This window comes from Bacillus sp. FSL M8-0063 (genome assembly GCF_038005545.1).
GTDB lineage: Bacteria > Bacillota > Bacilli > Bacillales > Bacillaceae_G > Bacillus_A > Bacillus_A wiedmannii.
In genome coordinates this window covers 115,343-173,013 of sequence record NZ_JBBOTJ010000003.1, presented here as the reverse complement: position 1 = coordinate 173,013, position 57,671 = coordinate 115,343, and the positions used below count along the sequence as shown (strand labels likewise).

Here is a 57,671-nt window from a genome sequence, read left to right as displayed (position 1 = left end):
TTTCACTGAAAAAAATCCATCAAAATTGCCAGAACCCGATATCTTTCTTGGTCCTAACAGTGCTACACGGGAAATGGCAGTAATACAGGGCAAGTCTTTAACACTTAATATAATGATCATCGGTAACATTGGTACAGGTAAATCGGCTGCCCTTGGTTTACCAATTGCTAATCAAATTCTTGACTATATGGCTTCAATGATTAATAACTTTAAAACCTTATATGCAAGAAAAGATTATCATTCAGAGGATGTAAAAGGAACACAGATAAATGGTCTTACAGTTATCGAGCCATCTAATGACTTCTGTGAAAAGGTATATAACTTGGTATTGGCACACAAGATTCCCGAAAGTGTTATTTTCTATTTAGACCCAACAAATCCTGATACCCCTTCAATAAATTTTGTACGTGGTCCAGTCGATAAAGTTGCTGAGATGTTATGTTCAGTATTAACGGGTCTCTCTGATAATGGAGCAGGGAATCCGTTCTTTATTCAATCTGAGCGTTCTCATCTTAAACAACATATTTATTTGTTAAAACTCCATGATTCTAACTTTGAAGCTAGATTTGAGCATTTAATTGATATGTATAATGATGCTAATCTCGTGTTTGAGATGCATCTCAAATTAAAAGAACGACTTCCGAATGATATTGAATCTATTCCAGATAGGGATGAACGAAACCATTTCCGCATAATGAAACAAGTAGATGAATGGTTTGATTTAAATTATGTTCCTGAAATTTCTGGTGGCCGTGGGGGAGGGGAAGTTGTTTATCATACTGAAGGGAAATACTATGGTCAACCAAAGATTATTGATAAACAAGAAACCTTTGTTCGCGGTTTACGAAACACATTAAATGATATTTCTGCTCAACCTCTGCTCCGTCGTGTTTTATGTGGTCCATCGGATTTCGATTTTGAGAAGCATTTGGAATTTGGAGGTATTCTGTTAGTCAATACAGCGAAAGGGGAACTTTCTGATCTATCTGATGTATTCGGTAAATTGTGTTTATATGCCGTACAGAACGCTGTTTTCCGTCGTAAGCCTAACGTATCTCCTTACCATCCGGTTTTAGTCGATGAGTTTGCGGATTACATTTATAAAGCATTTAAAAGTTTTCCTGCTCAATCACGTAAATATAAAGCACCTTTAATTGTTATTGCACAAACAATTAGCCAATTAGCAATTGAACATGGACCAAGGTTTATGGATATCCTATTAGGGACATTTCGTAATAAGCTTGTTTATGGTGATGTTACTAATGAAGATGCTAAATTGTTTAGTAAGCTAATGGGTACGAAAACAATTTATGAAGCACGTGAAGGTGATCAAGAAATTGATATGGTAACAGCTGAAACGAAAACACAAAGTACACGTAGAACATCCTACTCTTATTCGAAACTAGAGGTACCCATCCTTTCTGAAAATGATATCTTAATTCAAAAAGCCTTCCAGTGCGCTGCTAAAATCGTAAAAGATAATGCTCCTCAAGGAGGAATACAAGTAAATGCTAACTTTGTTCCTGCCTCTGAGTTTAAAACAGCTAAGATTCAAGTTGATGCAGAAGCAGCTGCTTATTGGTTAAAAATTCGTGAAGAGTCATTGAATACGGAAATTAAATATGATGATTATGTCACAGATACAGATGTTGATAGTGAAGAAACTGTAATTGAGGAATTGAGTATACCTAAAACAGCACCTACTGCAATAGAAGGCTGGTTACAAACGTTAAATCCTGATACTTACGATTTTTATACTAATGAAGATGATACTGACAATGAAGGTGAGTTAACAAATAGTCAATCTGTACAAGATTACTCAAGAAATTCTGTTCCTAAGCTAGAAAAGGAAAGCACTACAGTATCAATTGCTACTTCTAATACAACAAAATCCGCAAAAATTAATGAAGTAATCAATGTTCAAAAAGAAAATGTACCAGATACAAGTAAACATAGAGAACCTATTGAACTTAACAACAAAGCACCAGTTATTACTGAAACTCCAATAGAAGTGCCAAGGGCGAAGCATACACCACAATATAGAGAACCTGCTTACACATCGACTGTAACCCATAATCAGCAGGAACAGGAAATTCAACGAACTGCAGAAATCAATGGTAAAAATACAACATCTAACTTAACAATGCAATGGTTACAACAAATGGCTGCTACTGTTCCTCAAGATGATGAAAATACATTACCTTTAGATGAAATGGAAGGTGGCTCTCGTCTTCACAATCGTAAAGTAGCAGAAGTAACTCCAGAAAGTGCGGCAATTAAGAATAAACTCAGTCAATATATAGAGGGTGACATTGATCATGATTGATACATTAAGCATATAACGAATATTTCTACTGGTAAAAAGGTGTGGGTCGTAAACTCATACCTTTTTATTATTTCATATGTAACTTTCCCCAAGGAGACCATTTCTTTATGCTAGAATTTAATTGAGTTTGTGTAGAAGCAGAAAATGGATTAAATATTAAGGGTTGGAGGAATGACATTGGAAATAGCCAAATTAAATTTGCCCATGGATAGTATGCACTTTTTACTTAATCATCAAATTAAAGGAAATGAATTCGAATGTTTCAATGTAGAATTTTACACATATTCAAATGGTTTTCTTTTAGATGTAGTGGAATGGACAAAACAAAATGATTTTTCTTTATCGATATTGGATAAAGAATATACAGAAGCGTTTTTAGCAAGTTTAAAGAAGTTTAAACGATACCTTGTTATTGGTAGCAATATGGACTCAGGTAATCTAATTACTATCTACCAGCCTACAGGAGAAATATATGAGCTAGAACATGAAATTACGGAAAGAGTAGAAAGATATTTTGTCAATTCTTCTATAGAGAAAATGTATTGCTGCTTCAATTATTTTAAAAAGTATTTGGTTCAACTAATAGAGCAGGAGTACTACAAATATTGTGATCTAATAAACACTTTTCATGATTTGAAGAACAAATTAGTGGAGCTTGATAATAACATATTAATTAATAATGATAACTACAATAGACAATCTTGGAATTCCTTATATCACGGCAAGTTAAACTTCTTTTTAAAAAAGTCAAACAAAATATAGATTATTTCTAATGGGGATACTTACGTGAAATAAACTTTATGTTAAATAATAATACAATTGTTTAATTACAAATAAAATTGTTACATCTACAATAAAGGTGTTCAAAAATGTCAGTCATTTTATTCGGTTAAAGGGTCATTTTCTTGAATAATAGAAAGGACTATTCATAAGTAAATCGAAGTTAATTCAAAAGCTGTTATGTAGTATAGCATCGGGACGTACTACTCAACATTAAGGAGGAAATCGATTATGAGTGACACACAGACATTACGAGGATTAACCACAGTCAGTTTTTGGACGGATGACCTAGCAGCGGCAAAGAAGTGGTACGCCGAGCTGTTGGGCATCGAACCTTACTTCGAACGTCCAGGATATACCGAGTTTCGCCTTGGCGATTACCAGCACGAGCTGGGGCTGATTGATAGCCGCTATGCGCCCGATGGTTCAGCGACCGGACCGGCCGGTGCTGTAGTGTACTGGCACGTCGATAATGTAACAGCAACTTTCAAGAATCTGCTGTCTATGGGAGCGAAAGAATACGAGGCACCCACAGAGCGCGGCGAGGGGTTTATTACTGCTTCCGTGGTCGATCCCTTTGGGAACATCTTAGGGATTATGTATAATCAGCATTATTTAGATGTTCTGGGTTCGACTAGAAAAACGTAACTTCACAGTTCACCGAGGCTTGGTAAGTTGCAATGTGGAGGATAGCGATTATTTATGCAGTGGCAGCTATCTCGAATTATGTTATGCTTACCCCAACTGTTCGAAATTCTGCTACTACTCTGGAGACGAAAAGAACAAGAAAAGTGAAAAGGGTTTCACGAGGTAATAGTAAAGGACTATTTTAGAATAGAGCACGTTTGTACAATAACACTTAGATTTAAACAACTTTATTGTTGTATTTTTAAGTGTAGTAAAGTATTTCACATCAAAAATTAAAAGACTTTATTTTAACCCCTTCTTAAAGTCAGAAAGGGGTTATACGTGTTTTAGATATTAAAATTAAATAACGTTATTGTCATTTTACACTTTATATGAAAGTAAAAACGATTTATTAAGAAACAAAAGCAGATAAGGGATTATCTCCTTACTGTTTAAAACTTTCACTAAATAAAAAACAGTAAGGAGTGGTTTCTTAATCCCGCATCGCACCTGCTTCTCGGGAAGTCATTGCTCCTTGGCCTATTCTTACATCATTTTGAATTTCTTGTTTCACTTTTTGCGGATCAGTTTCTGCAAAATTTGGTTTCATAATAGAATCAGACTTTTCTATATCTTTTTTATTATGTTGCATACAAACCCTCCTGACTTTAACATTTGCCAATCTTATTATGTGCAATAGTACACATGATATCCACCGAGCAAACTAGCACGTTTATGAATTAATACAGGCAGATATGGAATTAAAATAAAGTCGTACCGTTTTGAATACAGTTATACCGTATTATTCCATAGGATATGGTTCTATCTAAATAGGTGTTTTTATAGCGAAAAGGATAAACAATATGTATTCCTAAACCTTTCATCAGAGACGGGTACACGCTCTAGAACAAGAAAGCTGATTGATGAAAGCAACGTTTCTATTAAAGTAGAATCTAAAAACTGTAGAACTATTAATTAAATAGCTGATGAAATCACCTCTCCATTGAAACGACCAAAAATTGTCTACTTTAAATAAAAAGGAAGCATCGGTGAAATGATGCTAATTACTTTTTCATATGGCGAATTTGTTTCTTAGTCATTTCCTGCATTTTATGTCATTCGCCAATCATGTAATGTTAAGGGAGATGACAGAAGAAAGGAAGAATGTACAAATGGGTATAGTAAAAACCGGAAAATTGCAAGTACATGGAGCGAGCATCTACTATGAGGTGCGTGGCTCAGGTCCAATCCTTCTTTTGATCCATGGTGGGGGTGGTGATGCCGGCAAGTTCCATAGTATCGCCGACCATCTTGCTAATTGGTATACAGTTGTTACTTACGATCGTCGTGGTCATTCCCGTAGCAATCTCGCGAATAAGACTGAGGATTATCATGTGAACACACATAGTGAAGACGCTCACCGACTGCTAGCCAATCTGACCGATAAACCAGCTTATGTATTCGGAAGTAGTTCTGGCGCTGTCATCGGACTTGATCTGTGCATACGCCATCCTGAGCAGATACAGTTACTAATCTCACACGAACCAGTTTTATTACAACTTTTAACTGAAAATGAGTTGAATCAAGCTATAAAATTCATGGAAGACCTTAAGAAAAATCATCGAAGTGAGGTTATGAAGTTATTGTCAAATATTGATGATACCAATTTCAGATTATCGAAAGATGTACTAACAAAGCGGCTACTCGATAATTCGACGTATTTCACTGAGTATGAAATCCCAGGAATTCTCAACTATACTTTAAATATCGATGCATTAAAGACTCCATTAAAATCTGTATTGATACAAGTACTTCCAGCCGGCGGAAGTGTTTCACAAGAATTTTTTCCTTACCATTGCGCAGTCAACTTAGCAAAACAACTCGGAACAGAGTTTGCTGAGTTTCCCGGACACCATACGGGATACAACACTGTGCATTATAAAGAGTTTGCTGAGAGGTTACACGACGTTCTTAAGAATAATTAGTGAAACATATTGTGAACAAAGTTTATTTCAAAGCAAAAGCAGAATATGAACAAACTAAAAAGAAGCAGGTACCTCTCCAGTTAAAGGTAGCTGCTTCTTTTTACATAGACTCTATAATCATTTGTCTTTCATACCACTTGTTTAGCTTTTCATTAACACTTTTTGAAATACGCTTCATTTTGTTATTACAGAATCTTGATAGTGTAGCAGGGGATAAGCCTATTTCATCTGCTATCTCACGCATTGTTTTATTTTGATGCATATGCTGATACATAATTTTTTCTCGTATCACATCTTCTGATCCTTCAGGAGTTTGTTTTACTGTCTCTGCAATATAATGGTCCTCCTGCTTCTCTTGCATACCTATTACTTTTTTCTTTACCATACTATCTATATTATTCATCAATTCTTTTGGTGGTAAGATAATGATTCCTAATTTGGAATAGTAATTCTTAAACCAATTACGTTCTCCTATCTTTGTTTCATCCAATTCCTCTGCATACGCCCAATGTGAAATTACTTTTTCTTTTTCTAAATCAATTAAAACACTTTCTAGTTGTTCACGAATTCGAGTTGGGCGACCCTTTGTGGTTGTAATACCCATTACAGATAGTAGCCCTTTTTCTCCACCAATGGAGTATGGTCTTTTTAAAGTACTGTATTGTTGACGGATTCGCCACTGCCAGGATAAATAACGTATTAAACGTTTATGAAACTTGTGTCTATAGCTATTATACTCTAATGCTTTTTTCGATAATAAAGCAGTTGTACTATTAGATCCATATAAATAGCCTGATAAGAAACTACCTGGTTTAATCTTACAGGATTCTATCCCCATATATTCATTAGTATTCTTATCTCTCCATAACACTACAGAGTCCAGTACGAATAGTCTTTTGATTACTTCACGTTTTACCTCAAATTGTTCCCCAGTTTCAGCTTGATCGTTCAATACTACAACTTCATTATCATCATTCAAATAAATAAAGATGCTTGCTAACGCTGCAATACGTTGTGCTACCTTTATCTTATCTTCTGCACGATAATACTCTACACCGTTTGCTGATGCTTTTGGCATATTACATAATTCCAATACATTCTCATAACTAAAATCTATGAATTCATCTGGAGATTTAGCTTGATTCAACCATTGTATTGTAATTGTATCCAAGCAATCTGCTGTAAGATCATCCATATTACTAATTACTCCATCAACCAATATAGACCATCTTTCTGCTTCGTTTGTATTCACTAATCTCAAATCCTCATCCTTATGTGAAGATAGTTGTGCAACTCCGCTTGAATTCTTTGTTTCTAATGGCAGTACATGTTTTGCAACTGCTTCATCTTCTTCAAACTGATTTTTTGCTATTCCATCACGTAATTGATAGTACATTGCGTCATTAGATACAGGATAATAGTCGTCAGGTATATCTGCTATATGTTCTTTTATATGAACATGTTCAGGATTTGAAATTTGAGTTGGTTCAACTACTTCAAACTTTTCTCCAAACTCTTGTTCAATGATTTTATCTAATACATTTTGAATCTCAATTTTATATTTATCTAGATTCGCATAAATGTTCAACAACGATATGCCTTGTTCTTGTTTCTGACCCAACCAAGAAACAAGTGTTGAGAATGAAGGGGATATATTAGCTGATGTTACTAATTTATCGTGATTCTCTTGTACTTCGTTATAATATTTTTTCCATTTGGCCCATAACTGCTTATTTTCTTCATAGATTGGAGCAGCAAGTAGGAGGGCGTCACTGAACAATACTAATACTTTCTCCATATTTAAGTACCTCCTAACAATGTTAATAACCAATATAATTTAAATCCTAATACTATGAAACGTCATAGCTATATGATGGCTACATAACCTTTAAGTTGAAATGTTATCTGAATAATCCGCATAATTGTTGATTTTTACTCGTTCTATTGTGGATCATTTAAATTCTCTTTACTTGTCTTTAATTATATAAAACTGCTTCTATTTGTAAAATCATTACTTTACAATACAATTTCAATTTTTAAAAGCTTTTAATGCTCAAATTCAGTTACTGTTACATTTTTACATCTATATTTTTGATTCAAAAAGTTGTAAACCCGAGTGCTAAATATGTTGATGTAAGTCCTTGGATATCGTATTCTTCAGTTTTCCATTCCCTAAATCTTCTTCATCAACAATAGTAGTTTTTGGGGCGACTCGATTTGTTAGCTTGATAATTATGGGGCTTTCCTCTAAAAGAACCAAAGTAAACAATAAAAGCGCTTGCATAATTAAAAATCCGAGTTATAATACTTGTATACAAGTATACTTTATTAACACGAGGTGAATTTATGACGAAATCAATGGAATTTCTTTATCCTGAAAAATGGCTTTCAAAAGCTTCTACAGGTGATCGTGTTGCGAGCGAACTGAGAATGCGCATAATTGCAGGTGAAATTGAAAGCGGTACCATCATATCGGAAAATAAATTAGCTGCCGATTTTTCTGTAAGTCGGTCACCCGTTCGTGAAGCATTAAAAGTACTAGCTTCTGAAAATATTATTCGCTTAGAAAGAATGGGCGCAGTTGTCATTGGTTTAACCGAGAAAGAAATCGAAGAAATATATGATGTTCGTTTACTTATAGAAACGTTTATCTTTGAGCGACTTGTAAAGATGGACACAAATGATTTAGTAAGAGAACTAAATAAAATAATGGAAATGATGAAAATCGCCATTAAGTATAATGATGCTGATGAGTTTTCTTATCAAGATCTCTTATTCCATGAAACGATTATTCGAACCATTGAGCATTCCTACATCCTGATGATTTGGAATAATTTAAAGCCTGTTATGGAAAGCTTAATCCTTTTATCAATGCGTAATCGTTTCAAGGAAAAGTACGAAGACTTTGAACGGGTTATTAAAAATCATGAGCTTTATATAAAAGCAATCGAATCAAAAGATCGGGCCCTCATGATTGAGGCCTTACATCAAAACTTTGATGATGTTCAAGGGAAAGTTGAAGATCTCTGGATGTCACAACAAATGTTATCTAAAGGAGTAGAGCAAGGACATGAGTAGCTATATGTTAGGTATGGATATCGGTACAACAAGTACGAAAGCAGTTTTATTTACTGAAAAAGGCGAAGTCATCCAAACCGAGAATATTGGTTACCCACTTCGCACACCAGATATATCCACAGCGGAACAAGATCCAGAAGAGATTTTCCAAGCTGTTTTACAAGCGATATCAAATATAACGAAACAGCATTCAGATAAAAAACCATCGTTTATTTCATTTAGCAGTGCTATGCATAGTGTCATTGCTATGGATGAAAATGATCATCCGCTGACACCTTGTATCACTTGGGCAGATAATCGTAGTGAGGCATGGGCACATAAAATCAAAGATGAACTGAATGGCCATGAAGTTTATAGACGAACAGGAACACCTATTCACCCAATGTCACCATTAAGTAAAATTACATGGATTGTGAATGATCATCCGGAAATTGCTATTAGAACGAAAAAATATATTGGAATCAAAGAATATATCTTCAAACAATTCTTTGATCAATATGTTGTTGATCATTCCATCGCCTCGTGCATGGGTATGATGAACTTAAAAACACTAGATTGGGATGAGGAAGCTTTAAAAATTGCTGGTATAACACCAGCTCAATTATCTGAACTCGTATCAACCACCCAAATATTTGGCAACTGCAATCCAGATTTAGCCCAAAAGATTGGTATCGATTCACAAACACCGTTTGTCATTGGTGCCAGTGATGGGGTGCTTTCTAATCTAGGTGTGAATGCAATTCGAAAAGGTGAGATTGCTGTCACAATTGGGACAAGTGGTGCTATTCGGACCATCATTGACAAGCCACAAACAGATAAAAAAGGAAGAATATTTTGTTATGCCTTAACTGAAAAGCATTGGGTAATTGGTGGACCGGTAAACAATGGCGGAATGGTCCTTCGTTGGATTCGTGATGAACTTGCTTCATCAGAAGTAGAAACTGCGAAAAGACTAGGAATTGATCCATACGATGTATTAACTAAAATAGCTGAACGCGTGAGACCTGGTGCAGACGGATTATTATTCCATCCATACCTCGCAGGTGAACGTGCACCATTATGGAATCCAGATGTACGTGGCTCCTTCTTCGGTTTAACGATGTCACATAAGAAGGAACATATGATTCGTGCAGCTTTAGAAGGCGTTATATATAATTTGTACACTGTATTCTTAGCGTTAACCGAATGCATGGATGGTCCTGTAACCCGTATTCAAGCAACAGGCGGCTTCGCAAGGTCTGACGTTTGGCGACAGATGATGTCCGATATTTTCGCATCTGAAGTCGTTGTTCCAAAGAGTTACGAAAGCTCTTGTCTAGGTGCATGTATTTTAGGTCTCTATGCCACAGGAAAAATTGATTCTTTTGAAATCGTTTCCGAAATGGTTGGCAGTACCTACAAACATACACCGAAAGAAGAAGCAACAAAAGAATACAGACAATTACTGCCGATATTTATTAACCTATCAAGGGCGCTAGAAGATGATTATACACGAATTGCAAATTATCAAAGAAATTTAATAAAGTAAAACTTTCATCAGTGATCCCCACGCCTCGATTCTATCTAAATCTCGAGGTGGGGGCCTTACTGCCCACGAATAGCGGGAGAAATACAAATACAGCTAAGATTAGGGGGGAACTACGATGCCATTAGTCATTGTAGCAATTGGGATTTTAGCATTACTTTTACTGATTATGCGCTTTAAATTAAATACCTTTATTTCATTAATCATTGTATCGGTCGGGGTTGCTTTATCACTTGGAATGCCACCAGAAAAAATTTTTAAAACCATTGAAGCAGGATTAGGCGGAACACTTGGGCATTTAGCACTCGTTTTTGGACTTGGTGCGATGTTAGGTAAGTTGCTTTCAGATTCTGGGGGCGCACAACGCATTGCCATGACCCTTGTGAAAAAATTCGGTGAAAAGAACATTCAATGGGCTGTTGTGACTGCCTCATTTATTATCGGTATTGCATTATTTTTTGAAGTAGGATTAGTATTATTAATTCCGATTGTATTTGCGATTTCAAGAGAATTAAAAGTTTCTATCTTATATCTCGGTATCTCGATGGCAGCAGCTTTATCTGTAACACACGGATTTTTACCGCCACACCCAGGGCCAACTGCTATCGCAGGTGAATTGCATGCAAACATCGGTGAAGTATTACTTTACGGTTTTATGATAGCGATTCCAACAGTTGTGTTAGCTGGACCTGTATTTACTAAACTTGCAAAAAAACTAGTACCTGAGGCATTCACAAAAACCGGTAATATCAAATCTTTAGGTGAGCAGAAAGTATTTAAACTTGAAGAAACTCCTGGCTTTGGAATCAGCGTTTTTACCGCTTTACTGCCTGTTCTTTTAATGGCAATCGCTACAATTATTATTTTGCTGCAAAAAACAATGGGATTTACAGATAATAGTTTACTAGCAGCAATCGAGTTTATTGGGAATGCGGATACAGCCATGTTGATATCCTTACTAGTTGCGATCTATACAATGGGATTGGCAAGAAATATTCCAATCAAAAGCGTGATGGAATCTTGTACAACAGCGATTTCAAATATTGGGATGATGCTCTTAATTATTGGTGGAGGCGGAGCTTTCAAACAAGTATTAATTGATGGCGGCGTTGGTAACTATGTAGCCGAATTATTCAAAGGAACTTCATTATCACCGATCTTGCTCGCATGGATTATCGCTGCCATCTTACGTATTTCATTGGGGTCTGCTACGGTTGCTGCATTAACAACTGTCGGTTTAGTGATTCCGATGTTAGGTCAATCTGATGTTAACCTTGCTTTAGTTGTCCTTGCAACAGGGGCTGGTAGTTTAATTGCTTCACACGTAAACGATGCTGGTTTCTGGATGTTTAAAGAGTACTTTGGTTTAAGCATGAAAGAAACATTTGCAACATGGACTTTACTTGAGACTATCGTTTCTGTAGCCGGATTAGGATTTACTTTATTATTAAGTTTATTTGTATAGATCTTTCTAAACAATACAAGGGATACGGAAGCTGTTTAATGTAATTTTTCATGATTGATTAATAAGGATGAAAATTTCTCTTTATTTTTTAACTTGATAGTGATGTGCCGTGTCCCTATAACCTTTCGCACGAATACTGGCGGAGCCTATTGAAATGAAAAAGATTGATTATTTGATTAAAGTGTTATTTTAGGTATATATACTATAATACAGAGTAACATACATGGAAAGGAACGATGGAATATGGCAAAGTTACAAATTGGAGTTGTTGGTGTGGGCGTTATGGGAAAAAGCCTCGCACTTAACTTTGAGAGCAAAGGGTATTCTGTTGCCCTATATGATATTTCAAAGGAAAAAGTTGATGAAATCATTGAGGAAAACCGTGGTAAAAACTTAGTAGGTACTCATATAGTTGAAGAGTTTGTTAACTCACTTGAATCACCTAGAAAGATTTTATTAATGGTTAATGCAGGGGAAATTACAGATAAGGCGATTGATTCTCTAGTCCCTTACCTCGATAAAGGTGATATTTTAATTGACGGTGGTAATACATACTTTTTCGATACAATTCGCCGAAACAAACGTCTTGCCGAAGAAGGAATCAATTTCATAGGTGCAGGTGTGTCAGGCGGCGAAGAGGGGGCATTGAAGGGACCATCTATTATGCCAGGCGGACAGAAGGATGCATACGAAAAAGTAAAGGATATGCTTGAAAACATCTCTGCAAAAGTGAATAACGAGCCTTGCTGTTCTTATATCGGACCTAATGGGGCAGGCCACTATGTAAAGATGGTTCACAACGGTATTGAGTATGGAGATATGCAATTAATTTGTGAAGCATATTTCTTCTTGAAACAAACACTTGATTTGACAGCAGAAGAGTTCCATGAAATATTTGCTGAATGGAATAAAGGTGAACTGAACAGCTATCTAATTGAGATTACAGCCGATATCTTCAAGAAGAAAGATGAAGAAACTGGTAAGCCATTAGTGGATGTTATTCTTGATACTGCAGGACAAAAGGGTACAGGGAAATGGACAAGCCAAAGCGCACTTGATTTAGGTATCTCTCTCCCTATTATCACGGAATCTGTATTTGCACGTTGCATTTCTGCTTTAAAAGAAGAGCGCGTGAACGCAAGCAAAGTTTTATCTGGCCCTAAAGATAAAACAGCGATTGGAGTTGAAAAAGCTGAATTAATTGAAGCGGTGCGCCAAGCTTTATATATGAGTAAAATTTGTTCTTATGCACAAGGATTCACGCAATTGAAGGCAGCTTCTGAGGAATATGATTGGAACCTTGATTTTGGCAGCATTTCTATGCTTTGGAGAGGCGGATGCATTATCCGTGCTGCCTTTTTACAGAACATTAAAGAGGCCTATGGGACAAACACTGACCTACCGAACCTTTTACTTGATCCATACTTTAAAGAAATTGTAGAGTCATATCAAGGCGGATTACGCCAAATTATCTCAATGGCGGTACAACAGGGCATTCCGATACCTGCATTTTCAGCAGCAATTTCTTATTATGACAGCTATCGTACTGCCAAACTACCTGCAAACTTGTTACAAGCGCAGCGCGATTATTTTGGAGCGCATACGTATAAACGAGTAGATAAAGAAGGTACATTCCATACAAAATGGATATAAAATAAGAAATGGACTAAGATTAAATTCTTAGTCCATTTTTCATAACACAATTCGCAGGCTATAAGACTCCCACTGATGGAAGTTCACTTTAAACGAATGACTGAATCAAAATGCGTTTATTTTTCCCATTTAGATGAAAAACCACATAACCTTTAAGTTGAAATGTTATCTGAATAATCCGCACAATTGTTGGTTTTTACTCGTTTTATTGTGGATCATTTAAATCCTCTTTACTTGTCTTTAATTATATAAAACTACTTCTATTTGTAAAATCACTACTTTACAATACAATTTCAATTTTAAAAAGTAAATTAGTTAAACACACTAATTTTTTACTTAAAGCCTAGAAAACTTGTTACTTTAAGTCACAACTTAAATACCCCAGCTGCTTCTTATTTGAAACTACATAGCCTTATCATGGCTATAAACTCTTACTTGAAACCACATAGCCTTATCATGGCTATTACTTCTTATTTGAAACTACATAGCCTTATCATGGCTATAAACTCTTACTTGAAACCACATAGCCTTATCATGGCTATAAACTCTTACTTGAAACCACATAGCCTTATCATGGCTATTACTTCTTATTTGAAACTGCATAGCTTTATCATGGCTATAGGCTCTTATTTGAAACTATATAGCTTTATCATGGCTATAGGCTCTTATTTGAAACTATATAGCCTTATCATGGCTATTACTTCTATTTGGAACTACATAATCATGGCTATAAACTCTTATTTGAAACTGCATAGCTTTATCATGGCTATAGGCTCTTATTTGAAACTATATAGCTTTATCATGGCTATAGGCTCTTATTTGAAACTATATAGCCTTATCATGGCTATAAGCTCTTATTTGAAACTATATAGCCTTATCGTGGCTATTACTGCTCACTTTTAATAATGAATAGCTATATTGTGGTTACAATTTCGTAATTTATGAAACGTTATAGCTATATGATGGCTACAACTTTAAAAAAATGAAACGAGAATATCCTGAAAATCATTCGACTAAAAAAATTTTTATTCTATGTAATTTAGTAATAAACGTTGATATAAAGCCATTTCATTTAATATGAAAGAAAACACGCTAAAATCATTATAGCTATATGATGGCTACAACTTTCACTTTAAAAATTCAAACAAATCTATATATACCAAGGGTTACAGCAGTTTTCATTAAAATATAACTTGTTTTAAAAACATGAAACGTTATAGCTATATGACGGCAGGAAACATGAAACGAAATGAAACGTTTATAGCGGTATGATGGCTACAACTTTTCATTTAAAAACAGTTATAACTCCCTATATATCAGTGTTTATACGGAATCTACAGAAATTTCTCAGTCAATCAAAAGCATGAAACGTTATAGCTATATGGTGGCTACAACTTTAAAACGAGGTTAGCGTAAAACCCTATAAGATCAATGGTTTAGAAAGATTTATCCCACTGCATACTACGTTTCATATTCAAAAAACTTCATAGCCCTATGGTGGCAACAAACTTTTTTTTATGAAACGTCAAATCCCTTGTCTCCCAAGGGATTTAGGCACGTTTCATTTTTTTATTTTTCCTCTTAAAGGGACAGATTTCACCAGTATTCGATTTGATATAATCAAAAATGAAATTCTATATCTAATTGTGGAGAAAACTGCAACTTAAAATAAAAGGAGGTGAAAAAGATGGCAAAACCTTTCGTTATAAAGAACAAACGTAGTTTGAATGGTGAAACAACAACACCGGTAATTGTAACAATTAAATCATGGCAAAGGTTAGTAGATGCTTTAGAAGGTAAGTATTACAGTTTTAAAGATACTTATCTAGAAGACATTGTGAAGTCAATGTCCTATGAAGAACGAATTGCAGATGAAGAGGGATTTGTTGCTAAAGCAAAGCCATCTTTTTCACTGAAAATGAAAAAGATTGTAGATAAAGTAAGTGAATTTGATAAGAACGAAGGCAGAAAACATAAGCTATATGGAATTACAAATGCTGATTTAGAAGTATTTCTATTTCTTCATAAAAAATGTAATACATATGGTGAGCTTTCACATGTATCGATCCACATGCTTTGGGAAGATTATAAAAATTATAAAGAAGCATTTGCACATATTCATCACTCACAATTTTATGTGGCTTTGAAGAAGTTACGTTTCCATAACATCATTACAATTGAAAATGAGTACAGTGGTAAATATAAAATCACCTTAACTGATTTCATGAATAAAGAAACAAATAAAGCAAATGCATATACATTTATTAGCCCGATAGTATTTACCAAAGAATTCTTTGAGTTATCCATTGCAGCTAAGAAACTATTCATGGATGTAGCAATGCAGCAGAAACGCGAAACTACCCTGAAACGTTCTTTATTCAAAGTTGACGAACAAGGAAACTCAACACACTTTGGTGGTATGTATCGTTACTTACATAAGAAATACCCACATCAGATTCGTGCTGTACTTGAGGAACTAGAAACAAAACTATCTGCTACCGGATCTCCTTTATTTAAAATTTGCAAGTTAGAAAAAGGGAAGAAGAACAAAAAGCAATACACAACATTGCATTTATCAGTACATCCTGATTTCTTATGCGCGAAAGAAGAAGGAGCAGAATACCGTGATCCATTTACACCACGAGATACATATAAGCGTAAAGCTAAATTCATAGAAAACTTGTTAGTTGAAATGAATATTGCTGAATTTGCAAAGGATATGAACCAATTCATTAACGTTTTAAAACACTCTTGTCATCGTCAAATTCGCCAAGTAGTTCGTGGCTTACGAGAAATGATTGATCGACAAGAAGGGTATCCGAAAAAGCTTGTTTATACACTAAGTAAATTATTAAAGCAATCTTCTCAATACCGTGTATTAGATACAGCTGCTAAAACTGGTATTTATCCTTTAATTACACACAATGTACCTAAACATGAACAAGAAGAGGCCATTTTTAAATTTGGTACTCATTTTGCTATATACTCTTTACGCAATGTTCAAAAGCTATTCCGTATTTCGCATGACCTGCTTCATACGAAATACGCTGTACCTGTTACTATAGATGCTTACCATCGTAATTACATGCAGTATCAAGAGGAATCATTATTTAGAAAATATGCTTATGAGCAAGGAGTAAATATTAACGCATATACAGCGTTAGAAATTGAAATACGCGAACTCTTAAAGTCTAGTGGGCATAAGGGAAATCAAATCCCTAGTGAAATTCGTGAACTGTTCATTGAAAAAATTGATAAATTGCCGAAGGAAAAGATTCGTGTAATTGAGGTCCCTGAAGACTTTAATTTAATTCAGTTTCTACAGTCCTTAGAAGCATATTTCCGTTCAACAAGTGAAGTACCACATACGGTTGATCAGCTGCTTCCAGCAATGTAATGATACAGCTCTCTACTTTTGAAAAAAACAAAAGTGGAGGGCTATTCGTGTTGGAGATAACTTGTGGAGTGTATTACTTCAAGCAAAGTAGAGAGTCAGTTTTCAAATTTAATGATCACAACTCTCTATTTTTTATGCAATTACATACAGTGCATGTGAAACAAAATGAGATATTCACAATTTCCGAGTTATTAAATCTGAATTTTTAATCATTTTGTGTCGTTTCATCTACAAAAAAGCAGAAATATTTTTTATAATTCTGTTGATATCTTAATAATTTTAACCTGATGTGTATAACATAAAGCCTTAAGTACTTTTCTTATCACGTTCTATCTCTAAATCTACTTAAAATCAGAAAAACTTCTGTTAGTTATGTTTAAAAAGTGGATTCTGTTCCTAACTTTGACCTATTTGTTAATAAATTGTGTGTAGTTTTTAAGAAATGTGGAAAGCTTGTTCATAAATCAGCAAAATTTGCATTTATTATTTATTCATTCACTCGCATCAAATTAACGATGATTATATGTAGTTTTTATATACCTACTTTACGATATTTTGTAGTTTTTAATCATCATCCAGCTCATTAAGTACATTCCCAGTATTTACTTTTTATGATTTTTTACGGCTAGATTAATGATGAACCCTTAGCACAGCAATGTTTTAAGACGATTTTTTCTCTGTATAAAAGTTTTATCTTTTTTCTTTATATATATTAAAGATATATATTATATTAGGTTTTTATATTGTGTAATACTTACTATAGAGAATATATCCTGTGTAAAACCAATTTCATTTCTTAATGGAATTGGTTTTTTTATGTACTTTAATAAACATTATATTTAGTTTTAATCATTCTAAAAAAATTTTGATATAAAACATTATTTTTTTTATTTCTCTTAGATTTCCGAAAAAAGTAAATCATACTTAAAGTAGATAGTTGATTAGTGGAAATTACAATGAACTTTGTAATCTCCTAACCATTTAAAAAGAGAGGTGAAGACATGGTAAAAAAGAAATTTACATTCTTTAAAAAAGCAAAGAATAAAACAACTGAAATATTAGATATGCAACAAGAAAATTCAGAAGCACTTAAAGAAAAGAAGAAACGTAAAACAAGGGAGAAAGTTCCAGCAATAACAGGAAGAAAAGTAGGTAAGGTTACATTTTGGTGTGTGATGGGATTCATGATTGCAGGAAGCTCCCTTTCATTTATCCAACTTGCCGGTCCTCCTAGAGCAGTAGCTGTTCAGGAAAAGAAAGAGGAACCAGTAAAAATTAAAATGTCAGAAGCAGAATTAATTGCATATGCGAATAATTTTGCAGCAAATTATTTTAATTGGAAAGTTGATATGAATGTAGCTGAAGAACGAAGAAAACGATTAGAGAAATTTCTAGTTGAAGGATCCGATGAGCAAGGCGGATTAAATAGAGATACTTTAAAAAATGCTTCTAGCACTTTAGTTAAATCGGAAGCAGTAGAAGTCCGGCAAAAAGGAAATGAAGCAGAAGTTACATTGAAAATCATTCAGAAACTAGAACCTGTAAATAACCCTACTCCTGGAACGACACAAGCTCCAGACACACCAAAGGAACCAAAAGAAGTTACAAGGTACTTCTCTATACCAATTTTAATGGAGAAAGGGAAGATGGTAGTCCCTAACAATCCTACAATCGTTCATGGAGAGAGAGAAAAGGCACCTTATAAAATAGCCACTTTTAAATCAGAAGGACGAGAAATTAATACAAATGCAAAAATTAAAAAAGTAGAACAATTTTTACAATCTGTATTTAAAGTGTATACAGAAGGAACACCAGAAGAAATAGCTTACTACTTTGAAAAAAGTAATATAACAAATGGATTAAAAGGTATTATGACATTTAGCAAATTAGAAAACCTACGAATTTATGAAGATAAGGATAAAGGATACAGAGTCTTAGTTGATGCTAAGTTAAAAGACAATGATAGCAGCTTAGAGTACACATACTCATACGATTTAAATCTTGTAAATAAAGATAACAAGTTTTCAATTAGCTCTATGAAGAAATTTGAAAACACATTAGAGAAAGTGGAGGGTAAATAATTATGGAGCTTTTGGGATTAGATATGGTTGCTCAGCAATTACCGGCTATTACGAATGCAGCGGTATTAGGCAACATTAATTTTGGAGTGAATGCAAAAAACTGGTTAGTAGCTCAGTTAGGTCCCATTTTTTTAGTTGTAGCAATCATCGGTGTAATAGTTTTACTTGTAAAAAGACAAATGGCTGCTCTAATTGGTTGGTTAGTACTTTGTGCGATTGTATCTGTGTTTGTATTCACTCCAGATGTATTCAAAGACCTTGGAACAAAATTATATAATTTATTATTTAAATGATCATTTGTAAAAAATGGAAATTTTAAGGAGTTGGTATAAGTGACTCAGAAACCGACTCGCAAGGAAGTAAGGACTTACAACTCTATTTGGGATATTCCTAAGAGTTTATATGGGATAAGGGATATAACTCTCCCTTTCCCTGTACCTTACAGACAGCTGGGGATTTTTGTTGGAACACTATTAATAATAATATTCTTAGAACAGATTTTACCATTAGGAAACAACGTCTTTTTTAAATATCTAATATTACCTGGTGGTATAGCGTACTTCTTTGGAAATGTAGAATTGGATGGAAAAAGTCCACACAAATTTATATATCGATTCTTTGTATTTACATTTGAAAAAAAGAAGTTGAGTCGTTATAAAGATACAACTGGCAATATTGGAAGCTATCAGTATAAAACGGTAGTAAGATTTAAGGATGATTCAATTAAGAAAAAGTAATTAATTAATGTATACGGAAGAATTAGTTTAGTCTCATATTCTTCTCTAAGGAGGCACAAATGAATCAGGTTGAATTTCCAGTCAAATACTTTGATGAAAATTTGATTTTTAACCAAGACGGTTCTTGCTGGGCGTATTATGAGGCATACGGGATTCCTTATGAATTTAAAGGAGACGATGATAAAAATACGTTGTTTATGCGCCAACTCGGATTATTTTGGAATTATGAAGAAGAAAAACACCTCTTAATGATACCTGTTTATCAGAATTTTAAAGAGAAAGCCGATGAGTTTAAACAAACAATCAGTGGAGAATTAAAAGAGCTGGCAATAGATCATACTGACGACGTTGTCCATGAGTTAGAAAGAAAATTTGGTAAAAACGCTGTAGAGTATCGTTACTTTATTGGTGTGAAATTAAAAGTACGTCACGTACAAGAGGGACTTAAGGAAATGCTTTACACTGCATTTCATACCTTTAAAAACACTGCAGAGCAGTTTGGATTGCTTGGTGATACCAAAATACTAAAAACTGATTTGGCGATGTTTAAACGAGAAGCTAGCGCATTTAGAAACAAAATAAGAAAACATTTAGCCGTAAGAAGTTTAGAAACAAATGAAACACAATGGATTGTATTACGAAACTTCTATCGTACATTAGAAGCACCAGTTACAGCAGGATGGACACCTCCAGTGATTGATGACGATTCTGCAATTTTTCCGAATCAAGAGAGTTTACTACGTTTAACGGAATCAGAAGTAGAGGTTAAAGGAAGACATATAGAAATGAACCAAATTGGTTCTGATGGATTAGATTATCCAGCATATATGAGTTTCTTATCAGCATCCAAAATTCCATATACAATGGAGTTTCCAGACCAAGAGTGGATGTATATGATTCAAAATATCGATTTTCCAATTGAACTGAGTGTACGCACAGAAAATATTAACCATCGTAAAGCACTATCTAAACTAAATAAAAAGAAAAAAAATTTAGAAGATCAAGAGGCACATGCAAGGGAAAATTCACAAACTGTTGGACTAAACGTGTATGAGGGTGTTCAAGAAGCTACTGAATTACAAGCCCTTATACAAAAGACACGTATGCCACTAGTTAAGACATCAGTATCTTTCTGTATATGTGCTGAAGATTTGGATACAATGCGTCGGAATACCAATTCACTCATTTCTATTTATAGAGAGATGATGATTGAACTAGTAAGACCATATGGAGATCAGTTCCTGCTGTTTAATGAATTTATCCCTGGTTCTAGAAGATATGTAAATGATTATATACACTTTATGGAGCCTGGAGTTCTGGCGGCCGGAATGTTTGGTGCAACACAAGATTTAGGAGATAATATCGGGTTTTATATAGGAACAACTGGTATTTTAAACAAAGCAGTTTATATGACACCTTCTCTTGCAGCGACAAATACCGTTGCAAATCAAAAAACGAGTGCACTTTCAGTTGCAGTAACAGGAAGTACTGGTTCTGGTAAATCATTTGGAACGAACTTAATTGTTTACCTAGCGGTGCTAGGAGGAGCTCAAACACTGATAGTCGATCCGAAAGGTGAGAGGGGAAACTGGACAGAAGATTTACACGGCTTAGAAGGTAAGGTAAACGTAATTACACTGGGGACTGATAGGCGAGATGAAGGGAAATTAGACCCATTTATCATTCATAAACATAGCCGAAAAGATGCAATTGAGTTAGCTATGACAATTCTTACTTTCATTACAGGTATTAAACCTGATAACTCGGAGAAATTCCCGCGCTTGGCTTCAGCTGTAGAATTCGTAGCAGGAATGGAAGAGCCGTGCTTAACAGCTGTGTCTCAATACATTGAAGATAGTGATGATAAAGTGGATCAACAATTAGCCGCTCATATTCAAGCATTTGAGAATTTATCATTTGCACACTTAATCTTTGGTGATGGAACAAATAGAGATATTGAACTTGATACAGCAGTAAATATCATACAAATTCAGCATCTTGACATGCCAGATATTCAAAAAGATCCAAAAGATTATACATTACAGGAAAATTTATCAGTTAGTATGTTGATGTCTCTATCTTCTTTTGCAAGAAAATTCTTTCAAAAGGACCCTACTAAATTCAAAATTGTTCTATTAGATGAAGCATGGGCAATCATGGGAACTTCTCAAGGGCGAGAGTTAGCTCGTAAGCTAGTTCGTGAAGGTCGTGCCTTAAACTCAGCAGTATACTTTGCTACTCAAAGTGCGAGTGACCTTGGAGATGAGACATTTAAGAATAATATCGGTATGAAGTTCTCATTCCGTAATACCGACAGTAAAGAGATTTCTTCGATCTTAGATTTCTTTGGATTACCTGATAATGAAGAAAATCATGCGATTATTACTAATTTAGAAACAGGACAATGTTTATTCCAAGATATTCAAGGAAGAACAGGTGTTGTCACAATGGATGTAGTGTTCAAAGATTTATACGATGCATTCGATACAAGACCAAATGCAAGAAAGAATTATAGAAAGTCAAATGATGATGAAAAGCAGGAAGTTAATGCAACCTTTGTCGAAGAAGGGGGAGAAAAAATAAATGTAGGAGTGAGTTAACATGGTAAAAACTAAACTAAAAAAATTAATGCTATCTAGCCTATGTGCTGGCGCTCTAATTTTGAGCGCAGCATGTGGAAATAGCGAAACAAATGTAGGAGAAGAAAAAGATAAACAGGGGCACACTCCTAGAGAAATGATGTTGGACTTTGTAAAGGCCGACTTACAACATGATAATAAAACAATTAGAAAGCTTATTGTCGATGGAGATAAAAATACAGTTTTAAATCCGAATCAAGGGCCACAAAATAATTTATCTTACAAAGACTATACAGTAAAAGAGTATGTGGTGGATAAGGATACAATTATGTATAATTTTATTTCAAAGAAGCCCCCTAAAAACATCGATAAATTAGTGAAATGGGTAAGAGTAGTTCGTACAGATGATGGTTTCAAAGTTCGAAGTTATTCTGGCCCTCAACGAAATGAAATTGATGAAGTAGCAAATACTAAACCGACAAACGAGTTTGGTTCGAAAGATTAATAGGTTTCCCATCAAAGGGGGAGTAACATGTAATGAAAAAGTTTATTACCCTATTGTTATTAATTTGTACTTTGCTTTTAGCATTTACTTTACTTTTTAAAGCTGCTCCAGTATATGCAGAGGAAGAACCCAGACCTTCTCTTATAGACGATATCATTCCAAAGAATAAGGAAAAATTAAAATATGAAGAATACCCTGCAAGTAGCTATGGAATTGACATCTATACACCAGAAGGTGGATTTGGTGAATCTCTTAAGTTTTGGAAATGGGGAGACAAAGTAAAAGAACAAATGGTTGCTGTGTTATTTAGTCTTGTAAGTATTGGATGGACCATTAATCTTGCAGTTAGTACTTTTGTTACAAGTATGGTCGGCCAATCTATGAGTCTCAATATTGTAGCTGATGTAGGAGATAAATTAGGCGATGTAATATCTAAAGCAGCAGGGTTCAATGGTTCTTGGGGTAATGGAATATATAGTGAATTAATTGGACTCATGTTAGCTTTATTAGTCTGCTGGGTTATATGGATAGGTTTTGTACAACGACGCCAGTCAGAGATGTTAGGAGGATTGTTAAAGGCATTAGGTATTTTAGTTTTCACTTTAGCTTTCTTCGCAAATTCAAGTTATATTATCAAAGGACTGAACACTTTCTCGGAACAAGTAAATAAAACTGTTCTTGATTCCACTCAAAGTATTAGTGGAGCAAGTGAAGGATATTCAAGCGGTGTCGATTCCATTACTGATTTAACACACACTCTATTAATAAAACAACCTTATACATTACTACAGTTTGGTACAACAGATATGAAGAAAATCGGTGATGAGAGAATTAAGAAAATGTTAACAACAACAGGAGCAGATGAAAGGCAAGATCTATTAAAAGAGGAAGTAGAACAGAAGAAAAATACGATATTAACTTTGGATGCTACTTTTGAGCGTGGAGCTTTAGTATTACTACTTTTCTTAATCAACGGACCTTTATGGGTTGTCTTAGGTTTATGTAGTATGGCGATGTTGTTCTACCAATTAATGTTTATCATCGTAGCGCTAATGTCACCAGTAATGTTATTGATGGCTTTAGTACCTGCATGGACTGGGACAGCTAAAAAATTCTTAGCTGAACTGTTTAGAACACTACTTATGAAGGTCGCTATTGGTTTCTTGGTAACATTAATGTTTTGGGTATCGTCGATTCTATTCAGTGCTACCGACAAATATGGATACCTAGTTGTAGCTACATTACAAATACTTTCATTCTTAGGTGTTTGGTTATACCGTAAAACTATTTTCGATGCTATTACTACAGTACCAGCAAGTGCAGGAGCAGCACGCGCATCAGATGCTATGAGTAATATTAGGCAGAAATATCGTGATGTTAGACGTGGATCTAAGACAGTTGGAAGAGGTGTAGCAGTAGCTGGCGCCGCGGGTCTTGCAAGTGCTGCGGTGGCAGGAAAAGTGGGTAAATCAGGATACAGTAAGTTTAAACAGTTGAAAGAAAACTATGCAGATAGAAAAGAAAAGGTAGCAGATGGTAAACGCAAGGAAAAAGAACAAATGCAAGCAGAAAAAGAAAAAAATATAAATCAAATGAAAAAAGAAGAAAATTTAGGTGTTCGCGATAGAAAAGGAAATCAGGAGCAGGAAAGGGTTAAGGAAGAAGTAGCCGCAACTAAAGAGAATCCAGAATTAGCAGTACGAGGGAAACATGAAGATAATAACCCTGAAATGCAACAGGCAGAATTAAAAGGTAAAGAAGAGGATGTAAAAGCGGATGTTAAACCAGTAGCGCAATCAAATGAGGAATTAAATAATAAAGAAGAAGATGTAAAAGCTCAAGTTAGACCAGTAGCAAGTCAAAATAATGGTGGACTTGAGAATAAGCAAGAAGATGTAAAAGCGGAAGCAAAACCAACAGCGACAATTCAAACACCAACAGGTCAAACAAAGCCAATCACAACACCACAGTCAGGAACAACACCATTACAATCGAATCCGATTGAGAGTAAACCAATCACAACACCACAGTCAGGAACAACACCATTACAATCGAATCCGATTGAGAGTAAACCAATCACAACACCACAGTCAGGAACAACACCATTACAATCGAATCCGATTGAGAGTAAACCAATCACAACACCACAGTCAGGAACAACACCATTACAATCAAATCCGATTGAGAGTAAACCAATCACAACACCACAGTCAGGAACAACACCATTACAATCGAATCCGATTGAGAGTAAACCAATCACAACACCACAATCAGGAACAACACCATTACAATCGAATCCGATTGAGAGTAAACCAATCACAACACCACAATCAGGAACAACACCATTACAATCGAATCCGATTGAGAGTAAGCCAATTACAGCACCACAGTCGGGAACGACACAATCACAACCGAACCCGATTGAAAGTAAACCAGTCACTACTTCACATGTAAGTACACCGCAAAAGCAAGTAGAGGTAAAACCGATTAATTCACAACCAACTAAAAATGTCCCTAAAGTAAATAATCAACAACAGGTAAAAGAAGGGGCAGCAATTAAAAAAGTTGAAACGAAAGCACAAACACAACAAGAAGCTTTAAAAAATGTAAAAGCAAAAGAAACCATAAAACCAAAATAATTCAGCTCACGAGGGAGGGTTTATACATTGAGTGCGGAACCAAATCGCGACCTTGAAAATGAACATCATCCTGAAGCTGAACTAGGGAAGGCGGCTGGTAAAGGATCAAAAGTAGCGGGTAAAGCAGTTGCACAAGTAGGTAAGAAAGTAGCAGTTAAAGTAGCACAAAAGGCAGCTACAGTTGCTGTTGCAAAACCATTATTAATAGTAGCCGGTGTAAGTTTGGCTGTTATTGCAGGTTTAGGTATCGTGATATTTTTATTAACCGCCACAATGAGTGAAGATGAAGTTAGTCCTGGAGGAATTGGTGGTCCTTTTGCCCCAGGTACTGCAAGTGTCAGTCCTGAAGTCATGAGATGGGAGCCATTGGTAAGGAAATATGCGGCGCAACATGGCATAGAAGCAATGACTCCATTAATATTAGCTCTTATTCAACAAGAAAGTTCTGGAACACAATTGGATGTTATGCAAAGTTCTGAATCACAAAATCATCCTCCGGGTTATTTTACAGATCCAGAAGAAAGTATTAAATATGGTTTAATGCATTTTGCTGATTGTCATAAAAAATCCAACGGCGATCAAAATATTACATTACAGTGCTATAACTACGGAACTGGCTACGCTAACTACGCAGTTTCGAAAGGTGGATATACTCACGAGAATGCAAGGGCATTTTCTGCAGAGCAATCAGCTAAAAATGGGTATAAATGTGGTTCATGGCGAAGTGCAGAGGCAGTAGCTAATAATTGGTGTTATGGTGATCCAGACTATGTCCCACATATTATGAGATACTATCAACCTGGTCAAACCCCTGGTGGTTCTGGTGGAATTGCTGGTGGTAGCGTTTTAGGTGATGATGTATTCCAAGCAATTATGACAGAAGCACTAAAGTATCAAGGATGGCCATATGTGTTTGGAGGGCGAACACCAAATACGTCATTTGATTGTAGTGGAATTATTGAGTATACGTATTCAAGAGTTGGTATTAATTTATTTGGTACTGCACAAACCCAATGGGATAAAACCCAACGTATAGCAGATCCTAAGCCAGGAGATTTAGTGTTTTTCCATAGTACTTATGCTACAAGTAACTACATTACGCATGTTGGCATTTATGTAGGAAATAATACAATGTATCATGCTGGCGATCCGATTGGCTATGCTGATTTAGGTAAACCATATTTTCAACAGCATTTTGCGGGATATGGTCGTGTAGTTAGATAATAATGCATGTAACATCTAGCAACTTATGAAACTGCGAAAAGGAGGTAAATCATGAAGAAAATCACCATTATAATAGCAATTTTATTAATAGCTAGTGTAGGGTTTTTAATAAAATATCAATCTGATAATGAAAAACTTAAAACTGATAATATAGAATTAACGAAAAAAGTGGAAAAGGTGGAGGCACAATACAACGATACGAAAAAGGAGTTGTCAGCTCTAAAGAGTAACAATCAACAACAAGTAAAAGAAGCGGCAGAACGATTTCTTAAAGCTTTCCGTACTTATGATACGGGTAAAGGTGAATCATACCTTGCTAATATCGATGCATATATAACACCAAATGCAAAGAAAGAATTAACACCACCAGGTGGACCGACGCAATCTGCTCCTGGAACTGGAGATGAGAAAGAAAAGAAGAAAGTTTCATTTCAATCTGAATACACAGGTGGCGAGTTGTATTATGTATTTTTGGATACTACGAAAGCAAATGTATTAGCAAAAGTGAAGAGTAGAATTACAGTTAATGGTGTTTCATCTGATAATATGTCATTAATGCAAATAAATCTTATCTATGATGGAAATAAGAAGTTATGGCTTGTTGACAAGCTTATACCTTTAGCCGATTTAAAAGATCGTATGCCTTAAGTGGTGTAGCCAGATTAAATGTAGAGTAATAGAGGTGCAGAGATAATAAAGCTGTTTAATTTATAATATAGTCATTTAAAAAATAATATAATTTTTTAAAAATCCTTCTTCTGCTAACGGAGTAGATTAGCTCAATAAGGAATCCAAATAAGAACTTATAGCTTCTGAAGAAATAAAAAAAAGAAAGATTTTAAATACAAAATAGACTCTGTTATATAGAGGCAGAGGAAGAGAGAAATTCATTTGTGATAAATTAGTAATAGTTTGATTTGTTTAAAACTGAGTGAAGGATTATAAAGTGTGTGCAGTTTTTGGCCAATTCTTATATGTCTTATTCGACGGAGGAAATATGCATAAAGATAATTTTAAAATTAGTAATATTCCCACGGTTTTATGGGGAGATAAGAGTGAAAAAATTTTTATTGCAGTACATGGAAATATGTCAAATAAGGAAGATGCAGTTATTCAAATATTAGCTGAAGAAGCCAATCAAAAAGGTTATCAAGTATTAAGCTTTGATTTACCTGAGCATGGAGAAAGAAAAAATGATAATACTCCTTGCAAAGTACAGTTTTGTATTAGTGAATTATCTATAATTATGAATTACGCAAAAGAACAGTGGAAAGAAGTAAGCGTGTTTGCATGTAGTATGGGAGCTTATTTTAGCCTTTTAGCCTATCAAAATGATGTGTTAAAAAAGGCATTATTATTATCACCAGTAGTTAATATGGAACGAGTTATCGAAAATATGATGAAAGGGTTTAATATAACACCAGAGCTTTTGCAAAAAGAAATGACTATAGAGACACCTATTGGTCAAAAGTTATATTGGGATTATTTATGCTATGTAAAAGAACATCCTATTAATACATGGAATACAGATACATATATTATGTATGGAGCCAAGGATGAACTGTGCGAATTTGAAACTATTAACTATTTTACAAAAAAACATCGTTGTGAATTAGAAGTCATGGAGACAGGTGAACATTACTTTCATACTGAAGAACAGTTAAAGATATTTAAACAGTGGTTAAACAAACATATCGATTAACAAATTACAATTTATCTTGAACCTGTTAGAGAAGAATGGTGAATATATAAACTGATATTATATTTGAGAGATATTATAAATGTGAATGTAATCACTTAAACAAACAGGTGCTTTAGTTCAATAAGAATTAAACAACTTTAAGGATCCTTACCACACACTAGATTGTAGCAAGGCTCTTATATTTTCATAATAAAATTAAATAACTATATTATCAATTTACAATAGAAAAACCCCTCTTAGCGTTGTTAATAAGAGGGGTTTTTAAGTGTTTACTGTAACTTTGAAATAAAGTCGTACTGTTTTAAAGAAAGTGTGGATTTGCAATAAAGTTTAACTATTTTGAAAGAAGATTAACTGTTTATAAAAACCATTTTGTCAAAAATACTTTACGGATTGTAAGAAATAAATTACAATTATCTTAAGAGGTGTTGCTTTTGTTACATAATAGAATTGTAGTTTGCCGAGCAGAAAAAGGTTGGACGCAAGAAGAACTGGCAAAAAGGGTGGGTGTTAGTCGACAAACTATCGCTACTCTTGAAAAAAATAAATATAACCCTTCTCTAATTCTTGCCTTTAAAATCGCAAATGAATTTGAAAAGCCAATAACTGACGTGTTCGATTATCAGGAGGAGTGAGTCATATGTTGTGGTTAAAAATTTTATTTTTAGTTGTAATATTCATCAGTCAGATGTACGTAATACAATTTCAGTCCAGTGACGAAGCAAAAGACGAAAGAGGGAGAGAAATTCAATATAAAACAAATAATGTGTTGTACAATATCTTATCTGTAGGTATCATTGCCATATATATTTTTCAATCAATAGATATAGTTTCTTCAGAATTTCTACCTGATTTATTGTTATATTTCGTGCTTTCATTAAGTGTACTAGGCAGTATTTTTATATTTATCAACAGAAACAGGAAAAATTACTAACATGAGTTAGGATTTTTAACTTTTTCTGTTAGGCCAATGAACAAAATGTATCTTTAAAAAGTGAAATTTATATGCTGATTATGAAGGAATATTATTAAACTGAAAACTGCATTCATTTAAGTAGATTACATAAAATAAACAATCTTTTTTATAAAAGCTTAAGGAATCCAAAATTAAAATCTATACATTTTCATTAAACCTTTTCAAAGTGTGTGGATTTTTTCTATAATTTCATCTCAAAGCAGTATATATCCCGAAAGGGAGTTTAAACAATTATTTTGTAAGCACAAAATTCACTTTTATAAAAAATAATAGTACTTCATATCAATATAATGAATTAACACGGCATCAAAAGAATATGCTGCATATTGTACAATATAAAACCTCTTTTCTGTCTATAAGAATGCAGAAAGAGGTTTTTTTAATAATGTATTCACTAATAGCGGTTGTAAAAGGCTCATCTTCTAATCCTTCAAATAAGCTTTTTTCTCAAGTTTATCTATATCTACCTTTTTAGCTCTTTAAAGCTAATTTTTTTGTATACTGTCCATCCATATAATCATATACGAAAAGTTGTCCATTTTTTAATCTTTATGAATAAGGTAAGGTGCAGATCTAGTGAAAAACAATTAAAAATTTTAGAGAATATTTCTAAAAAACTTAGTTTCTCAGTTAAAAGTAACAATAATTCTAGTAGAAGTATTATTTTGGGATTTTTAAATATTGAATGAGGGAGAGGAGATATTTTTATGGAGTCAAAAACTTATGAAAAGCTACAAGCATTACGTAGATATAAGGAGCCAATTCAGGCAGTATTGAGAACGGTTAAAAGACAAGATAAAGACGATTCAGATACTGAATATGCTGAGTTCGCCCTTGAAAACGGAAAAATTATAGGTATTTGTAAAAAAGAGGACTTCTCTCATTACTCTTTTAGAAGTATTACTCAATTCACAGGTAATATTTTTAATGTAGTAATTACACAAATGTCTGATGAACTGGATGTAAATAAAGTACAGGTTTCAGTAAAAGAAGCTAGCAGGAGATCGGCAGATGCGTTAATTCGTGAGTTAATAGAATTGGAGCAAGATGAAAGACTTCGGGAACCTACTTACGAAGCTGAGGTAACTGGATATAACATGAATGCTCAGGTTCCAACCATATTCTTACGCATCAATGGTGCAGAATGCTTCATGAAATTACATGAACTAAACTATGGAAGAGTGTATAAAAACGCTGTGGATCGCTATGCACCAATTGGTAAACATATCCCAGTTAAGGTTCTACAATTTAACCCAGAACAGCGACTAATCCACGTTTCTAGAAAAGCAGCCGTGGAAAATCCTTATCAGTTATTATCTGAATTAGCTGAAGGGGATACAATTGTAGGAAGGGTTGTAAATGTTGACCCGCGTTTTGGAGTTTTTGTTGAATTGGACCAAGGCTGCACAATTAAAGGAATTGTCCCTAAAACAATCGAACAGCCAGTATTGGATGACGTAGTAAGTATGAGAATTGTAAGTGTGGATGTGGAAAAAGAGAGAGGGTCGGGGGTTATCTTTAAGTTTCCATTTGGACGCAAAAAAGTTAACGATCCAACGGCGTTTTTATATAACTAATGAGTGCGCCGCAGGTTTCCGTACAAGAGAATGGAAAGGCGGTTCAATATTGGCTTAATAGGGACCAATCTTTATCACTTTGGGATGACCCCTCTTTACAGGGGGGACCAATTTTTCCAGATAAATTCAAACCACTCACAGATTTACGCAGTATTTATGACAGAATTAATTCAGGTTTTATAAATGAAAAAGATAATTTAATACTAAAGCTTATTTGGGATTCATTAGCGATTACTGAAGCTCAAATTAAAAATTTTGTGGAATCCAAAATTAGTAGGTCTCAGGTTTCAGAATCGCTGAAAAAACTGGCACTGTATGGATTTGTTAGTAGATGGGAGATAAAATCGGGGCTATTTCCGGATCAGCCTAAAACCTCTGCTCCAATTACTCTAAATACTGCTGGTCATTTAATGATGTGGGCTTACCATAACCGTAATACAAACTATTCTTTAAAGCCAGAACAGTGGTTAAAACTTGGAGTAGCAGGGGTACAAAGATTTGTCACTATGAATCAAATAAAATATGAGTTTGCAGTAGGCCAACAGCTATTAAAAAACTGGTGCTGGTATCCAAAGCTAAAAGGTACTGGTAATGGTTATAATCCAATTGCTGTTGGAGAAATTAAAGCTCCAATTGGAAATCAAAACTTCATATTTGAAAGGGTGCAACAGGGGCAGCGATATGCACAGCACTTAAAATCGCGATTGAAAATTTGGGAAGATCAAATTCAAAATGGGCCAAATAATTTATTGAACTTCGAAAATACGAAGAGTTTACCAGGTATTTTTATTTTATCTGTATCAAATCTCGCTTTGGCAGAACATGTTAGAAAGGAGCTAATGTTAGACTTACGAAAGATTCCTATAATGCTCGTAATAGACGAATGTATTCACAGTGAGGGATTCGCAAAATCTTTTTATATTTCAACTCAAAACGGAATTCAGCAAGTACCATTACCATTTTTGAGATAACAAGAGCTGCTTCAGGTAAATATGCTGAAGCGGCTCTCTGTTGTTCTAACGATGAATTGATATTCATAACTCAACTTTTGTTTGAAATATATCTACTTTTATTTTTTATAGATTTCGGGAAATAAATTATATGTATATATTGATTAATAATTTATAATATACCATTGCGAGAAAGAAGGCCTGTTTTTGATACTTTTTTTGTTTTTATCGATTAGAAGAACTAACTATTATATATTGAAAATTAAGACAATTAAAGGTATTATATAGATAAGACTTTCTTTTTTTCTTACTTTTCATAATCAATTACTAATATAACCCTTTCGGGGCTATGATTTTGTAGAGCAAAACTGCTTGCAATTATTCATATACCTGAAAGGGTTTTTATATTTAAAAACAATTAAGCTGGTCCCATTATTTAGAGGTTTTCTATAAAGAAAGTGCGATGATTTGTTAATTTGTAATGTGAAAACACTACGAGTTATTAAAATTAAAGCATTAAGGGAGGAAATTATAATGGTAGGTGAAACTTTTAAAAATTTGCTAATAGGTCTGGCTGGTTTAATAGTGGGGTTAAGTACTATATATATAATAATTAAATATAGCTTCAAATTAACAGTAGAAAAAGCTATACCTAACTTAATAGCCTATGCCAGCTTATATTTACCAGGAGTTATAACGTTTGGCTTAGTTGGTTATTTTTCGAATTCATGGATTTTTGGAATTGTAATGGGTGTCATAGTTGAAGCAATTCGTTTCTATGGGTTAGGAAGAATACTAAATCAAATATCCACTTCTTTAAGAGCGATGAAAGTGAAAAATGTTATATCAAAAGCAAATAAAAAAGTAAATGTTAAAAATAAACCTTTAGAGGTCATTGAAGCTTCTGAAGTTAACATAGAAAAAGAGAGCAGGTCACAAGAGAAACCAGCAATTGAACTAAAAAAAGAAAAAGAGAAAATTATAAAAACAGAAAAGCTAGAAATAATTGATGATGCAGATGAAGTTAAAGAGTCAGAAGGAATGGAAGGATTAGAACTTATTGCGGTACTTGAACACCTGGAAATGGTCGCAGAAACTAAAGATGATGTAATAGTGGAAAATGGTACGACGGTAAAACGTAAGCGTAGACAAGCTGAGAGTACACCAGATACACAGAAAATCTATGAACAACTAAAACTAGTTATATTAAGTAGGAATTCAGAAAAGAAAAATGATGAAATGAGTTTTTAGTTTCTCTTTAAAGTGTAATATTATAGGAAATATTATAAAGATAAAGTGTTGTATGAGTGGGATATTAATTTAAAAATAGTAGGAGCCGAAGAATATTTAAAACAAAGCGCCTTGGAAAAAATTGATCATTTAAAGAATTTATATAAGGCTGTTAAAAATGAGGAATTAGATATAGAAATAGAGGTGCATGTGGAATCAAAAATACCATTTTGTCGGAATCACAAGTTTTTATAGGTTTAGACAACTTGATAACATAAGAGCCTGTTTGCAAGTTCTACCTTTTTTTATGTACAATAAGGATAAGAGATAATATAGGCAGGGAGAGGAAATCCATGTCCACTAAATTAGTAAATTTACGCATTGATTTTGCTTTTAAACAGTTATTTGGAACGAAAGGAAATGAGGAAATTTTAACGGGTTTCTTAAATGCAATTTTAGAGGAATCTTTAGATGCAGCTATTACATCGCTACAATTAGATGATCCACATCTCCATAAATCTTATGAAGATGATAAGTTATCGATTTTAGACCTATTAGCAACACTAGATAATGGAACGCAAGTAAATATCGAAATTCAGCTTCGAAATACACATGATATGGTAAAGCGATCTTTATATTACTGGAGTAAACTTTATACATCCCAAATGCAAGAAGGAATGCCATATCGTTCACTTCGGAAAACGATTACCATTAACTTACTAGACTTTATTTTATTTTCTCAGGATGATGCATTTCATACCACCGGACAATTATGGAATACTAAAATGCAGCAACTATTAAGTGACGACATTGAAATCCATTTTGTAGAGATACCGAAATTGGTAAAACAATGGCGTGAAGAAAAAGTAAACCCGTGGGAAAATACATTTGTTCGTTGGATGTTACTATTACCAGCACATGAAGATGAACATTTAACTCAAACATTGGAGGAGATTGCGATGAATCAAGATCCAATTTTACAAAAGGCAATAAATAAATGGGAAAATATGAGCCATGATTCTTCTTTCCGAACAGCATACGAAGCTCGGGAGAAATTACTTCTAGATGAACAAGCTAAGTTAGCTCATGCAGAACAAGAAGGCATGGAAAAAGGCATTGAGCAAGGTAAGATGCAGATGATCCGAGGAATGCATGAAATTGGTGTACCACTTGAAACTATTGCAAAAGCAAGTAAGTTGAGTGTGAAGGAAATAGAACGTATCTTAAATCTAAAATAAATATATATGGGTATACAGAACTCATGAGTAGAAAAAATTAGACGTTCATTATCATAGTATGTTTAATGGGAAAGCATTGCTGAAGATTTTGGCAGTGCTTTTTCTTAATCAATTTTTTGATGTTTTTCATGCTGCTCACAATTATATAGAAAAGTTGAAAGAAGAACGTGAAATGTATTCACGATTAATAAGGTTGTTAAAAAATAATAAAGGTACATAAAATCTATATGTTAATTAGTTCAGCCCCTTGGAGGGCGCTCCAAGGGGCTAAGATTCGAGAATTTTTAAACTCTTGCTAATTTAGATGAGAACTCCCTAAAGAGAACCTATGCTATTTTAACACTTAACTATTTATTTTTACAACTATATATATAGATGTAAATGTTTTATGGGTATCATGTTGTGTAACCATAATCGGTTAGCGAAGGCGATGGGACAACAGAAGTAATGATTGGACTTATGGAGTATAAATGAGAAGATTCTTAGTCTTCTCTCAACCACTAAACGTAAAGCGAATAGCTGCTAAAGAAAGATAGAAAGTTATATGATGCGGTTGCTTTTTTTTAGTTATATAGAAATTACACATTAAACATATTTAAGGAGTCATTTAGGTATAAAGATAATCGAATCATACATGGAAGGGTCTTTTCGAACATGCTAGTTACCTCAAATTATATGTATCATTTGGCACCTGTGCGAGGCTGCTTTTTTAATGCACATTATAATAGGGACAAGCATATTATGTAATAGGACGAGTTCTTCGTGTCCTATTCAATGCTCAGGATAACCCCAATTCACACTGATAGCACCAGTAGCGAGGGTGCTATCTTTTTATTGAAAAAATATTTAAATGTATATAATGTGATTATTGAATTAATATTTCAATATAAGGGGTACAAATTCGATGCGACGTAAAGAGGATTTGCTGAAACAATGGAAGGTGGATCTGCAAACTGTTCAAGAAGAAAAGAGGATGAAGAAGAAAGCTAAGAATAAGAAATATAGAATTCCTGGTAATACAGCGGGATTCATGAATGGAAAGAATACTTATCGTAAAGAAAATGGGGTATGGAAACAAAGAAATAAATGACGTGAAGGTAAATAAGTTTTGTTAAGTTTATAGCAAGTATTGTAGGCGCTTCTGTAATCTGGGTGGCGTCTTGTTTGTTGTTAAGGAAATATAACAAAATAAACGAATATAAGCACGAAATTAGAAGAAAAAAATAATATTCTTGTCGTTTGCTATAACCTACTAGGAAAAAGCTCATTTATAGAAAAAGAGAATGAGGAAAGTGGAATGGATTATTAGCGAAATCCAACCATAATCATTTCTTCATTTTTTATTTCAATTATAAATTTATATTCTTTATCCAATAACCAGAAATAAAAACTGACTGCATCAATATCAACTAGTGATTGGAATACTTTATCAAGATTTGTGCTTATTACAGGGATTTCATAGTTATCCCATAGTATAAAAATTTGTTCATCAAAACCTGGTTTGTTTTCTTTAATAAGGGAAATTAGTTGCTCTTTATTTAAAGCTATTAATTGATTGTCTATCTGTTCCCAATCTATTCTTCCAGAGACAGTTATAGGAAATGAATTTATTAAAGTATTTGCAATTTGTTGGCTTTTATTTTGAGAGAAAATGAGAGTTTCCTCTCCGAGAGATTCAATACATTCATTAAACAAAGGGTTTGTATCATTGCTATTTTTTGTTTTCAGTGCCCGTAACTTTTGTTGCATTTTCCATCGTCTTGAGGATCTATCACTCATTTTTATCATTCCTTCTACAATTAATTAGGAGTCAGTATAGCATATAGTAACAGTTCTTAGTAAAGAAACTATTAGGCAATTGAAATAAGCCTCTACTTTCACCATATTTAGTTTAAGAATTAGATTGTCCGATTCTTTTGAAACATAACTATAATAATTCAATTTCAATATCATAAGCAACCCAATTATTATATAGAAATACAAATTCAATGACTTGAATTCAATGTTTTGTTACGCTATAAATAGCTTGATTTGTTTTTAACTTAAACATATTAAGAGTACATAATAATTTTTAGGAGGATTTTTTGAATGAATTTATGTAAGGCGAAAACCTGGTTACCATTATCTGCTGCAATGATTACAGTAGTATCAAATCCAGTAGGGACTGCTGCTTCAACGGTTTATACGGTTCAAAAAAATGATACCCTAGAAGCAATAAGTAAACAATATGAGGTATCAGTACAATCACTTAAACAAGAAAATAATAAAGCAAATGATCAAATTTATATTGGAGAACGTTTAACAATTCCGGTATCGTCAACTGCAAACAAATATGTTCAAAAAAATAATTCACCAGTTTCAACTAATACATATCAAGCAATTTACCAAGTGAAAAGTGGGGATACATTAAGTTCTATATCACAACAATATAAGGTTTCAATACAGTCAATAAAACAAAACAATAACGTAGACGAAAACCATATTTTTGTCGGTCAGCACTTAAAGATTGATACTGGTATTTCATTACAAGAAGTGGATTTAATGGCTCGATTAGTAAATGCAGAAGCAGGGGGAGAGCCGCATGCAGGAAAGGTTGCAGTTGCAAAGGTAGTATTAAATCGTGCTAACGCAAATGGTTTTTCAAATACAATTACAGGCGTAATTTACGAACCGATTAAAAATGGTTATGCATTTACTCCTGTTACAGACGGTAGAATTAATCAGCCTGCTACACAGGAAGCAAGAATGGCAGTAGAAGAGGCTCTCACTTCAAAAGGAACAAATTCTGATTGGCTTTATTTCTATAATCCTCAAACATCGACTGACAAATGGATTACAACACGTCAAACCGTTGCACAAATTGGAAACCATCTGTTTGCTAAATAATAATATATTAGCGGAGTTTCCAATGAGATAAGGAGAGGTTATTTTTGCGTGTAATACATTCACTATTAGCAATATTAGCAGTTGTATTTTTAATTTGTGGTGTTATTATTCACGAGTATGTATTGGTGTTTTTGGTAGGAATTTGTTGCATGGTGATAGTAAGTTTTATAATTTCCAGCATACGTAATTGGAAAGAGAATAGAAAGCGTATTTCTATCGTGTATTTTACTTGTGTATTAATATTATTGCTATTAACACTATATCTTTTGTTTGTCACAGTTTATACACGTTCTTTGGAAATATAGTAGTTTTACATCTATATCAAAACCGCTCTGATAATGTTCTTTCTGTGGGTTTGAAATAAATCCACGATGTTTGTAAGAAAGACGCGAAGCTTTGAACAAAGTTGCGATGTTTTATCTCTTTAATCAAAGAATTTTAAATGCGTTTGGATTGGATTCTTTTGCGTATTGTACAGTTAGTTTTCTTTGAACTACCCCCACTTTCACTTCGTTTAGAAGAGGGGGGTTCCTAAGTAAAGAGTTCTATCTAACTCTAATTTATTAGGCTATCTCCACAGTCCTTGCGGTTAGAAGCCTTATCGCTTCATTCTTTAGATTGATACTTGCGTTAATATCCCTATCATGGTGTGTACGACAAGAGGGGCAGTCCCATTTACGTAGGTTTAGATTTTTAACGTCTTTGTTTTGATATCCACAACAAGAACATAATTGGCTGGAAGCAAATGTTTTCGATACGACAATGACTTGTTTGCCGTACCATTTTGCTTTGTATTCCAACATGATTCGAAACTGTGACCATGATACCTCACTAATTGCTTTTGCTAACTTATGATTCTTTAACATATACGATACTTGCAAATTCTCTATACCGATAACATCGTGGTTTTTGATGATTTCAGTCGAGATTTTGTCCAAGTAATCTTTTCTAGCATTCGTCATGTATTCATGAATTCTAGCTACTTTTACTCGTTGTTTATTCCATCGAGAAGATCCTTTCATTCTTCTAGAAAGAATACGCTGTGCTTTTGCCAACTTCTCTTCTAATGATCGAAAAAACTTCGGATTTTTATAGGTTGTTCCATCTGACAAAATGGCGAAATCTTTTAGTCCCACATCCATTCCAATGTAAGAATGTGTTTTCGGAAGTTCTTGCACTTCTGTTTCGACTAACAATGACACAAAGTATCTGCCAGAAGGGTTCCGTCTAACTGTAGCATTTACAATACGCCCCTCTACTTCGCGACTTTTGGCAAATCGAACAAGGCCTAGTTTCGGTAACTTTATCTTGTTTCCTACAACAGAAATGTTTTCATTTGTTTGTTTTGTGGTATAAGATTGTACGTTGTTCTTCTTAGATTTGAAACGCGGGGCACTGTTTTGTTTTTTGAAGAAGCGTGTATAAGCATCCGCAAGGTTGCGAACAGACGACTGAATCGCAATACTATCCACTTCTTTTAGCCAAACAAACTCTTTCTTCATGGCAGGAAGTTTGGCAGAGCATGTACCATATGTCAAACCTTTCCCCGTCTCTTTGTATGCGTTATCCCATAGAGATAGGAAATAATTGAATACAAAACGAGAACAGCCAATTGTTTTATTAATTAGGGTTGCTTGTGTTTTATTTGGATAGATACGAAATTTATATGCTTTATTAATCATCATTGATTTTACCTCCAGTTCTGCATATGTCTATCATACAACAAACATATATTCGATAGATGGTAAAGTAACAGTTTATGTATGTCGAACAATTATGATGGCTTCCTGCCATCTCTTGTCCGAAGCCAATTCATCTCCCACCTACTCACTTCGCGTTCCTTGAGGAAGGAGTCTTCTTGGCTAAAATGATAAAACTTAGATTTTCAAACGACTTTATTGTTATTTTTTCGTTTGGTGAAATATTTTTTATCAAAAATTAAACAACTTTATTTTTATTCTACAGTAGATACTTCCATATGAGTATACTAGCAAAAGAGACTCTATAATGGAGTCTCTTTTACTATAAGATATTTTTGACTCAAGTTTCATTTATTATATCTTTAAAATATAGTTTCATATCCTTAGCTTCGAATTCATTTATTTCAAGGGGGGAGCGCAATCATCACATTTAACATTTATACTTAGCATGGAATTCTTTTATTTTACATCAATAATATCCATGAATTTAAGATTAATTCTGTTATAAAAAGCATCTGTACATAGTATAGAACAATTCAATGGATCAATATCAGTTACGGTCATATAGTTAGTAAGCAAATAGCCATCTTCGTAATATGTAATCAACACCTCTTCTTCAGATAGTAATGAGCATAATAACATGTTCTCGATAAGTTCTTTTTTTTCAGAAGTTAAGATTGGACGTGCTACTTTATTCTTTTCCTTAATAATCTCACGTATACCATCAAATTGTTCTGTCATTGCAGCAAATGGAGTCCATTTCACCATTCCTCTTCCCTTTGGCATATTAGCGTTGTATATCGATAGGTAAGTTTTTGAAGTTATCTCTAACTTTTCTCCCGATCCGCACGGTACGTGCCACTTTCACGGCATACCGCGGTCCACCTATATTGTAGTGTTCTTTCCATCTAATAATGATAAATTCTAAGCAAACAACGCTAGTTGTTCATGATTTAATCCCACTTCAGTTTGTGATTCAATACAGATTTCCTCGTTTTTGACTAGCTTTCGCAATTTGTTAAGTTTGTCTAGCTGTTCCTCAGTGAGTTTAAGTTCATTGAGTAGTTGATTTATGACTTTTTCCTTGGTTGCGTGTATTAGTCTATGAACACTTGGTTTGATGATGGTAAGGTTTTTGTAGCTGTCATCCTTTGTTTCACTCCATAATCGCTTATGGTGACAATGGATATCCCAGGGCAGGAGTTTCTCGCCTGTCACACTACATTTACCTTTTTGAGCTACGTAAAGAGAGATTCGATTGTCATTGTATTCAACGGTTGTCTGCCCATTTATGACTGGATTTTCTCTTAGCCATTTAAGTTCTGTTTCGATTATGTCTGCCAAGTTTTTGTGTATCAAGGCTCGTCCTTCTACGGTGTACTTGTTAATGGCCTGCTTTTTCATCAACGGACTTTTGTGTTGAATATAGGCGATTGGTAGGATAGGACGTCTCATGAGATACCTCATCCTTTTTGACTTTAGATAGGGTTTTATACCTTTGTCTTTTCCTTCATATTTTCCTATATTCGTGTATCCATTAGTGTTGCTTTTTCCTCTTCTTATTGCCTTAGGGAAACGGTTATACATCATGCAGTCGAGTTCTAAACCCATTTTATCGAGGTCTATGCTGACATGCGTTGCTATTCTGTAATAGTTGTGCTTGCCAATGACAATGCTGTTGTATAAATTAATTCCTTTGATTGCTTCAATAGAGTTCGGGGTTTTCTGTATTTTTTTCACTTGTTTTGCTAAATCTTGCTTCGTCTTTTCCAGTGCCTTTAGTGATACATGTGTTTCTGCAATGTATCGTGTGTTCCCGTTTTTCCGTTTTCCTTTCTTTGTAGCTTTGAGAGAGAAACCTAAGAATTCACTCTCTTGCTTTTTCAGATTGGTAACTTTGGATTTCTCGGTTGAGATAGGCAGTTTCAATCGTTCTTCTAGCCACATTCGGCATGCTTCGAATATTTTCTCTGCATTACTTCGTGTGTTTGTGAAGATTTTGAAGTCATCTGCGTATCTTACGATGTACATTGGTTTCATTTTTGATGTTTTGGATAGGACGTATGTTACGTTGTCGTTACTCCAGATTCCATCTTTGTATCTAGGCTTTACCTTTTGGGCTTTGAATGTTTCCCATTGTTTACTAACCCACCAGTCAAACTCATTAAGATTAACATTGGCGAGCAGAGGGCTGAGGATACCTCCTTGCGGAGTTCCCTTCGTCGGAAACATTGTTGTACCGTCAGGCATTTTTACTGGTGCTTTCAATATTTTTCGGATAATGACGAGTAATTGTTTGTCCCGTATACCCAGTGTCCATATTTGACGCATGAGTTTGGCGTGATTTACTTCGTCGAAAAATCCTTTAATATCCACGTCTACCACATAAGTAAGGTTTTGTTGGTTTACCTTTTTTGTACTATCTGCTATGGCATGTTCTGCACTTCGGTTCGGACGGAATCCATAACTTCTATTACAAAATTGCGCTTCGCAAATAGGCTCCAAAACTTGAAGATTACATTGTTGGATAATTCTATCCCACATACTTGGTATTCCGAGAGGTCTTGTTTTTCCGTTGGGCTTAGGAATTTCCTTTCGTCTTACCTTTTGTGGTTGGTAGTTTTGAAAGCGTCTTTTAACTTCATTCAAGAAATAGCTCTGATTCATTCTTTCAATATCCTTGATGTTTATGTTGTCACAGGCAGATGTTTTACTCCCTTTATTTCCTTTTATGTTACGAAAAGCGAGGAGTATATTTTCGTCTGATGTGATAGTAGGCATCAGTTTATTGAAAGAATTTCCTTTGGTTGCTTTTTGGTATAAGCCGTCTAGGACAGTTTGAATACCGTAGTATTCATTGTGTCTAAGTTTCTTATCCTTTAGCGTGGGCTTAGATTTGTCATTCATGGTCTATCACCTACTCTTGTATTGATTTTTGGTGACCTTTTGAGTCTTACCAGAATCCATGCAAGATTAGATGGAAATTCAGTTCCTCCAATGTAGGCTTGTGGCTGTTCCTCCAGTTCCATTACAGAACCTTCTCGGGTCGTGCCACTACTCTCACTACTATTAAGAAGACTTCACTCGGTTATCCGTTTCGCATTCAACTATATCCGCCGATAGAGATTTCTCTCAACGTTAGTAGCTTTCGACGTTCCGTTCAGACTATCATTGTTTTAAAGGTCATATGACCTCCGGTTTAGGTGCTTGCTATACCCCGTACCTAGCTCCGTTGCCTATAACAACGTTAGGATTGTTACAACATGAATTATTCCAATCCATTAGACAAGTCTTATTTTCAGACTCCGAGTCATTTCTAACCCGTCACAATATCGAGGCGTACATTCGCAAGTTCGTCAGTGTTTACACATTCTCACCATGTCGGTTGACAGCATACAATACTTTATCAGTTCCATTTGGTTTATTATTCCGAATGGCTTTCGGTTATCCTGTAGGGTACTTCGGATAATGATTGCATGTTTTACCCTGCTTCCAACATCACGCTATGCCTAACGTATGCTGTCGGGAATCTCACTGGGAGAGTTTCAGGTCGTTACTCCTTCATTCCTCTCACTTGTCTGAACAGTTATCCTGTTCTTGTAGCCTTAGCTTATTTCTTTAAAGAACAGCCATCGTTTGTCGCTAAAAACGTTGTAATACCAACGTTTTTACTTAGTCGATAACGTCTCGCACTCATGATTTGTGTCCTCCTAACAATGTGTTTCTGTATCTTGCTGTAGCACTATTTGTATAAGAAATTCCTCTTAATATGCTGTTCTTACCAAACTTAGTGCGTATTTCATCCATTACCTTCGTTAATTTCATTTCTTTTTCTCGTTGTATTACATTGTCAAAAAGAGATATTTGTTCTTCACCTTCATTGATTAAGTTGGTTAAAGAAACATTGATAGATCTAATTGGTTCCCCTGTATAAAACTTATGTAAAAAATATGTACAAATATGATAGATATCCATTGTTAAATTAGTTGGTCGGTTCATAGTGTGAGTTTTTCTGAAACCACCAGCGTTACTGTAACCAATGGAAAAATGGATTGTTTGAGCTAGTTTGTTTTGTCTTCTCATCCGATAACAAACTTCCTCGATATGTTCCAGAAGGATAATCGGAAATTCTTCTATTGTGTAATCACGCATGAGTATTTGGCTTTTACCAATTGAAGTTGTTGCTGGTATGTATTTTTCTGCAATGCGGCTAAAATCAATGCCGTTGCTATGTAAGTGTAATTCTTCGCCAATAACCCCAAAACTTTGTTTTAAGTATTTGAGCGGGTATTGCGCTAAATCTCCGATTGAATATATTCCTTTTCGATTTAACTTTGCTTCTGTTTTACCTGAAATCCCCCAAAACTTACTAAGTGGTCGTATCGGCCATAATTTTATGGGTACATCTTCGTACTTCCAATATGCGATGCAGTCTTTTGTCTTCTTCGCTTCCACATCTAAAGCGATCTTACTCATTAAAGGATTAGGCCCAATCCCAATCGTGCATTCAATTCTTGTTTTCTCATATATTTCACGTTTGAATTTCAATGCGAATTCATATGGCTCATTCGCAAACAGATGGATACTATTTGTAATATCCATAAAGAATTCATCGATGCTGTATTGGTGGAAATCTTCAATCGGAACGTATTGTAAAGCTAATTTTGTTATGTAATTTGAGCATTTGATATAAGTTCCCATAATTGGGTTTACCACAAGAATGTCTTTACGTCGTGGTATTTCGTACAATCTTGCCATTTTCTTAACACCTAATGCCTTTAGTGGTGGTGTTGCAGCTAAAACAATGGAGCCACTCCTGTTTACATCTCCTACTACAGCTAATTTGGTATGAAGTGGGTTTAAGCCCATCTTGATACAGGACACACTTGCATAAAAGCTACGAAGATCTACACATAAAACAATTCGATTTGGCAATATTGAGTAGTCATACACCTTTATTCCACCTTAAATAATGGAACGTACGTTCTTATTATATGCGAATATATGTTCTTTTATAAAGGGTTTTTTATAAAAAAATAAAACTGACTCTAGTTAGCCAGTTTTTACATATCCCAAAAGTCGGTGGATTTAACGTTGGGTTTTATTTGCCTAATAACTTTTAAAATCTTTTTCATTACAGTTGGACTAGGTATGTATTCTTTATCATTGCACGCCTTTGAAACTGTAGGACGACTTAATTTCGCGGTCTTTTCTAAATCATTTTGGGTGAAGCCATTCCGATCTAAAAAATTACCTAATTTCGTTCGGTTTTTACCTCCGAATTTCCAAAACACTTAAATCCCTCCTGAACCTATTTTCAACATTGTGGACATAAATGTAAAAAACTATTCGCATAGACGGAAAAAGTTTTTTACATAATGTACAAGCTGTCCACAATAGGATGTATCAAAGCAGCTACCACGTTATTTATTAAGGTAGAAGAATACGAGGTTACCAAAGTAAGTTGCGAATGATTACCACAGTATTTATCAAGATATCTACCAAGGTAAAACTACCACGGTATTAAGTAGATGAAGCTATGTAATATCTACATTCTAAATTCTGTTTATAAAGGGGGCATTTAAATGCGTGCTAGTAAAGAAACAATTCCTTTTCGCGAGTTTATGGATCGGTCATACAAAGATAAAGAAAAAAAAATACGTAAATACAATTCATTAAGTCCTTTCGCATTCCTTCATATGTCGGATCAGGTATTACATACTTACATTGCATTAGGAGTTATGGGAACGATTTTAATCGGAGCAGTCATGTTAGAAAAATACTTGGTGCGACATGACTATATATCAGCAGCTAAATTTGTAAGTGAAGGTATTTATCACGGAACGCGAATTGGTGGAGTTTGCTTGATTGGATATGTATTTGTTCGTATCGTAATCATGTTTTAAGGAGGGAAGGGAGTAATGGGGATTATAAAGGAGTGGCTTCGTACGCAAAGGTTAAGGAATCAGCTTATGGAGGTGTTCGGAAAAGCAGGTTTATATACGGAACATCAAACACGCGGGGGAAAAGTGCCTATTTATCCAAAGGTACATATTGTTTCTTCCTCAGCAGAAAGTGTGAGATATGTGTTTACCATACCAAACGGTTTAGATCCACAGAAGATTGAAAAGAAGTGGTTTTGTTTCCAGCAAATATTAGGACGAAATATTACGATTGAAGGTGATGTGAAAAAATTTGTCCTACATGTATTTCGTTCAAATGCTGGACTAAAATCGTACAATTATTGTTATAAAGAATGGAAGCCACTATTAAAAGATTACCGTTTACCTGTTGTGGTCGGCAGGGACCAATTCGGAAAAATGATAGCATACGATATGATTGATTCCAATTCACCGCACTTATTAATTGCAGGAGAAACGGGAAGCGGGAAAAGTAGTATGGTACGTGTTGTATTATCCACACTTATTCAATATATGTCTCCTGAAAAGTTACATTTGTACCTTGGTGACTTAAAAAACTCTGAATTTCATTTTTTGCGTAGAGTGAAGCATGTAAAAGAAGTTTGTATGGAAGAAATCGAAATGAAAATAATGCTTCAAAAGTTATGGAAGGAAATCAGGGAACGAAGAAAGCTTATGGAAGAATATGAAGTTGATCATATTGATGTGTACAACAAATTAAATCCAAATCATCAAAAGTCATATATCCTACTTGCTATTGATGAAGTGGCTATGCTTAAAGATGAAAAAGAGTGTATGTCTACGATTGAAAAGATTTCAGCAGTCGGGCGATCACTTGGAATTTTTCTTTTGCTTAGTATGCAGAGGCCAGATGCCAAGGTGTTAGATGGTAAGTTAAAACTTAATATGACTGTAAGAATGGGCTTTAAATGTGATAGTGTAATTAATAGTAATATTATGGGTACTCCTGGTTCAGAGTATTTAGAGCAATCTGGCCAAATGATTTTTAAACGAAATGGATTAAAGAAAGTGCAAGCTCCTTATTTAGAATTAAGTAAGGCGAAAAAAATGGTTGAACCATATCGCATGTCTAAAGAGGAGAAGATACTCAAGAATTCATCGCAAGAAGAAATTCCGTTATTTGGGGTGTTAGATGATGAAGAGTAGAGATAAAGGAATTCTGAATGATTTGAAGCAATTTAGATGCATGTCCCGAGACGATATTATTGACTTGCATTTTCAAGGCTTAAAGAATGCGATAACCTGCTGTAATACGGTTATGAAACGATTAAGAAGAGACGGTCATGTTGATGCTAACGTATTGCAACACCCATACATTTATTTTCCGCAACCTAGTTCTATCAGAAAGACGAGTCAAAAAATTCCTCATTTCCTTGGTATTGTGGACGTATACAAACAACTTGTTCATTATGAAAACCCTAAGTTATTCAAAGTGGAACCAAAGTATGGGAAGGAATATATGGAGCCGGATGCTTTTACTATATGGCGTAGGTCGCCATTCTTTATTGAAGTTCAAAAGTCAGTGTACAGTAAAAAGATAATGCAAGATAAGATAAACAGATATGAGTTATACTTCCATAGTCAAGAATGGCATAATGAATATTGGCAACCGAAAACTTCTAAATTCTTTCCTTCAATTCTTATCATTACCGACAAATATTACGACGTTCAATCTCCTTATTTCCGCATATTCCAGGCGAATTCTATAGAGAGTTTTATGAATAATTTAGTAGTGAAATCATAAAGAAAGCCTGCATAGTGCAGAGCTTTTTTTCTTTCAATAATGTATTAAGTCATGTGTGATAATCGTTAAAAGGCAATAAATGTGAAGAGTGAATTTGAAGCAAGTTATGAAATAGTAAAAAAATGAAGAAAGTAATTGTTTAAATAATTTTTAATGGTTAAGCGAATATCTCATTTATAAACATTGATATAGGTAATTTTGTTATCTTTCGAAAATGTAATGTTGACGTAATGTTTTTGAATTTCTCTTCAAACCAGAACAGATTAAGATTACAGTATCATAGAAAATCAATGAGGTGAACAATATGAAAAAATATATGGCATTTTTTAGTCTTTTAGTTGTATTTGCAAGTTTACTAGTTGGATGTGATATCAATCGTATGGGTAAAGATGAATATTACGTTCAAATTACAATGGATGGAAAAGAGGGAGTTTCAAAATCTATGGATGGTAAAGTGATGGGAAAGGAGTATGAATATACATTATCGGGTTTTGATAAGGAAGGTAAAGAAAAAGAGTTAGAATTTATGGCACAAAAGAATCTTCGTAAAGAAGCATTCCTACGTGTATATCACTCAGAGAAAAAAGGTGTAACAGCTTGGGAGGAAGTGCAGGAAGACGAGCTCCCTAAGAAAGCAAAAGAAAAACTAGGTGTGAAATAATCAGTTATTTGTGATGGTGGATTCTCCTACGTGGAGGGTTCGTCGTTTTTTATTATATGTTATATTTTAGTTTTTTATATAAAGCATATTGAAAAGATAGGGTAAATCTTCTGGAATGATATCTTCAAAATTAATAACTTGTACGATAACCTCTCAATTATCACTAAATCCATTCATATCAACAAATTGTTCCACATATCACTTTGTACCAATATCTTTTAAAGTACGCTAAAAAATGCCCTTTATCTTATCTTTATCTTATCTTTACCTTATCTTTAAATTTTTATATTAAACTTAAAACCTTAAAGTATTGATGTTTGAGTCTAAAAAAGTGCGGGAGATAGATGTTCATTACATAGTTTGTAAATAACCAATTATCTTTGGGAAAATTGAATTTCTTATACGAGGAGTAATATATGAAGGATATAAGTAAAAACCAAATTATAAAAGTGTTCCTTATTAGTATTTTAGGTTTAGGAACAATACTTGGAATGCTATATTTTAATCATAAGACCAATATTCAACAAAATAAAGCGCTAGCCACCGAAAAACGTGTATTGCAATATGAATCTACCTTGAAAAAAGAATTAGAAAAATATAATTTAGGAGAGAAAACAGCAGTTTTATTAGGAATTATGTACCAAGAGAGTAGAGGTGAGGGAAACGATCCTATGCAGTCATCCGAATCACTTGGATTAAAGCCAAATGAAATTCAAGAGACAAGCTTGAGCATTGAACAAGGGGTAAAACACTTTGCTAAAATGTACAAATATGGAACGGACAAGGATGTTAGCATGGATACAATTATTCAAAGCTATAATATGGGGCCAGGGTATATTGATTTTGTTGCTAGTCAAGAAGTTAAACAACACTCGGAGGATTCAGCCAAAAAGTTTTCTAAGATGAAAGTTGATCAAAATCCAGCGATGTATACTTGTGGTGGAAATAGAAATAATTTCAGGTATCCATATTGTTATGGTGATTTCACATATGCCACAAAGGTCAATGAAAAAACAAAACTTATTGAAGAACTTCTTCGAAATGTACATAGCTCTTCTAAATAAGTTGCAGAATGAAATATAATGATACCCAGTTATTAACAATAATATCTAAGAAAAAAACTACTTTCTTTCTTGATTCACATAATTTTCAAAAAATAAATCCCGTAGATGTTAATATTTGTTATATAATATATTTGTCAAAGCATTACCCCTAAAGTTTCTACAGTCAAGCTGTAAGATAGTTTGTTTGGCCCGTATTTTCACCTTAAAACAAAAAGAACTTGTAGAGATTCCTACAAGTTCTTTTTGTTTTAAGGGTTAAAAGTGAATTTAAAATATAGGTGCAATTTTTTGAGGGGGAATAGTAAATGTTTATAAAAACAGAAAGATTATTAATACGAAAATTTGAGTTCAAAGATTGGCAAGCAGTTCATGAGTATACATCAGATATCAATGCTATGAAATACATACCTGAAGGTTTTTTTACTGAAGAAGATACAAGAAACTTTGTGAATGAAAACATTGGTGAAAACGCTAAGAACTTTCCGGTGGTATTAATAGATGAAAATATCCTAATTGGTCATATTGTTTTTCATAAATATTTTGGTGAGCATACATATGAGATTGGTTGGGTGTTCAATCCTAATTATTTCAATAAAGGATATGCTTCTGAAGCAGCACAAGCTACATTGGAATATGGGTTTAAGGAATTGAAGTTACATAGAATTATAGCTACATGTCAGCCACAGAATATACCATCATATCGAGTGATGGAGAAGATTGGAATGAGAAGAGAAGGCTATTTCAGGAAGTGTATACCACATGGGAATGAATGGTGGGACGAATATTATTACGCTATTTTAGAAGAGGAGTAAGGCCTCATAACGCATCATTAAAAGAAAATGTTCCTCCTGAAGTTGTAAAAGCAGTAGCTAGAATATGAATGGAAACAATTTGATGGAAACGGTCAGCCAATCATAGCGTAAGACGATGGAATTGGTATTATGTAAATTACTATTGTTGTTGATATTGTCTTACAAGAAGGAATTCATTTAAGATATTAATTGAAAATATTAATTGGGAGGATGTTAGAAATGGAATTAAATAATGGGGATAGAATTAGTATAGAAAAAAGTACAAGTATTAACATGGAGGAAATGGATTTATTATTGCTTGCTGATCCCTCAACAGAAGTAGTTAATGGGTATCTTAAAAAGGGAGATTGTTTTGTATTAAAAAAAGATGCTGTTACTGTAGGTATTATGATTTTAATTCCTACCCGAACTGAAACAATTGAGATTATAAATATAGCAGTTTCTGAAAAAGAGCAAGGAAAAGGATATGGGAAATATTTGCTTGGATTTGCTATAGACTATGCTAAAAAAGAAGAATATAAAACTATAGAAATAGGCACAGGAAATTCTAGTTTAATGCAATTAGGCCTTTATCAAAAATGTGGTTTTAGAATAACTAGTGTGGATAAGGACTTTTTCTTACGAAATTATAATGAAGAAATATATGAAAATGGTATTCAATGTATGGATATGATTAGGTTAACGCAAAATTTATAAAAATTATTTGTACATAAAAATCGCAACATCCATTAAATGTAGAGGGTTGCGATTTTTTTGATGTAATGCGGAATTATGAGTTGTGGGTAGCATTAGGAAGTATATGTATTTGAGAATTATTACAAAATCAACAAGTATTAATAAATTCATCTGTTATGCCAACAATTTGAATATATTTCAAATTGTTTTTTATAATTCAGATAGATCTTTTTCCATTAATTTTAATGAAAAGTAAAAAATATGAAACTCATCCATTTTAGTTATGATTAAATGTTCATTTAAACAACTAAATAATGGAATTTATTGGATAATTATAATTGGAATTTTTTCTTTATTTATGGATGAAAATCGTACTAAATGTAGATATAACAACTATTATGTTGTTTTAATGATATAAAAATATTTGGTTTTTTTCAAAAGAGAATTTTCTGAATTATAAATATTATTATATATTGAGAAAGTAAAAAAATAGAAAAATATCAATTGAATTCCAAAAAAAACGTGTGAATATTATAGATATAAATAACACCTTGATATTTCAGATGAGTTTTCTACAAATTTAGATGTTTATTAAATTAGGAGGATTGATAGTGCTAAAAATGTAGTTTGTTGCTAATTCAGTATTTTATATGCATCCATGGGATTTTAGAACGCACAGTTATTATTTGCTAGTAAGCATTTTAATATCAAATCTTTTGGGGAAGTGATAAGTAATGGTCACAGTATTAAATAATGAAACTAAAAGTTTATTAGTTGAAAAAATTGCAAATAAAAATGCGTGTATTGGATATGTAGGCCTAGGTTATGTTGGACTACCATCGGCTCTTAAATGTTTAGAAGTAGGTTATGCGGTAAGAGGTTTTGATAAAAACTCAGCAAAAATAAGAAAACTAGAACGTGGAATAAGTTATATCAGTGATATTCAAGATACTGAAATCCAAGATGCTTTACATACAAATAGATTTTTTGTTAGTACAGAAATGAATTATATAAACGAATGTGATGTTGTAGTTATATGTGTTCCTACACCATTAGGAAGAACTAGTAAACAACCAGATTTAACATATATTCATTCAGCAGTTGATGAAATAGTTAAATACATTAAAAAAGGTACATTAATTATCTTAGAAAGTACTACTTATCCAGGTACTACAAGAGAAGAAGTTTTATACAAATTAGAACAGACAACTAATTTTAAAATTGGTGTAGATATATTTGTAGCATACTCTCCAGAGCGAATCGATCCTGCAAATCAATCGTTTTCAATTCAAGATATTATAAAAATCGTAGGTGGAGTTACATCTAATTGTACCGATTGTGCAGCAGCCTATTATAGTAACTTAATTAAGGATATTCATAAGGTAAGCAGTCCAGAAGTAGCAGAGACAGCTAAGTTATTAGAAAATACGTATCGTTTTATAAATATCGCTTTTATTAATGAAATGACACAAATTTGTAATGAGTTAAATATAAATATTTGGGAAGTAATTGATGCCTCAGGAACTAAGCCATTTGGATTTCAAAAATTCTATCCTGGTCCTGGCGTAGGAGGACACTGTATTCCGATTGATCCTATTTATTTTAAGTGGATTGCAAATAATAAGGATTTAGCAACAAAAATGATTGATGTGGCAAGAGAAATTAATGAAAACATGCCTAAGTATGTTCTTAATAGAGCACTACAGTTACTACATGATAAAGATGGTAAGAATATTCTTATGGTTGGGGTAGCATATAAAAAGAATGTTAATGATACTAGGGAATCGCCAGCTTTGGATATTATGAATAATTTAATGATAGAAGACTATAACGTGGATTATTACGATCCGTTTATAGAGGAACTCATTGTGGGCAATAACACATTGAAAAAATCTATAGATTTAAACCTAAGTCAATTAGACAAATACGCTTTAATTATTGTTCATACGGATCATGATTGCATTAATTTTAAATTGCTTAATGAGGTAAATTGCTTAATTTTAGACACAAGAAACATATTTAAAGATGAATCAGTATATAAAAAAAATATTATAAGTTTGTAGGTGATTACATGGTAGAGTTTATTCCTTTTTATCGACCGGAAATCAATGATGAAGATATAGATAGGGTAGTTTCTGCCCTTAAATCTGGATGGCTTTCAAAGGGGCCAAAAGTGATAGAGTTTGAAGAGAATTTAAAAGAATATCTGAATACTGAACATGTAGTAAGTTGTAATTCAGGGACTGCCGCATTACATTTAGCATTATTGTCTCTGGGAGTTGGATTAGAAGATGAGGTAATAGTTCCAAGTTTTACTTTTTGTTCTAGTGTAAACGTTATTATGCATGTAGGTGCAAAACCAGTATTTGTAGACATAGATGAAGAGAATTTATGTCTTGATCTTCAGGATGTTAAAAGAAAAATCACTAAAAAAACGAAAGCAATTATTGCAGTTCACTTTGCTGGATACCCGGCTAAATTAAAAGAACTTCAAAAATTATGTAAAGAATACGGACTGCTTTTGATAGAGGATGCGGCGCATGCATTAGGAACAAAATATGAGAATACTTTAATTGGTACACATGGAGATGTTATTTGTTTTAGTTTTTATGCCACAAAAAATATAACAACAGGTGAAGGTGGAGCGTTAGTCACTAAAAATGAATCGATTGCTGAAAAAGCGAGGTTATATGGTTGGCATGGTATCACCAAAAATGCATGGAATCGTTATGGTGAAGAAGGAAGCTGGCGTTATGATGTTCTATTGCCTGGGTTTAAATACAACATGATGGATCTACAAGCTAGTTTGGGTATTAGTCAGTTAAAAAGAGCTGATGAAATGATTGAAAAGCGCAAGAGAATAGCTGAAAGGTACCAAGAGGAATTAAAAGAGGTTCAAGAGTATATAACATTACCTAATTATACTAACGAACCAAGTGTAAAACACGCATGGCATTTATTTGTTATAAAAATTAATTCTAATTCGCCTGTAAGTAGAGACCAGGTAATTCAAGAAATGAAAAAGAGAAATATTGGGCTTAGTGTTCACTTTATTCCTGTTCATATGCATCCGTATTATAAAGAGAGATTTAACGTATATTTACCTAAAACGGAAGATGTATTTAATCAAATTATTTCATTACCACTGTATAGTGCTCTTACAGACAATGAGGTTGAACATATTATTACGTCTTTAAAAAGTTTATATCAATTAAAAATAGGGAGGTAAATATCTATGAAGATTGGGGTTATTGGTGGCGGAGGGTTTATTGGTAAACATGTTACAAAAGAGTTAATTGCAAGAGGTTATGAAGTAGTTATATTTGATAAAGTTAAACCAAGTATTGATGTTCCTTTTAAGGAAATTGATATTTTAGATATTGCAACATTAAGAGAAAAGCTTATTAATGTCGATGGGGTAATCCATTTAGCTGCATTAGTGGGTGTTGATAATTGCCGGTTAAATGAAGAGGATGTAGTGAGAGTGAACTTTGAAGGTACGAAAAATATTGTACAAGTTTGTAGCGAAAATGGAATAGGAAAATTATTGTTTTCTTCCAGTTCGGAGGTATATGGGGATGGTTTGAGTGTTCCGTTTAAAGAAAATGATATTAAAATTCCAAAATCAGCTTATGGAAAAGCTAAATTAATGTCCGAAGATTATTTGAAAGAATATGCTAGTAATAGTTTGAAAATCAGAGTGGTACGTTATTTTAATGTATACGGTTCACAACAAAATGATAACTTTGTAATTTCTAAGTTTTTAAAACAAGCTCATAGTGGCGAAGATATTACTATTTATGGAGATGGACAGCAAATTAGATGTTTTAGTTATATAAGTGACATTGTTAACGGAACTATACTAGCCTTTGAATATGAAGGAAAGAACTTTGCAGATTTTAATATTGGCAATAACAAACCTATATCTATGGAAGAACTAGCAATAAAAATTAATGAATTAATGGGAAATAAAAGTAAAATTAAATTTCTTAATTTAGGTGAAGAGGGAGTCAGAAATTCTAGTATTGAAATATTTAGAAGAATCCCTTCAATAGAGAAAGCTAAATTATTTTTAAACTATCAACCAATTATTTCATTAGATAAAGGACTAGAGATAATAATAGGGGAGAAGTATGGAAACACAGTATCTATATCCTAAGAATCCAAAGAAAATTAAGTATCCCATATATTCTTCTCTTTGGAGTATATCTGATCATGTGTTTTTTTTGAAAAGTGTATATAGACCTAATAATTCTAACCTAAAAAAAAGCCTTCAAGCTTTTTATCCGGATGCAGAAATTATATTAACTAATAGTGGTACATCTGCATTAGTTGTTGGTTTAAAGTACCTAAAAGTAGTAAAGGGAGATGAAGTGATTCTATCAAACTTTAATTGTCCCAATGTGATAGAAGCAATATTAACAGTGGGAGCAAAACCTGTATTAATTGATTTAAACACGAATCATTCAATTTCTCTTAATAAAATAAAAAAACATTTGAATGCTAATACAAAGGCAATTATTCTTACACACTTGTATGGATGTCATGACGATTTAGAAATTATTGACTGGGCTAGAGAAAATAATATTTATATCATCGATGATGCTGCACAAGCAATGTTTTCTTATCAAAATGGAAAGCCAGTTGGTAGTTTAGGCGACATTGGTATTTTAAGTTTTGGGGGAACTAAACCAATCCCGAGTATAGGGGGAGGGGCGTTACTTCTTAATCGTACAATAAGTGAATTGTGTGACATGGATGAAGAAAAGAAAGAAGAAGTAATTTTAGATTATAAGAATCATTTAAAAACACAATTGGCTATAAGAATAAAAAAGAGTAGAGTACTGAGTTTATTTACTAATTATTGGAGGGAATTAGAGATTCTGCCCTTCTATAATAATAGTAAATTAGATTCTTTACCGGAGAAAGCGGACGTTATAAATCCAAAAAGAATGTCTATAGTACGTTCATTGTTAATTGATAAACACCTACAGAAAACAAAGAGGATTTTAGACATAAATATATGTAATGCTAGTCTGTGTTATACAATGCTGCAGGAAATTGAAGAAAAGTATGGCGTTAAGATTATATTTTCAGCTCAGAATGTTTATTTGAACTATTTTACCATTATATTCAAAGAACCATCTGATAGATATGAGTGTTCTGTACATTTAGCGGAAAAAGGTATACAAACTTGTTGGAATTATTTACCCCTGAGTGAGATCCCTATTTTTTCGAAGTACGCAACTGAGTCAGAAAATATAGATTATTTATGGCCAAGGGTATTATCAATACCTTTTAAACATCCTTTAGAGAACAAGGACCTTAAGTATATATGTAGTCAAATTCTAAAATATTTAGAGAATAAGAATTAAAAGGTGATTATATGGAAATCGAAATATGTACTGACGCCCAATATTGGGATGCCTGTATGGAAGAATACAATGGTTCTGTATTTCATAGTTACGAATGGGGTAAATTAATGGAATTATTACCTGGTGTTCAATTTTTCCCAGTACTAATAGAAACACGAGATACAGTAGTTTTATCTCCTATGTATGTGCAGGATGGTAGGCTATTGGGAAGTTTAATTGGTTATGGAGGCCCAATAATAATTGGCCAAGATAAATTAGATTTTTCAGTTTATGAATCCATAATAAATAAGAAGTTTGAAAATAAAATTCAAAAGCTTTTATTACCTATAACGATAAATCCTTTTCAAAGTTATAGTAAGGAAAAATGGGATTATAAAGAAACGTATATGTTAGATCTACCAAATAGCTTTGAGGATTTATGGACATCGTGTTCCGGGAAAGCTAGGACAAGTGTTAGGTATGCACGTAAACAGAATGTTGAAATTCGTCCTATAACTGTAGCGGAATTAGATGAGTTTTACCAATTATATCAAGAACATAATAACAGTATAGGAGCGAGTTATTCATTTAGTAGAGAGTTTTTTTATCATTTAGTTCTTAATTTACAAGAAAAAATCCTTTTCTTAGGGGCATTCTTAGAAGAAGAACTAATTAGTTCCAGCATTTTTATAATGGATAAACAGGTTTTATATTATTGGATTAATATTAATAATACCAAAGGGAAAAATTCACAATCTTCATATTTACTACTAAATGATGCGTTTGAATTAGCAATTCATAATAAATTAAAGTATGCGGATTTAGGATATTCACATAATAAAGGGATTGCTAGACCTAAGATATACTGGGGAGCAGCTTTGAAAAAATGTTTTTGTTTAAAAGAAAGGACTTAAGCTATGATTATTAGTGGCCACCAACCAAGTTATTTACCTTGGTATGGTTTTTTTGAAAAAATTCATAAATCAGATGTGTTTGTATTTCATGATATAGCACAATTTGAAAAAAAAGGTTTTTTAAATAGGAACCGTATTAAAACTTCACAAGGGGCATCATGGTTAACGGTTCCAATACAAATGAAGAATTATAAAGAAATTCCATTTAATAAGTTAAAGATAGACAATACTCAAGATTGGGAACGGAAGCATTGGAAAGCGATAAGAATTAATTATTCTAATGCACCTTACTTTAATGTATATAAGGATTATTTAGAAAGTTTTTATTCAGAAGATTGGCTTAATTTAAATGATATGAACATGAATTTTATTCATTTTATTATCCGTGAATTAAACATTGATACGGAGCTATATTATGTATCAGAGTTAGAAGGGATTACAGGTAAGAAAAGTGATTTTGTATTAGAGTTGTGTCAGAAATTTAATGCCAGTACTTATTATTCTGGAAGTTTAGGGCAAGATTATTTAAACGAAAACGACTTTGAGAATGAGAATATAGAAATTATCTACCAAAGAATAAGAGATTATTCGTACAAGCAATTATTTGGGGAATTTATACCACATTTATCTATTTTAGATATTTTACTAAATTGTGGGCCAAAGGAAACAGAAAAATTAATTAAAGGAGTCTAAAATTCTATGAATGTACTTGTATTTGCCGCTCATCCGGATGATGAAATAATTGGTGTTGGTGGAACAATAGCGAAACACGTGAAACAAGGTGATGATGTACATGTTGTAATACTTGCAGAGGGAAAATCTTCTAGAGCTAAAGAATATAAAGAGCTAGATTTAGAGATTAAGAACTTATCTTATAAAGAAACAGAGGGGGCATGTACTACACTTGGTGTAAAAAGTTTTGCAAGACTAGATTTCCCTGATAATCGTCTTGATACATTACCTTTACTTGATGTAGTCAAAGAGATTGAACATCACATTAAAAAAATAAATCCTACAATTATTTATACTCAATATGGTGGAGATATAAATATTGATCATACTGTTGTTTACAGAGCAGTAATGACAGCGACACGCCCTCTGCCAGATACTAATATCAAATGGGTATTTGCATATGAAACCTTATCTTCTACAGAGTGGAATTATAATGAAAAAGATAAGTTCCTTCCTAATTATTTTGTGAATATTGAAGATCATTTGGAGGAGAAATTAAGTGCGATGAGACATTATGAATCTGAGTTAAGGGAATTTCCTCATCCACGATCTATAGAAGCAATGAGACATAACGCATTGGTATGGGGTGCCAAATCTGGATACCAAGCGGCTGAGGCATTTATGTTAGTAAGGGGGACATGGTAGGTGAAGAGAATATGTTAATACCACAGGTCCCGTTCTTTGGTTTAGATAGTAAACAGATTGACTTAAAATGGGTTGAAAAAGGCTATGGATTAGAAGCAAATATTTTTGATGGGAAATCTTTATTTGATAACTCATATATAAAAAGGTTTTCAGAAGTCCTTTCTTTTGTTCAAACTCTTAATCCATCCCTGTTAACGTTGCATTTTCCTACTGATAATGCAGACTACCTAAATGATGAATTTATTAAAAAACAACTATATGAATTTAT

General features: G+C 33.6%; 49 protein-coding genes and 1 pseudogene (2 of these 50 running past the window's edge). 41 read left to right on the top strand and 9 right to left on the bottom strand.

The features are described 5' to 3' along the window. From MKX31_RS27325 to MKX31_RS27315, 3 genes are all read left to right on the top strand, one after another. On the top strand, positions 1–2,326 hold the 3' portion of the coding sequence (locus tag MKX31_RS27325; RefSeq protein WP_340981761.1) for a type IV secretory system conjugative DNA transfer family protein. The gene continues 749 nt to the left of window position 1, outside the view; 2,326 of the gene's 3,075 nt are visible here — the last part of the coding sequence; its start codon lies beyond the left edge, outside the window; its stop codon occupies positions 2,324–2,326. Between the two features lie 171 nt (positions 2,327–2,497). Then, on the top strand, positions 2,498–3,088 hold the full coding sequence (locus MKX31_RS27320) for a hypothetical protein (RefSeq protein WP_340981760.1): 591 nt from the start codon (positions 2,498–2,500) through the stop codon (positions 3,086–3,088). Positions 3,089–3,337: 249 nt separating this feature from the next. Then, positions 3,338–3,754: a VOC family protein gene (locus tag MKX31_RS27315; RefSeq protein ID WP_001285713.1), complete on the top strand. Its 417-nt coding sequence runs from the start codon at positions 3,338–3,340 to the stop codon at positions 3,752–3,754. Positions 3,755–4,226: 472 nt separating this feature from the next. Here MKX31_RS27315 and MKX31_RS27310 read toward each other — a convergent pair whose 3' ends face one another. Then, positions 4,227–4,385 carry a hypothetical protein gene (locus MKX31_RS27310; RefSeq protein ID WP_179866052.1) on the bottom strand — a complete coding sequence of 53 codons (159 nt, stop codon included), beginning with the start codon at positions 4,383–4,385 and terminating at the stop codon, positions 4,227–4,229. 424 nt (positions 4,386–4,809) lie between these two features. On the opposite strand from MKX31_RS27310, the gene MKX31_RS27305 reads away from it, so the two are divergent. Then, entirely contained in the window at positions 4,810–5,718 is a 909-nt protein-coding gene (locus tag MKX31_RS27305; protein WP_222655482.1) for an alpha/beta fold hydrolase, read from the top strand. A gap of 100 nt (positions 5,719–5,818) precedes the next feature. On the opposite strand, the gene MKX31_RS27300 is transcribed toward MKX31_RS27305, so the two are convergent. Continuing rightward, the gene (locus MKX31_RS27300; protein WP_340981759.1) at positions 5,819–7,516 is read right to left on the bottom strand and encodes a helix-turn-helix domain-containing protein; all 1,698 of its coding nucleotides are present in this window, start codon (positions 7,514–7,516) and stop codon (positions 5,819–5,821) included. Positions 7,517–8,064: 548 nt separating this feature from the next. On the opposite strand from MKX31_RS27300, the gene gntR reads away from it, so the two are divergent. The 21 genes from gntR to MKX31_RS27195 all read left to right on the top strand — a co-directional run bounded on the left by gntR (position 8,065) and on the right by MKX31_RS27195 (position 35,364). Then, positions 8,065–8,796, top strand: a complete 732-nt coding sequence (gene gntR / locus MKX31_RS27295) for a gluconate operon transcriptional repressor GntR (protein WP_222655480.1) — start codon at positions 8,065–8,067, stop codon at positions 8,794–8,796. Then, positions 8,789–10,324, top strand: a complete 1,536-nt coding sequence (gntK, locus tag MKX31_RS27290; RefSeq protein ID WP_340981758.1) for a gluconokinase — start codon at positions 8,789–8,791, stop codon at positions 10,322–10,324. The genes gntR and gntK overlap by 8 nt, the downstream gene beginning before the upstream one ends. Positions 10,325–10,439: 115 nt before the next feature. After that, the gene (gntP, locus tag MKX31_RS27285; RefSeq protein ID WP_340981757.1) at positions 10,440–11,786 is read left to right on the top strand and encodes a gluconate permease GntP; all 1,347 of its coding nucleotides are present in this window, start codon (positions 10,440–10,442) and stop codon (positions 11,784–11,786) included. Positions 11,787–12,029: 243 nt separating this feature from the next. After that, complete coding sequence (gndA, locus tag MKX31_RS27280; RefSeq protein ID WP_340981756.1) at positions 12,030–13,439, top strand: NADP-dependent phosphogluconate dehydrogenase; 1,410 nt, start codon at positions 12,030–12,032, stop codon at positions 13,437–13,439. Positions 13,440–15,126: 1,687 nt separating this feature from the next. Beyond that, positions 15,127–16,836, top strand: coding sequence for a hypothetical protein (locus MKX31_RS27275; RefSeq protein WP_222655478.1), 1,710 nt, complete (start codon positions 15,127–15,129; stop codon positions 16,834–16,836). A 1,001-nt stretch (positions 16,837–17,837) separates the two neighbouring features. Next, a complete protein-coding gene (locus tag MKX31_RS27270) occupies positions 17,838–18,917 on the top strand; it encodes a conjugal transfer protein (RefSeq protein WP_240368978.1) in 1,080 nt (359 codons plus the stop codon). 2 nt (positions 18,918–18,919) lie between these two features. Further along, the gene (locus MKX31_RS27265; RefSeq protein WP_340981753.1) at positions 18,920–19,210 is read left to right on the top strand and encodes a hypothetical protein; all 291 of its coding nucleotides are present in this window, start codon (positions 18,920–18,922) and stop codon (positions 19,208–19,210) included. 39 nt (positions 19,211–19,249) lie between these two features. Then, positions 19,250–19,654 (top strand): TcpE family conjugal transfer membrane protein, encoded by a 405-nt coding sequence (locus MKX31_RS27260; RefSeq protein WP_000192353.1) that lies wholly within the window; start codon positions 19,250–19,252, stop codon positions 19,652–19,654. 59 nt (positions 19,655–19,713) lie between these two features. Beyond that, positions 19,714–22,254, top strand: coding sequence for an ATP-binding protein (locus tag MKX31_RS27255; RefSeq protein ID WP_340981751.1), 2,541 nt, complete (start codon positions 19,714–19,716; stop codon positions 22,252–22,254). 1 nt (position 22,255) lies between these two features. Beyond that, positions 22,256–22,738, top strand: a complete 483-nt coding sequence (locus tag MKX31_RS27250; RefSeq protein ID WP_340981750.1) for a hypothetical protein — start codon at positions 22,256–22,258, stop codon at positions 22,736–22,738. Between the two features lie 32 nt (positions 22,739–22,770). Then, positions 22,771–25,377 (top strand): CD3337/EF1877 family mobilome membrane protein, encoded by a 2,607-nt coding sequence (locus MKX31_RS27245; RefSeq protein ID WP_340981749.1) that lies wholly within the window; start codon positions 22,771–22,773, stop codon positions 25,375–25,377. A gap of 27 nt (positions 25,378–25,404) precedes the next feature. Continuing rightward, positions 25,405–26,601: a bifunctional lytic transglycosylase/C40 family peptidase gene (locus MKX31_RS27240; RefSeq protein WP_262787852.1), complete on the top strand. Its 1,197-nt coding sequence runs from the start codon at positions 25,405–25,407 to the stop codon at positions 26,599–26,601. A gap of 51 nt (positions 26,602–26,652) precedes the next feature. Further along, entirely contained in the window at positions 26,653–27,249 is a 597-nt protein-coding gene (locus MKX31_RS27235) for a hypothetical protein (protein ID WP_340981747.1), read from the top strand. 349 nt (positions 27,250–27,598) lie between these two features. Beyond that, positions 27,599–28,303 carry an alpha/beta hydrolase gene (locus tag MKX31_RS27230; protein WP_262787854.1) on the top strand — a complete coding sequence of 235 codons (705 nt, stop codon included), beginning with the start codon at positions 27,599–27,601 and terminating at the stop codon, positions 28,301–28,303. Between the two features lie 434 nt (positions 28,304–28,737). Beyond that, positions 28,738–28,938: a helix-turn-helix transcriptional regulator gene (locus MKX31_RS27225; protein WP_000903070.1), complete on the top strand. Its 201-nt coding sequence runs from the start codon at positions 28,738–28,740 to the stop codon at positions 28,936–28,938. A 5-nt stretch (positions 28,939–28,943) separates the two neighbouring features. Beyond that, on the top strand, positions 28,944–29,237 hold the full coding sequence (locus tag MKX31_RS27220; protein ID WP_000964484.1) for a hypothetical protein: 294 nt from the start codon (positions 28,944–28,946) through the stop codon (positions 29,235–29,237). A gap of 749 nt (positions 29,238–29,986) precedes the next feature. Next, positions 29,987–30,856 (top strand): RNA-binding protein, encoded by an 870-nt coding sequence (locus MKX31_RS27215; RefSeq protein WP_262787855.1) that lies wholly within the window; start codon positions 29,987–29,989, stop codon positions 30,854–30,856. Next, positions 30,856–31,827 (top strand): hypothetical protein, encoded by a 972-nt coding sequence (locus MKX31_RS27210; RefSeq protein WP_340981746.1) that lies wholly within the window; start codon positions 30,856–30,858, stop codon positions 31,825–31,827. Before MKX31_RS27215 ends, MKX31_RS27210 begins: the two co-directional genes overlap by 1 nt. A gap of 513 nt (positions 31,828–32,340) precedes the next feature. Continuing rightward, positions 32,341–33,057: a hypothetical protein gene (locus tag MKX31_RS27205; RefSeq protein WP_340981745.1), complete on the top strand. Its 717-nt coding sequence runs from the start codon at positions 32,341–32,343 to the stop codon at positions 33,055–33,057. A gap of 332 nt (positions 33,058–33,389) precedes the next feature. Then, positions 33,390–34,274 carry an Rpn family recombination-promoting nuclease/putative transposase gene (locus tag MKX31_RS27200; RefSeq protein WP_340981744.1) on the top strand — a complete coding sequence of 295 codons (885 nt, stop codon included), beginning with the start codon at positions 33,390–33,392 and terminating at the stop codon, positions 34,272–34,274. A gap of 904 nt (positions 34,275–35,178) precedes the next feature. Beyond that, positions 35,179–35,364 (top strand): hypothetical protein, encoded by a 186-nt coding sequence (locus MKX31_RS27195; protein WP_098103479.1) that lies wholly within the window; start codon positions 35,179–35,181, stop codon positions 35,362–35,364. Positions 35,365–35,579: 215 nt separating this feature from the next. Here the strand turns inward: MKX31_RS27195 and MKX31_RS27190 are convergent, their stop codons facing one another. Then, positions 35,580–36,053, bottom strand: coding sequence for a CDI toxin immunity protein (locus tag MKX31_RS27190; protein WP_222655467.1), 474 nt, complete (start codon positions 36,051–36,053; stop codon positions 35,580–35,582). Between the two features lie 309 nt (positions 36,054–36,362). On the opposite strand from MKX31_RS27190, the gene MKX31_RS27185 reads away from it, so the two are divergent. Beyond that, complete coding sequence (locus MKX31_RS27185) at positions 36,363–37,160, top strand: LysM peptidoglycan-binding domain-containing protein (protein WP_222655466.1); 798 nt, start codon at positions 36,363–36,365, stop codon at positions 37,158–37,160. Between the two features lie 563 nt (positions 37,161–37,723). On the opposite strand, the gene tnpB is transcribed toward MKX31_RS27185, so the two are convergent. The 5 genes from tnpB to MKX31_RS27160 form a co-directional block, all read right to left on the bottom strand. After that, on the bottom strand, positions 37,724–38,845 hold the full coding sequence (tnpB, locus tag MKX31_RS27180; protein WP_340981742.1) for an IS200/IS605 family element RNA-guided endonuclease TnpB: 1,122 nt from the start codon (positions 38,843–38,845) through the stop codon (positions 37,724–37,726). A 474-nt stretch (positions 38,846–39,319) separates the two neighbouring features. After that, positions 39,320–39,661 carry a YolD-like family protein gene (locus MKX31_RS27175; RefSeq protein ID WP_340981801.1) on the bottom strand — a complete coding sequence of 114 codons (342 nt, stop codon included), beginning with the start codon at positions 39,659–39,661 and terminating at the stop codon, positions 39,320–39,322. 123 nt (positions 39,662–39,784) lie between these two features. Continuing rightward, the gene (ltrA, locus tag MKX31_RS27170) at positions 39,785–41,767 is read right to left on the bottom strand and encodes a group II intron reverse transcriptase/maturase (protein WP_340981740.1); all 1,983 of its coding nucleotides are present in this window, start codon (positions 41,765–41,767) and stop codon (positions 39,785–39,787) included. A gap of 786 nt (positions 41,768–42,553) precedes the next feature. Next, a complete protein-coding gene (locus tag MKX31_RS27165) occupies positions 42,554–43,813 on the bottom strand; it encodes a Y-family DNA polymerase (protein ID WP_340981739.1) in 1,260 nt (419 codons plus the stop codon). A gap of 110 nt (positions 43,814–43,923) precedes the next feature. Further along, the gene (locus MKX31_RS27160; protein WP_000498616.1) at positions 43,924–44,154 is read right to left on the bottom strand and encodes a helix-turn-helix domain-containing protein; all 231 of its coding nucleotides are present in this window, start codon (positions 44,152–44,154) and stop codon (positions 43,924–43,926) included. A 291-nt stretch (positions 44,155–44,445) separates the two neighbouring features. On the opposite strand from MKX31_RS27160, the gene MKX31_RS27155 reads away from it, so the two are divergent. The 4 genes from MKX31_RS27155 to MKX31_RS27140 all read left to right on the top strand — a co-directional run bounded on the left by MKX31_RS27155 (position 44,446) and on the right by MKX31_RS27140 (position 47,207). Then, positions 44,446–44,766 (top strand): hypothetical protein, encoded by a 321-nt coding sequence (locus MKX31_RS27155; RefSeq protein WP_001202739.1) that lies wholly within the window; start codon positions 44,446–44,448, stop codon positions 44,764–44,766. Between the two features lie 15 nt (positions 44,767–44,781). Beyond that, positions 44,782–45,948: an FtsK/SpoIIIE domain-containing protein gene (locus MKX31_RS27150; protein ID WP_340981738.1), complete on the top strand. Its 1,167-nt coding sequence runs from the start codon at positions 44,782–44,784 to the stop codon at positions 45,946–45,948. A gap of 22 nt (positions 45,949–45,970) precedes the next feature. Beyond that, positions 45,971–46,546: a replication-relaxation family protein gene (locus MKX31_RS27145; RefSeq protein ID WP_098079891.1), complete on the top strand. Its 576-nt coding sequence runs from the start codon at positions 45,971–45,973 to the stop codon at positions 46,544–46,546. A 304-nt stretch (positions 46,547–46,850) separates the two neighbouring features. Then, entirely contained in the window at positions 46,851–47,207 is a 357-nt protein-coding gene (locus tag MKX31_RS27140; protein ID WP_071731700.1) for a YxeA family protein, read from the top strand. A 78-nt stretch (positions 47,208–47,285) separates the two neighbouring features. Here the strand turns inward: MKX31_RS27140 and MKX31_RS27135 are convergent. Next, positions 47,286–47,405 (bottom strand): annotated as a pseudogene (locus tag MKX31_RS27135) (vancomycin resistance histidine kinase VanS); the annotation flags it as partial. Positions 47,406–47,623: 218 nt separating this feature from the next. Here MKX31_RS27135 and MKX31_RS27130 point away from each other — a divergent pair. From MKX31_RS27130 to MKX31_RS27080, 11 genes are all read left to right on the top strand, one after another. Further along, complete coding sequence (locus MKX31_RS27130; protein WP_262787469.1) at positions 47,624–48,271, top strand: lysozyme family protein; 648 nt, start codon at positions 47,624–47,626, stop codon at positions 48,269–48,271. A 305-nt stretch (positions 48,272–48,576) separates the two neighbouring features. Next, positions 48,577–49,083, top strand: a complete 507-nt coding sequence (locus MKX31_RS27125) for a GNAT family N-acetyltransferase (protein WP_340981737.1) — start codon at positions 48,577–48,579, stop codon at positions 49,081–49,083. A 219-nt stretch (positions 49,084–49,302) separates the two neighbouring features. Then, complete coding sequence (locus MKX31_RS27120) at positions 49,303–49,779, top strand: GNAT family N-acetyltransferase (protein ID WP_222655461.1); 477 nt, start codon at positions 49,303–49,305, stop codon at positions 49,777–49,779. 713 nt (positions 49,780–50,492) lie between these two features. Next, entirely contained in the window at positions 50,493–51,821 is a 1,329-nt protein-coding gene (locus tag MKX31_RS27115) for a nucleotide sugar dehydrogenase (protein ID WP_262787465.1), read from the top strand. 8 nt (positions 51,822–51,829) lie between these two features. Continuing rightward, positions 51,830–52,987: a DegT/DnrJ/EryC1/StrS family aminotransferase gene (locus MKX31_RS27110; RefSeq protein ID WP_340981736.1), complete on the top strand. Its 1,158-nt coding sequence runs from the start codon at positions 51,830–51,832 to the stop codon at positions 52,985–52,987. A gap of 6 nt (positions 52,988–52,993) precedes the next feature. After that, on the top strand, positions 52,994–53,917 hold the full coding sequence (locus tag MKX31_RS27105; RefSeq protein WP_340981735.1) for an NAD-dependent epimerase/dehydratase family protein: 924 nt from the start codon (positions 52,994–52,996) through the stop codon (positions 53,915–53,917). Then, on the top strand, positions 53,892–55,133 hold the full coding sequence (locus MKX31_RS27100) for an aminotransferase class V-fold PLP-dependent enzyme (protein ID WP_222655457.1): 1,242 nt from the start codon (positions 53,892–53,894) through the stop codon (positions 55,131–55,133). The genes MKX31_RS27105 and MKX31_RS27100 overlap by 26 nt, the downstream gene beginning before the upstream one ends. Positions 55,134–55,144: 11 nt before the next feature. Further along, positions 55,145–56,026: a GNAT family N-acetyltransferase gene (locus MKX31_RS27095; RefSeq protein ID WP_222655456.1), complete on the top strand. Its 882-nt coding sequence runs from the start codon at positions 55,145–55,147 to the stop codon at positions 56,024–56,026. 3 nt (positions 56,027–56,029) lie between these two features. After that, positions 56,030–56,719 (top strand): WbqC family protein, encoded by a 690-nt coding sequence (locus MKX31_RS27090; protein WP_098103207.1) that lies wholly within the window; start codon positions 56,030–56,032, stop codon positions 56,717–56,719. A gap of 6 nt (positions 56,720–56,725) precedes the next feature. Next, positions 56,726–57,403 (top strand): PIG-L deacetylase family protein, encoded by a 678-nt coding sequence (locus MKX31_RS27085; RefSeq protein WP_098103208.1) that lies wholly within the window; start codon positions 56,726–56,728, stop codon positions 57,401–57,403. An 11-nt stretch (positions 57,404–57,414) separates the two neighbouring features. Then, positions 57,415–57,671 carry the 5' end (the start) of a TIM barrel protein gene (locus tag MKX31_RS27080; protein WP_340981800.1) on the top strand. The gene runs 679 nt beyond the window's last position, so the window shows 257 of its 936 coding nt (coding positions 1–257); its start codon is at positions 57,415–57,417; its stop codon lies off the right edge, out of view.

Bases quoted from the DNA above. Each gene is read 5' to 3' on its own strand.
- MKX31_RS27305 (WP_222655482.1), top strand. From the start codon at position 4,810: ATGGCGAATTTGTTTCTTAGTCATTTCCTGCATTTTATGTCATTCGCC.
- MKX31_RS27315 (WP_001285713.1), top strand. From the start codon at position 3,338: ATGAGTGACACACAGACATTACGAGGATTAACCACAGTCAGTTTTTGG.
- gndA (WP_340981756.1), top strand. From the start codon at position 12,030: ATGGCAAAGTTACAAATTGGAGTTGTTGGTGTGGGCGTTATGGGAAAA.
- MKX31_RS27155 (WP_001202739.1), top strand. From the start codon at position 44,446: ATGCGTGCTAGTAAAGAAACAATTCCTTTTCGCGAGTTTATGGATCGG.
- MKX31_RS27130 (WP_262787469.1), top strand. From the start codon at position 47,624: ATGAAGGATATAAGTAAAAACCAAATTATAAAAGTGTTCCTTATTAGT.
- MKX31_RS27230 (WP_262787854.1), top strand. From the start codon at position 27,599: ATGCATAAAGATAATTTTAAAATTAGTAATATTCCCACGGTTTTATGG.
- MKX31_RS27205 (WP_340981745.1), top strand. From the start codon at position 32,341: ATGGTAGGTGAAACTTTTAAAAATTTGCTAATAGGTCTGGCTGGTTTA.
- tnpB (WP_340981742.1), bottom strand. From the start codon at position 38,845: ATGATGATTAATAAAGCATATAAATTTCGTATCTATCCAAATAAAACA.
- MKX31_RS27110 (WP_340981736.1), top strand. From the start codon at position 51,830: ATGGTAGAGTTTATTCCTTTTTATCGACCGGAAATCAATGATGAAGAT.
- MKX31_RS27195 (WP_098103479.1), top strand. From the start codon at position 35,179: ATGCGACGTAAAGAGGATTTGCTGAAACAATGGAAGGTGGATCTGCAA.
- MKX31_RS27320 (WP_340981760.1), top strand. From the start codon at position 2,498: ATGACATTGGAAATAGCCAAATTAAATTTGCCCATGGATAGTATGCAC.
- gntP (WP_340981757.1), top strand. From the start codon at position 10,440: ATGCCATTAGTCATTGTAGCAATTGGGATTTTAGCATTACTTTTACTG.
- MKX31_RS27125 (WP_340981737.1), top strand. From the start codon at position 48,577: ATGTTTATAAAAACAGAAAGATTATTAATACGAAAATTTGAGTTCAAA.
- MKX31_RS27220 (WP_000964484.1), top strand. From the start codon at position 28,944: ATGTTGTGGTTAAAAATTTTATTTTTAGTTGTAATATTCATCAGTCAG.
- MKX31_RS27300 (WP_340981759.1), bottom strand. From the start codon at position 7,516: ATGGAGAAAGTATTAGTATTGTTCAGTGACGCCCTCCTACTTGCTGCT.
- MKX31_RS27095 (WP_222655456.1), top strand. From the start codon at position 55,145: ATGGAAATCGAAATATGTACTGACGCCCAATATTGGGATGCCTGTATG.
- MKX31_RS27140 (WP_071731700.1), top strand. From the start codon at position 46,851: ATGAAAAAATATATGGCATTTTTTAGTCTTTTAGTTGTATTTGCAAGT.
- MKX31_RS27120 (WP_222655461.1), top strand. From the start codon at position 49,303: ATGGAATTAAATAATGGGGATAGAATTAGTATAGAAAAAAGTACAAGT.
- MKX31_RS27255 (WP_340981751.1), top strand. From the start codon at position 19,714: ATGAATCAGGTTGAATTTCCAGTCAAATACTTTGATGAAAATTTGATT.
- MKX31_RS27085 (WP_098103208.1), top strand. From the start codon at position 56,726: ATGAATGTACTTGTATTTGCCGCTCATCCGGATGATGAAATAATTGGT.
- MKX31_RS27250 (WP_340981750.1), top strand. From the start codon at position 22,256: ATGGTAAAAACTAAACTAAAAAAATTAATGCTATCTAGCCTATGTGCT.
- MKX31_RS27100 (WP_222655457.1), top strand. From the start codon at position 53,892: ATGGAAACACAGTATCTATATCCTAAGAATCCAAAGAAAATTAAGTAT.
- gntK (WP_340981758.1), top strand. From the start codon at position 8,789: ATGAGTAGCTATATGTTAGGTATGGATATCGGTACAACAAGTACGAAA.
- MKX31_RS27185 (WP_222655466.1), top strand. From the start codon at position 36,363: ATGAATTTATGTAAGGCGAAAACCTGGTTACCATTATCTGCTGCAATG.
- MKX31_RS27245 (WP_340981749.1), top strand. From the start codon at position 22,771: ATGAAAAAGTTTATTACCCTATTGTTATTAATTTGTACTTTGCTTTTA.
- MKX31_RS27265 (WP_340981753.1), top strand. From the start codon at position 18,920: ATGGAGCTTTTGGGATTAGATATGGTTGCTCAGCAATTACCGGCTATT.
- ltrA (WP_340981740.1), bottom strand. From the start codon at position 41,767: ATGAATGACAAATCTAAGCCCACGCTAAAGGATAAGAAACTTAGACAC.
- MKX31_RS27190 (WP_222655467.1), bottom strand. From the start codon at position 36,053: ATGAGTGATAGATCCTCAAGACGATGGAAAATGCAACAAAAGTTACGG.
- MKX31_RS27235 (WP_340981747.1), top strand. From the start codon at position 26,653: ATGAAGAAAATCACCATTATAATAGCAATTTTATTAATAGCTAGTGTA.
- MKX31_RS27200 (WP_340981744.1), top strand. From the start codon at position 33,390: ATGTCCACTAAATTAGTAAATTTACGCATTGATTTTGCTTTTAAACAG.
- MKX31_RS27210 (WP_340981746.1), top strand. From the start codon at position 30,856: ATGAGTGCGCCGCAGGTTTCCGTACAAGAGAATGGAAAGGCGGTTCAA.
- MKX31_RS27150 (WP_340981738.1), top strand. From the start codon at position 44,782: ATGGGGATTATAAAGGAGTGGCTTCGTACGCAAAGGTTAAGGAATCAG.
- MKX31_RS27090 (WP_098103207.1), top strand. From the start codon at position 56,030: ATGATTATTAGTGGCCACCAACCAAGTTATTTACCTTGGTATGGTTTT.
- MKX31_RS27215 (WP_262787855.1), top strand. From the start codon at position 29,987: ATGGAGTCAAAAACTTATGAAAAGCTACAAGCATTACGTAGATATAAG.
- MKX31_RS27275 (WP_222655478.1), top strand. From the start codon at position 15,127: ATGGCAAAACCTTTCGTTATAAAGAACAAACGTAGTTTGAATGGTGAA.
- MKX31_RS27310 (WP_179866052.1), bottom strand. From the start codon at position 4,385: ATGCAACATAATAAAAAAGATATAGAAAAGTCTGATTCTATTATGAAA.
- MKX31_RS27105 (WP_340981735.1), top strand. From the start codon at position 52,994: ATGAAGATTGGGGTTATTGGTGGCGGAGGGTTTATTGGTAAACATGTT.
- MKX31_RS27270 (WP_240368978.1), top strand. From the start codon at position 17,838: ATGGTAAAAAAGAAATTTACATTCTTTAAAAAAGCAAAGAATAAAACA.
- MKX31_RS27115 (WP_262787465.1), top strand. From the start codon at position 50,493: ATGGTCACAGTATTAAATAATGAAACTAAAAGTTTATTAGTTGAAAAA.
- gntR (WP_222655480.1), top strand. From the start codon at position 8,065: ATGACGAAATCAATGGAATTTCTTTATCCTGAAAAATGGCTTTCAAAA.